Genomic DNA, 42,859 nt, shown 5'->3' with positions numbered 1-42,859 from the left:
ACTGCTTGATCGTTCCCACGCTCCGCGTGGGAATGCAGCCCGGGACGCTCCGCGTTCCATCTTCGAATGTTCAAAGATGTGTGGGATTTACCGAATCTTCCCATTTGGTTTCAGCTTACCTCTCGGAAGCTCCGGTCCTGCGGTGGTCGCTTCAAATGGAACAGGAAACCCGGCCTAGGCCGGGTTTCCTGTTTGTAATCGCATCAAGTCAATACTAGATGGCAACCATCAGACCTTGGCACTCACTTCACTCCGATTGACCAACCCCTCCAGCGCCGCACTCAAGCTCTGCGCCCGCTCACCTACCAGCAAGTGCCATACGCCATCTTCCAGCGCGCTCACACCCAGACATCCAAGTTCTTTCAATCGGCTTTCCGACAGCGCTTTGCCATCGGCCAGTTGCAGGCGGATGCGGCTCATGGCGATGCAGTCGAGTTGCAGCACGTTGTCGCTGCCGCCCAGGGCGCTCAGCCATTGCTGGGCTTGCGGTGCGGCTATAGCAACGGGCTCGCTGGTTTCGACGACGGCGACAGGAGCAGTCGCTACGGCTCGGCCCAATGCGGGCATCGCCAGGCGGATTTCGTCGGCGATGCTGTCAGCCATCGGCCCGACGACCACCTGCAGACTGCCGCCCTTGCCCGGACGTACCACGGCCATTGCACCCAGTGCTTTCAAATCGGCATCGGAGGCTTTGTTGCGATCGACCATTTCCAGTCGCAGCCGCGTGGTGCACGCGCCGACGGTGACCAGATTCTCGGCACCTCCCAAGGCTTTCATGTACGCAGCGGCGCGCTCGTTTTCTGTCAGCACGGATTTCTCGGCAGCGGCCACGTCTTCACGTCCCGGCGTTTTCAGATTGAAACGGCGGATACAGAAGTCGAACACCGAGTAATAGATGACGGCATAAACCAGTCCCACCGGCACCACCAGCCAGCCGTTGGTGGAGCGTCCCCAGCCCAGCACCATGTCGATGAAACCACCGGAGAAGGTGAAGCCCAGATGAATGTTCAGCGCATTGGTGATCGCCATCGACAACCCGGTCAGCAACGCATGCACCAGATACAGCAGCGGCGCCAGAAACATGAAGGCAAATTCGATGGGCTCGGTCACCCCGGTCAAGAATGAGGTCAGGGCCATCGACAGGAAGATCCCGCCCATGACCTTACGGCGTTCCGGCAGGGCGTTGCGGTACATCGCCAGACACGCTGCCGGCAGGCCGAAGATCATCATCGGGAACATGCCGGTCATGAACTGGCCGCCCTTGGGATCGCCGGCGAAGTAACGCGACAGATCGCCAGTGACCAGAGCGCCGGTGGTCGGGTCGGTGAAGTTGCCGAACACGAACCACGCCATGTTGTTGAGGATATGGTGCAGGCCGGTGACGATCAGCAGGCGGTTGAACACGCCAAACACGAAGGCGCCAAGGCTGCCGCTTTCCATCATCAAGGCGCCGAAGCTGTTGATGCCGTGCTGGATCGGCGGCCAGATGTAGCCGAACACCACGCCCAGACCGACCGCCGCGAACCCGGTGACGATCGGCACAAAACGCCGGCCACCGAAAAAGGCGAGGTACTCCGGCAGCTTGATGTCCTTGAAGCGGTTGTACAGCGCGCCGGCCATCAGGCCGCTGACGATCCCGGCGAGCATGCCCATGTTGATGCTGGCGTCGAGCACCTTGAGGGTGGAGATCATCACCAGATAACCGATCACCCCGGCGAGGCCGGCGGTGCCGTTGTTGTCCCGGGCGAAACCGACCGCGATGCCGATGGCGAAGATCATCGCCAGGTTGGCGAAGATCACCTGACCGGCGTCGTGGATGATCGCGATGTTCAGCAGGTCGGTGTCGCCCAGGCGCAGCAGCAGGCCGGCGATCGGCAGGATCGCGATCGGCAGCATCAGCGCGCGGCCGAGGCGTTGCAGGCCTTCGATGAAGAGTTGGTACATGGCGATTGTCCTTGTTGTTTTTGTTAGCGCAGAGGCCAATGTTGATGACAGGCATGACGCACCGCGGCGGCGCTGCTCAGCTTGAGCAAGTCCCGGGCGAGGCGTTGGCATTCGGCTTCGTGCAGCTGGCGCACGCGGTCCTTGATTTCGCCGATCTGGACCGGGCTCACCGACAGTTCGGTCACGCCCAGGCCGATCAACACCGGCGTCGCCAGTGGATCCGAGGCGAGGGCGCCGCACACGCCGACCCAGCGTTTATGCACCGCCGCGCCTTCGCAGGTCATGGCGATCACGCGTAGCAGCGCCGGGTGCAAGGCATCGACCCGTGCGGCGAGGCCTGAGTGGTCGCGGTCCATGGCCAGGGTGTATTGCGACAGGTCGTTGGTGCCGATGGACAGGAAGTCGGCGTGTTCGGCCAGTTGCTCGGCCTGCAACGCGGCGGCCGGGACTTCGATCATCACGCCGATTTCCGGACGTTGATTGATGCCCAGTTCCAGACACAGCGCATCTACCCGTTGGCGGATGTGCAGCAATTCGTCGACCTCGGTGACCATCGGCAGCAGGATCCGGCAACGCTGCAACGGGCTGACTTGCAGCAGCGCACGCAGTTGCTGATCGAGGATTTCCGGGCGGGCCTGGGCCAGGCGAATGCCGCGCAGGCCGAGCACCGGGTTGGCTTCCACTGGCAGTGGCAGGTAGTCGAGTTGCTTGTCGCCGCCGACGTCGATGGTGCGGATGATCACCGACTTGTCGCCCATGGCATCGATCACGGCTTGATAGGCAGCGCGTTGCTCTTCGACGTCCGGCGCAGTGTGGCGATCGACGAACAAAAACTCGGTGCGCAACAGGCCGACGCCATCGGCGCCATTGGCAAACGCATCGGCTGCTTCGTGGCTGGAAGCGACGTTGGCGACCACTTCGATGGATACGCCGTTGCGGGTTTCGGCCGGCAGATGGGCCTGAGCTTGCTGGGCGTCGCGCCGTTGTTGACGGTCGATCTGCGCCTGCTGCACTTCGGCCAGACGCTCGGCATTCGGCGTCAGCTCGAGGCGACTGCCGTCGGCGTCGAGGACCACCGACAGGCCTTGCGCTTGATCGAGCAGCGCCGAGCCCAGTGCGACCACGCACGGCAGGCCTTTGCCCCGAGCCAGAATCGCCACGTGGGAAGTCGCGCCACCTTCGGCCATGCACAAACCGGCGACGCCTTGCGCGCTCAGTTGCAGCAGGTCCGACGGCGTCAGTTCGTGGGCGGCGACGATGGCGCCGGCCGGCACGTCGTAGTGCCAGGCTTCGCCGAGCAGGGCGCGCAGCACGCGTTGCCTGAGGTCGCGCAGATCGTTGGCGCGCTCGGCCAGCAGTGGGCTGCCGGTGTTTTGCAGCACTTCGCATTGCGCATCGATGGACTGGCTCCAGGCGTGGGTCGCCGCCGTGCCGGTTTCAATCGATTGCTGGGCGGCGTCGAGCAAGGCCGGGTCTTCCAGCAAGGCCAGGTGCGCGGCGAAGATCGCTTCCTCGTCGGCATTGCGCTGTTTTTTCGCCTGGACGAGGGTGCCGTCGATTTCGCTGCGAACCTGATTCAGCGCGGTGTCGAGAATCTGTAGTTGATGCTCGGGCTGATGATTGCCGGTGTCGGCCGGCAGGCTGATCGCGTTCAGACGAAACAGAGGCCCGCCGACCAGTCCCGGCGCGGCGCACACACCGTGCAACACGCCAGCCTCGGCCGAGCGATTGCGTGGAGCGGCGGCAACCGGTGCGGCAGCGTGATGGTCTTCGGGCAGTGCGGTGGCCAACGCAGTGAGCAAGGCTTGCAGCGCAGCCTGTGCGTCCGGGCCCTGGCAACTGACTTGCACTTCGTCCTGCTCGCCAATCGCCAGGCCCATCAAACCGATGAGGCTGTTGCACGATGCCGACTTGCCGGCGAAATGCAGCTGCGACTGGCTCTTGAACCCTTGCGCCGTCTGGCGGATCAACGCCGCCGGGCGCGCATGCAGACCGCCGCGATGGGCAACCTGCACGTGACCGAGAACTTCCGGGCCGCCGAGTTCTTCTGCATTCGCCGCTGTACTGTGACGAGCGATGATGTGCAGCAGCGGCTCGCCGACCTTCACCGTTTTCAGGGTGATGGGGCGCGCCTGGAAATCCTGGCTGTTGGTCAGGATCAGCAGGCTGACCAGGCTTTTGCACTGGCGGCCGACCTTGTCCAGGTCATAGCGCAGCAGCGGCTGGCCATTGCTGACCCGCGCGCCTTCCTTGACCAGCATCGAGAAGCCTTCACCCTGCAACTCCACCGTGTCCAGACCGAGGTGCAGCAACAGCTCGGCGCCGTTGTCGGCGCGCACGGTCAGCGCATGGCCGGTGCGGGCGACGTGGATCACTACCCCGGCGCAGGGCGAATACAGGGTGTCGTTCAGCGGATCGATGGCAATGCCGTCGCCCATCGCGCCGCTGGCGAACACCGCGTCCGGAACGTTGGCGAGCGTGAGCACCGGGCCGCTGAGCGGGGCGCTTAAAGTCAGCTCTTTATTGTTGTTGTGCATGGCTCGGTCTCATCAGGAAAACGTTCGGTTCGGACTCAGTGCGTACGGGTGACTTTGCTCAGGTGTCGCGGCTGATCCGGGTCCATGCCACGGGCCACGGCCAGACCGGCCGCCATCACGTAGAAACTCTGAATCGCGAGGATCGGATCGAGGGCCGGGTGCTCGGCACGGCTGAGGGTCAGGTCGCGCTCGCTCACGTCATTCGGCGCGGCCAGCAGCACGCGGGCACCGCGCTGACGCATCTCGGCTGCCAGGCTCAGCAGGCCGGCCTGTTCGGCGCCGCGCGGGGCGAACACCAGCAATGGGTAGTGTTCGTCGATCAGGGCCATCGGGCCGTGACGGACTTCGGCGCTGCTGAAGGCTTCGGCCTGGATCGCCGAGGTTTCCTTGAATTTCAGCGCGGCTTCCTGAGCAATGGCGAAACCGGCGCCACGGCCGATCACCATCAACCGCTCGCAATCGCGCAGGGCGTCGATGGCCAGGCTCCAGTCCTGTTGCGCGGCTTCGCGCAGGCCTTCGGGCAGGGCGTTGTGCGCCTCCAGCAATTCGGCGTCTTCTTTCCAGTGCGCGATCAGACGGGCGCTGGCGCTGAGGGTGGCGATGAAACTCTTGGTCGCGGCGACACTGCTTTCGGTGCCGGCCAGCAATGGCAGGCTGAATTCGCACGCAGCCTCCAGCGGCGAATCGGCGGCGTTGACCATCGACACACTGAGCGCGCCACGCTTGCGCAACAGGCGCAGGCTGTTGACCAGATCCGGGCTTTGGCCCGACTGGGAAAACGCGAACGCAACCTGACCGCTGACCTTCAACGGCGCCTGTTGCATGGTCACCACCGACATCGGCAGCGACGCCACCGGAATCCCCAGTTGCTGCATGGTCAGGTAGGCGAAGTAGCTTGCCGCATGGTCGGAGCTGCCTCGGGCGACGGTCATTGCCACTTGCGGCGGCTGACGGCGCAGGCGCCCGGCGATCTCGATCATTGGCGGGTCGAGCTGCTGCAGTTGGGCTTGCACGGCCTCGAACGAGGACAGCGCCTCCTCAAGCATTTTTGAAGTCAATGTCTTCTCCTTCGACCATGACGGCGGTCAGTGTGAGTGAGCGATCCAGTCGCACGCAGTCGGCCCAGGCGCCAGGTGCTAGGCGCCCGCGTTCGGTGATGCCGAGGTAGTCGGCGGGGAATTGCGAAAGACGTTGCGAGGCCTCGGCGATCGGCAGGCCGATCTTCACCAGATTGCGCAGGGCCTGATCCATGGTCAGGGTGCTGCCGGCCAGCGTGCCGTCGGGCAGGCGCACGCCGCCCAGGCATTTGGTGACGGTGTGGCTGCCGAGCTTGTACTCGCCGTCGGGCATGCCGGCGGCGGCTGTTGAGTCGGTCACGCAGTACAGGCACGGAATCGAACGCAGGGCCACGCGGATCGCGCCGGGGTGCACGTGCAGCAAATCCGGAATCAGCTCGGCGAATGTGGCGTGGGCGAGGGCGGCGCCGACGATGCCCGGCTCGCGGTGATGCAGCGGGCTCATGGCGTTGTACAAGTGGGTGAAACTGGTGGCGCCGGCCTCAAGGGCGGCGACGCCTTCCTCGTAACTGCCGAGGGTGTGGCCGATCTGCATGCGGATGCCACGGCTGCTCAGTTCACGAATCAAGCCGTCATGGCCGGCGATTTCCGGGGCGATGGTGATCACCCGAATCGGCGCCAGTGCCAGATAGTCTTCGACTTCGGCCATCAACGCGGTGTGGGCAAAGTTCGGTTGTGCGCCGAGTTTGCCGGGATTGATGTAGGGGCCTTCGAGGTGAACGCCGAGGACTCGGGCGGAGCCTTTCGGGCGCTGTTCACAGAACTCGCCGACTTCCCTGAGCACGCTGGAAATCTCGGCGCTCGGTGCGGTCATGGTGGTGGCGAGCAGCGAGGTGGTGCCGAATCGCACGTGGGTCTTGGTGATGGTCTCGAAGGCGCTGGCGCCTTCCATGATGTCCTTGCCGCCGCCGCCGTGGACGTGCAGGTCGATGAAGCCCGGAAGCAGATAAGGCAGGTCATTGGTCGCCGGATCGCAAGGCACGCCTTCGATCGACACGACTCTGCCGTGTTCGTGGATCAGCCGGCCGCGAATCCAGCCGTCAGCGGTGAGGATGTTGTCTTCAGACATTTCGCTTCTCTCGTTTGGCCTGGCTGCTGATCAGCGGCGCAGCTCTGCAACAAAGTCGTAGTAGTCGTTGCGGCAATAGGTGTCGGTGACTTCGATCGGCGTGTTGTCTTCCAGGTAGCCGACCCGGGTCATCAGCAGCATCGCGGTGCCGGGGGCGATGCCGACCAGTGCGGCGAACTCGTCCGAGGCATTGATGGCCTGGATGTGCTGCAGGGCGCGCACGATCGGTTTGCCGATGCTGTCGAGGTGTTCGTAGAGGGAATCGCCCACCACCTGTGGCTTGGGCATGATCGAGGCGGGCAGGGTGCTCATCTCGATGGCCATCACGGTGTCGTCGGCCTTGCGCAGGCGTTTCATGCGCGCGACCTTGTCGTTCGGCGACAGGCCGAGGCGGATCAGTTCTTCGTGGGTCGGCAGGGTGATTTCCCGCTCCAGCCATTGCGAGCTGGGCACGAAGCCCTTGAGGCGCAGCATCTCGCTGAAACCCGACAGGCGCGACAGCGGTTGTTCAAGGCGTGGGGTGATGAAGGTGCCGGAACCTTGCAGGCGGCGGATCAAACCTTGATCGAGCAGGACTTCCAGCGCCTTGCGCGCGGTGACCCGGGAAATCCCCAGCAGTTCGCTGAGATTGCGCTCCGACGGCATCGCCTGTTCGGCTTTCCACTGGCCGGCATGGATCGCCGCCTCCAGATTGCGCGCCAGTTGCAGGTACAGCGGCGTCGGCTGGGAGTCGTCGGGACGTAGGGCGTGGAGGTCGTTCATGTAAGGCTTTTCCGGCGCTGATATAGGATTGTTGTCGCTCGGTTGTCGGGCGAAAACTAATACCACTTGCATACCATGTCAACGTGTCGGAAATGCCTGTAGGCCTATGGGTTCGAGGGTTTCAAGGTGGGTGGTTTCAAGTGGTATTAGAGGTGGACTGTAAAACGCAAAAAATCGCAGTCTGCGGCTGTTCTGGCGGGTGAAAGTGGTATCACCGTTCAGGCCTGGCCGCAGGCTGCGATCTTTTGAATTTATTTTTTACGGGCGACCAATGGTCAGGAGAAAGGGCCGCTTCGCGGCCCGGAGGGAACAGGTGCCCTGGCTACGGAATCAGGGGCGGATTTCGATCATCGTGCCATCCGGCACCAGGTTCCAGACTTCGCGCATGTCGACATTGCGCATGGCAATGCAGCCGTCGGTCCAGTCCAGGGTGTGGAACAGTTGTTCGGGAGTGTCCTCGGAGTCCGGCGTGCCGTGGATCATGATCATTCCGCCAGGCTCGACGCCTTCGCGGCGGGCGCGGGCGGAGTCGCTGATGTTCGGGTAGGAGATGTGCATCGACAGGTTGAATTTGTCGCTGGTCTTGCGCCAGTCGATCCAATAGAAACCTTCCGGCGTGCGTTTGTCGCCTTCAATCAGTTTCGGGCCTTTTTTCGCGCCTTTGCCCAGGGAAATGCGATAGCTCTTGAGGGGCTTGCCGTCGGCGATCAACTGCAGTTGATGAGCCGATTTGAGCACCAGTACTTTTTCGATGAGCGGGGTGTTCGATGGCGTCACGGTGGTCACGAATGACGCTTGGGAGACGGTGACGAACGACAGGCAGAACAGGGCAAGCAACCAGCGCATTGAAACGATTCCCCAGAAATGAAGCAGATACTTTATTTATAGATAGTGTGCAGGCGCTGTCGCGGGCTGCGTAAGCCGGTTATCGGCCGGCCATCGTCGAAATCAAGTGATGGCTGGTTGAGTGAGCGGCGGGATCGATTCGGAGCGCACCGGATAGACCTCGACGCGCCGGTCAGCGAAAAAGCATTCAAGGGTCCGGCCCACCGTACGGAACGCCAGTTCGTCCCAGGGAATATCCGCTTCGTCGAACAACTGCACTTCCAGGCTTTCGGGGCCGGCGGCGAAGTCCAGATCCGCCAGCTCGGCGCGGAAAAACACATGTACCTGGCTGATGTGCGGCACGTCGATCAGGGTGTAGATGCTCAGGTTGCGTACCCGGGCGCAGGCTTCTTCGGAGGTTTCGCGGATGGCGGCCTGTTCGATGGTCTCGCCGTTCTCCATGAAACCGGCAGGCAGCGTCCAGTAACCGAGGCGTGGCTCGATGGCGCGGCGACAGAGCAGGACCTTGGTGCCCCAGGTCGGTACACAACCGGCCACGATATTGGGGTTCTGGTAGTGAATCGTCTGACAGCTGTCGCAGACGAATCGCAGCCGCGAGTCGCCTTCGGGAATGCGCTGGGTCACCGGGTTGCCGCACTGGCTGCAAAATTTCATGCTGGGGTTCCTGAATGCTGCGCCTATCTTGGCGTGCAGCGGTGTCAGTCGGCAAGTTGTCGTTTCGCGACATGACCCCCGTTCGGGGGTTGGGCGGTCGCAATGATTGGTGCATGATGCAGGGTAAGGCACCGATCGAGAACACTTATGCTGGACGAGCTACTGCACCGGGTAAGCAATCACACGCCGCGCACGCTGGAGACCGACACGCGTTTCCCCGAGGCCGCTGTCCTGGTGCCGATTACTCGCAGTGACGAACCCGAACTTGTCCTCACCCTGCGGGCCAGCGGGCTTTCGACCCACGGCGGCGAAGTCGCCTTCCCGGGCGGGCGTCGGGATCCGGAAGATCCGGACCTGGTGTTTACCGCTCTGCGTGAAGCCGAAGAGGAAATCGGCCTGCCGCCGGGACTGGTCGAAGTGATCGGTCCGCTCAGCCCGCTGATTTCCCTGCATGGCATCAAGGTCACTCCGTATGTCGGGGTGATTCCCGATTTTGTCGAATACCAGGCCAATGATGCCGAGATCGCTGCGGTGTTCAGTGTGCCGCTGGAGTTCTTCCGCAAGGATCCGCGCGAACACACCCACCGCATCGACTATCAGGGTCGCAGTTGGTACGTGCCGAGCTATCGTTACGGCGAATACAAGATCTGGGGGCTGACGGCAATCATGATCGTCGAGTTGATCAACCTGCTCTATGACGCCAGAATCAGCCTGCATCAACCGCCCAAAAGCTTCATCAATACCTGAAGCCATCGTTCGAATGGCCAGCCACCGTGAGCCCTGAGGAAAACAAGATGAAATACCGCCTGGGCGACGCCCGTGTCGACACCCATCCGCAGAGCTGGGTCGCCCCCAATGCCGTGCTGGTGGGCAAGGTCAGACTGGAAGAGGGCGCCAACGTCTGGTTCAACGCCGTGTTGCGCGGCGACAACGAACTGATCCTGATCGGCAAGAACAGCAACGTCCAGGATGGCACCGTGATGCACACCGACATGGGCTATCCGCTGACCATCGGCACCGGCGTGACCATCGGCCACAACGCCATGCTCCACGGCTGCACGGTCGGCGACTACAGCCTGATTGGCATCAACGCGGTCATCCTCAACGGCGCGAAGATCGGCAAGAACTGCATCATCGGCGCCAATTCGCTGATCGGCGAAGGCAAGGAAATTCCTGACGGCTCGCTGGTGATGGGCTCGCCGGGCAAGGTCGTGCGCGAACTCACCGAGCCGCAGAAGAAGATGCTCGAAGCCAGTGCCGCGCACTATGTGCATAACTCCCAGCGCTATGCGCGCGATCTGGTCGAGCAGGAAGAATGACAACCCCGGAAAGACCTGTCGCCTCGCCGTGCGTGAGCATTTGCGCGCTGGACGAAGACGATATTTGCACCGGTTGCCAGCGCACGGTCGAGGAGATCACTCGCTGGAGCCGCATGACCAATGATGAACGCCGGGTTGTGCTTGGGCTGTGTCATGAGCGGGCCAAGGCCAGTGGCCTGGTCTGGATGATCGGCAAAACGCCAGGGCAATAACCGATTTGATTGGCGCCATCGAAGGGCTGAAGTAACCTGTGCGCCAAATTGACAGGTCACGCCCATGATTTTTCTCATCGCCTACATCAGCAGTGTCGTGCTGATCAACTTCGCCTTTTCCACTGCGCCGCATCTGGACATCATCTGGTCGGCCTGGGGCGGGCTGGTGTTCGTGCTGCGCGACATGGTGCAGACCCGTTTCGGTCATGGCGCGATCGTGGCGATGCTGGCAGCGCTGGTGCTGTCCTATGTCACGTCCGATCCGTCGATTGCGCTGGCCAGCGCCACGGCATTCGCGGTCTCCGAGTGCATCGACTGGCTGGTGTTCACCATTACCAAGCGCCCGTTGCGCGACCGCTTGTGGATCAGTTCGGCGCTGAGCATTCCGCTTGATACCTTCATCTTCTTTGGCATGATCGACCTGCTGACGCCGCCGGTGCTCATCACTGCTCTGGCCTCGAAGTTCGCCGGTGTTACCGCCGTCTGGCTGATCATGGCCTGGCGCGAACGCAAACAGGCTGTCGCCGGCTGAAGCCAAACCCTCAGGTTCATGTAAAATGCCGCGCTTTCTCCCCATGGAAAGCGCGTCTGGCGTTGCTTTCCTCGATGATCCGCTTCTTTGAGGACCTGAGATGACCCGTATCGGAACTCCATTGTCGCCGACCGCGACCCGCGTATTGCTGTGTGGCTGTGGTGAGTTGGGCAAGGAAGTGGTAATCGAGCTGCAGCGCCTGGGCGTTGAAGTGATCGCCGTTGACCGTTACGCCAATGCGCCGGCCATGCAGGTTGCCCATCGCAGCCACGTGATCAACATGCTCGACGGCGCCGCCCTGCGTGCAGTGATCGAAGCCGAGAAGCCGCACTTCATCGTGCCGGAAATCGAAGCCATCGCCACCGCCACCCTGGTCGAACTGGAAGCCGAAGGCTTCACCGTGATCCCGACCGCTCGCGCCGCGCAACTGACCATGAACCGCGAAGGCATCCGTCGTCTGGCTGCCGAAGAGCTGGACCTGCCGACTTCGCCGTACCACTTCGCCGACACCTTCGAGGACTACAGCAAGGCTGTTCAGGACCTTGGCTTTCCGTGCGTCGTGAAGCCGGTGATGAGTTCGTCGGGCAAGGGTCAGAGCCTGCTGCGCAGCGCCGATGACGTGCAGAAAGCCTGGGATTACGCGCAAGAGGGTGGTCGCGCCGGCAAAGGTCGGGTGATCATCGAAGGCTTCATCGATTTCGACTACGAAATCACTCTGCTGACCGTGCGTCACGTCGGCGGCACGACGTTCTGTGCGCCGGTCGGCCACCGTCAGGAGAAGGGCGACTATCAGGAATCCTGGCAGCCACAGGCCATGAGCCCGGTGGCGCTGGCTGAATCCGAGCGCGTTGCCAAAGCCGTGACCGAAGCGTTGGGCGGTCGTGGCCTGTTCGGCGTCGAGCTGTTCATCAAAGGCGATCAGGTGTGGTTCAGCGAAGTGTCGCCGCGCCCGCACGACACCGGTCTGGTGACCCTGATTTCTCAGGACCTGTCGCAGTTCGCCCTGCACGCCCGGGCGATCCTCGGTCTGCCGGTGCCGCTGATCCGTCAGTTCGGCCCATCGGCTTCAGCGGTGATTCTGGTGGAAGGCCAGTCGACCCAGACTGCATTCGCCAACCTCGGTACTGCACTGAGCGAGCCGGATACCGCGCTGCGTCTGTTTGGCAAGCCTGAAGTCAACGGTCAGCGCCGCATGGGTGTTGCACTGGCCCGCGACGAGTCGATTGAAGCTGCTCGTGCCAAAGCGACCCGTGCTTCCCAGGCTGTTGTTGTAGAGCTGTAATCACGCCATCTGATCGCTCCCGCCCGCGCGGGAGCGATCTTTGCGCTTACACCACCTGATTCAGGTCGTTATTGCGCGTCTCCTTCAGGCACAGCACAGCGATCAGGCTGAGCACCGCTGCCGCAGACACATACCCGCCGACGTAACTCAAACCGCCCATCGCCACCAGTTTCTGCGCGAAGAACGGCGCCGCCGAGGCCCCGACAATCCCGCCGAGGTTGTAGGCCGCCGATGCGCCGGTATACCGCACGTGCGTCGGGAACAGTTCCGGCAGCAGAGCGCCCATCGGGGCGAATGTCACGCCCATCAGGAACAGCTCGATGCACAGGAACAGGGCCACGCCCCAGGTCGATCCCTGAGTCAGCAACGGCTCCATCAGAAATCCGGAAAGAATCGCCAGCACACCGCCGACGATCAGCACCGGTTTGCGTCCGTAACGATCACTGGCCCATGCCGACAGCGGCGTCGCGGCCGCCATGAACAGCACCGCGAAGCACAGCAGACCGAGGAAGGTCTCGCGGCTGTAACCCAATGTGGATACGCCATAGCTCAGGGAAAACACGGTCGAGATGTAGAACAGCGCGTAACACACCACCATGGCGGCGGCGCCCAGCAGCGTCGGTGCCCAGTATTGGCTGAACAGCTCGACCAGCGGCACTTTCACTCGTTCCTGGCGGGCAATGGCATTGGCGAACACCGGGGTTTCGTGAAGCTTGAGGCGCACGTACAGTCCGACCATCACCAGTGCGGCGCTGAGCAGGAACGGAATTCGCCAGCCCCAGCTTCGGAACTGTTCGTCGTTGAGGGTCATGGCCAGCGTCAGGAACAGACCGTTGGCGGCCAGAAAGCCAATCGAAGGGCCGAGTTGCGGGAACATGCCGAACCACGCCCGTTTGCCTTTCGGGGCGTTTTCGGTCGCCAGCAGCGCCGCGCCACCCCATTCGCCCCCCAATCCCAGGCCCTGGCCGAAGCGCAGCACGCAGAGCAGTATCGGTGCCCAGGCGCCGATACTGTCATAACCCGGCAGCACGCCGATCAGCGTGGTGCAGACACCCATCAGCAGCAGTGAGGCCACCAGCGTGGATTTACGGCCGATGCGGTCGCCGAAGTGGCCGAACAGCGCCGAGCCCAGCGGTCGTGCAAGGAAGGCGATGCCGAAGGTCAGGAAGGCGGAGAGCATCTGCGCCGTGCCGGAGGTCTGCGGGAAGAACACCGGCCCGATCACCAGCGCGGCAGCGGTGGCGTAGACGTAGAAATCGTAGAACTCGATGGCCGTGCCGATGAAACTCGCCGTGGCCACGCGGGTGGCGGAGTTGGTCGGTTGGGCGGGCGTGGTGTCGCTGTAAGCGGTACTGGTCGTCATGCGGTGATCCCTGACAGTCATGAGCTCCGTTGGAGCGAATTATTATGGTCGAACACCCAGGGATGTGGGATGAGGCGCGATCGCTGCTTCAGGTAGGAACAGTCGTCGGTGTGATGCGGATATTGCCGATGAACCGGCCGGAACCAGTCGGGTGCGGGGTAAGCACGCGGTTCGGCGGGGCTTGGGTAAGCCCCGCGATTATAGGAAGGTGGCTAACGATTGAACAAGGGGCTGCCTAGCGGGCCGTGACCAACGCCGGAGCGGAAGAGGTGTGCCAGATCAGCACCTTGCTCACCCGGTTCTCTTCGGTTTCGAGAATCTCCAGCCGGTAGCGGCCGATCTTCAGGCAGACCGCGCTTTCCGGGATGGTTTCCAGCGCTTCGGTCACCAGGCCGTTGAGGGTCCGGGGGCCGTCGCTGGGCAGGTGCCAGCCCAGGCATTTGTTCAGTTCGCGGATCGACGCGGCGCCGTCGATCACCATGCGGCCATCGGCTTGTGGGTGGATGTGCGGGTTGTCGAGGCTGTGTTCGCTTTCGAATTCGCCGACGATCTCTTCGAGAATGTCTTCCAGGGTGACAATCCCCAGCACTTCGCCGTACTCGTCCACCACCATGCCCAGCCGCCGCTGCTGCTTGTGGAAGTTCAGCAGCTGCAGTTGCAGCGGGGTGCTTTCGGGAACGAAGTAGGGCTCGTAACTGGCCGCCAGCAAGGCTTCGCGGGTCAGGTTGCCATTGTCCAGCAAATGGCGGACCTGCCGGGTGTTGAGCACCGCCTCGACCTGATTGATATCGCTGTGAAACAGCGGCAGACGAGTACGACGGTTGTGGCGCAGTTGCTCGGTGATTTCTTCGATCGGATCGTCGAGGTTGATGCCGTCGACATCGCTGCGCGGCACCAGAATGTCGTTGACCGTGATGTTATCCAGCGCATGGATGCCCGAAACCGGGTGCGGGCGCACTGGATGATCGGGGTCATCATGACGCTCCGCCGGCACATCGTCTTCGCTTTGTTGCACCACCTGGGCCTTGCGGATGAACGGGCGCATCAGCAAACCACTGACGCGACTGAGCAGCCAGGCAAGCGGGTAAACGACCTTCAGCGGTACTGCCAGCAGCGTATTGCCGAACGACAGCACCGCATCCGGATAACGCTGGGCAAGGGCGCGGGGGAAATAGTCGGCAAAAACCAGCAGCAGGGCGCCGGCGCCAAGGCAAGCCGCCCAGGGGCCGTTTTCTTCACAGAGAAAGATTGCCAGCAGCGTGGCCAGAATAACGGCGAGGGCGCGGCACAGGGTATTGCAGAGGATCAGGCTGTCGAGCGGGAAGCTGAGCTTGGCCAGGGGCTTGTCGCTGGCGCGGGATGCGGTGCGTTGCGCGAGCAGGTGCTGTTGCGCCGCTTCGACGGCGGTAAACAGCCCTGACCAGAGAATCAGCAGGGCAAATACCGCGAGCATCGGCCCTATGGGCAAACCGTCCATTTATGCCGCCCGTCAGATGTGCAGGATGTATTCACGGACCAGTTTGCTGCCGAAATACGCGAGCATCAGCAGGCAGAAACCGGCGAGGGTCCAGCGGATTGCCTTGTGTCCGCGCCAGCCGAGGCGGTTACGGCCCCACAGCAGGACGCTGAACACGATCCAGGCCAGGCAGGCCAGCAGGGTTTTATGCACCAGGTGCTGGGCAAACAGGTTCTCGACGAACAGCCAGCCGGAGATCAACGACAGCGACAGCAGCGTCCAGCCAGCCCAGAGGAAGCCGAACAGCAGGCTTTCCATGGTTTGTAGTGGCGGGAAGTTCTTGATCAGCCCGGACGGGTGCTTGTGCTTGAGCTGATGATCCTGCACCAGCAGCAACAAGGCCTGGAACACCGCGATGGTGAACATGCCGTAGGCGAGGATCGACAACAGGATGTGCGCGAGGATGCCCGGTTCTTCATCGATGATCTGCACCGTACCGGCCGGCGCGAACTGCGCCAGCAGCACCGTGATCGCACCCAGCGGGAACAGCAGCACCAGCAGGTTTTCCACCGGAATCCGCGAGCAGGCGAGCAGGGTCAGGGCAATGACCGCCGCAGCGATCAGGCTCGAAGCACTGAAGAAATCCAGGCCCAGACCGATCGGCGTCAATAAATGCGTAAGCAGGCTGGCGCTGTGGGCCAGCACGGCGAGAACGCCGAGCGAGACCAGCAGGCGCTTGTTGGCCTTGGCGCCAGTGGCCAGGCGGGTGCCCTGATAGAGGGTCGCAGCGGCGTAGAGAAGGGCGGCGGCGAGGGTGGTCAGCAAACTCGGTGACAAGGGGAGCATAAATCCTGTTAGGCAAGCCCGAAAGGGGCTGAGTTTGGCATAGAACCGCCGTTGCACGAAAGACCGGCAAGCTGACAGCGAGGTGTCCGCCAGCCGCAGTCTTCGCTATAATCCGCGACCTGCCCACGCCGCAGGCTCGCCGAGCACATGTTGATTCCGGTCTGGGCCGCCATTATCCCGGTCTACACAGGGCCTGAAAGGATCGCGCAATGTTTGAAAACTTAACCGACCGTCTCTCGCAGACGCTGCGCCATGTCACCGGCAAGGCGAAGCTGACCGAGGACAATATCAAAGACACCCTGCGCGAAGTGCGCATGGCGTTGCTCGAAGCCGACGTCGCCCTGCCGGTGGTCAAGGACTTCGTCAATTCGGTCAAGGAACGCGCTGTCGGCACAGAGGTGTCGCGCAGCCTGACGCCGGGCCAGGCGTTCGTTAAGATCGTCCAGGCCGAACTCGAAAGCCTGATGGGCGCGGCCAACGAAGACCTGAACCTGAGCGCCGTGCCGCCCGCCGTCATTCTGATGGCCGGTCTGCAGGGCGCGGGTAAGACCACCACTGCCGGCAAGCTGGCGCGCTTCCTTAAAGAGCGCAAGAAAAAGTCGGTCATGGTCGTGTCGGCGGACATCTACCGTCCTGCTGCTATTAAACAGCTGGAAACCCTGGCCAACGACATCGGCGTAACGTTCTTCCCGTCCGACCTGAGCCAGAAACCGGTCGACATCGCCAACGCAGCTATTAAAGAAGCAAAACTGAAATTCATCGACGTGGTCATCGTCGACACCGCCGGTCGTCTGCACATCGATGAAGAGATGATGGGCGAGATCAAGGCGCTGCACGCCGCGATCAACCCGGTTGAAACCCTGTTCGTGGTCGACGCCATGACCGGTCAGGACGCGGCCAACACGGCCAAGGCCTTCGGTGATGCGCTGCCGCTGACCGGCGTGATCCTGACCAAGGTCGACGGTGATGCCCGTGGCGGTGCCGCGCTGTCGGTTCGCGCGATCACCGGCAAGCCGATCAAGTTCATCGGTATGGGCGAGAAGAGCGAAGCACTCGATCCGTTCCATCCTGAGCGTATCGCTTCGCGGATCCTCGGCATGGGCGACGTGCTCAGCCTGATCGAACAGGCTGAGGCGACCCTCGACAAGGACAAGGCCGACAAACTGGCCAAGAAGCTGAAGAAGGGCAAGGGCTTCGACCTCGAAGATTTCCGCGATCAGCTGCAACAGATGAAGAACATGGGCGGCCTCGGCGGGCTCATGGACAAGCTGCCGAGCATCGGCGGTGTCAATCTCTCGCAAATGGGCAATGCCCAGAGCGCCGCAGAGAAGCAGTTCAAACAGATGGAAGCCATCATCAATTCCATGACCCCGGCCGAGCGCCGCGACCCTGAGCTGATCAGCGGTTCGCGCAAGCGCCGGATCGCCATGGGCTCCGGCACCCAGGTGCAGGACATCGGTCGCTTGATCAAGCAGCACAAGCAGATGCAGAAGATGATGAAGAAATTCTCCGCCAAGGGCGGAATGGCGAAAATGATGCGCGGCATGGGCGGAATGTTGCCCGGCGGCGGCATGCCAAAGATGTAAAAGAACTCGCCGGTCGTCGCACCGGCGCAGTCCCGCAAGGAAGCGGGATCCACAGCAAACCCGCACTCGGCGGGAGCTGACCGGCCGTGTTAAACGACGGCCCCATATGCAAATCTGCACGGCATGCCACAGGCGCCGGAAAAAGTCATTTGCAAAAGTCCGGATATTCCTTAGAATATGCGGCCTTTCGGGCACCCATGCCCGCTGTGCATTTAGATTTGCAGCACCGACTACAGGAACGATGTTCACATGCTAACAATCCGTCTTGCCCTTGGCGGCTCCAAAAAGCGCCCGTTTTACCACCTGACCGTAACCGACTCCCGCAACCCGCGTGACGGTTCCCACAAAGAACAGGTTGGCTTCTTCAACCCTGTTGCCCGTGGTCAGGAAATCCGTCTGTCCGTGAACCAAGAGCGCGTTGCCTACTGGCTGAGCGTTGGTGCACAGCCTTCTGAGCGTGTTGCTCAGTTGCTGAAGGAATCTGCCAAGGCTGCAGCCTGAGCAGTATGAGCGCGACGCCAGAAAAAGCTGATGACCTGATCGTTGTCGGCAAGATTTTTTCGGTTCACGGCGTTCGCGGCGAGGTGAAGGTCTTTTCCTTTACCGATCCGATTGAAAACCTGTTGGGCTATCGCAACTGGACGCTTCGGCGCGAAGGCATAGTGAAACAGGTCGAGCTGGTCAGCGGCCGATCCACTCAAAAGGATCTGGTTGTGAAGCTCAAAGGCCTCGACGATCGCGATGAAGCCCGTCTTCTGAGCGGTTACGAGATTTGCATCCCGCGAAGCCTTTTGCCCGACCTGACCGCCGACGAGTACTACTGGTACCAGTTGGAAGGTCTGAGCGTCATCAACCAGGACGAACAATTGTTCGGCAAGGTTGATCACCTGTTGGAGACCGGCGCGAACGATGTATTGGTGGTCAAGCCCTGCGTTGGCAGCCTGGATGATCGCGAGCGGTTGTTGCCCTATACGGAGCAATGCGTGCTGGCAATCGACCTGGAAGCAGGCGTGATGAGGGTGGAATGGGACGCGGACTTCTAAGCAATGGCCAGCCTGCGCGTAGACGTCATTACGCTGTTCCCCGAGATGTTCTCGGCCATCAGTGAGTACGGCATTACCAGTCGTGCGGTCAAACAGGGGCTCTTGCAGCTGACCTGTTGGAATCCGCGGGATTACACGACGGATCGGCATCACACTGTGGACGATCGCCCGTTTGGCGGTGGTCCGGGCATGGTGATGAAGATCAAGCCCCTGGAAGATGCTCTGGTTCAGGCCAAGGCAGCAGCCGGGGAGGCGGCGAAGGTGATTTACCTGTCCCCCCAAGGCCGTCAACTGACTCAGTCGGCGGTACGCGAACTGGCGAAATCGGATGCATTGATCCTGATTGCCGGTCGCTATGAAGGCATTGACGAGCGCTTTATTGAGGCTCATGTCGATGAAGAGTGGTCGATTGGTGACTATGTGTTGTCTGGCGGCGAGCTGCCGGCCATGGTCATGATCGATGCGGTTACACGACTGCTGCCCGGAGCTTTAGGGCATGCGGATTCCGCTGAGGAAGATTCCTTTACGGATGGTCTGCTGGATTGCCCGCACTACACCCGACCTGAGGTGTATGCGGATCAGCGTGTTCCCGACGTGTTGCTGAGTGGCAATCACGCGCATATCCGGCGTTGGCGTTTACAGCAGTCCCTTGGCAGGACCTTTGAACGACGCGCCGATCTTCTGGAAAGCCGCTCGCTTTCTGGAGAAGAGAAGAAGCTGCTCGAGGAATACATCCGCGAGCGGGACGATAGTTAACAACGTATCGATGGTAGATCAGACGATTTACCTTAGGAGCACAGCATGACCAACAAAATCATCCTTGCACTCGAAGCAGAGCAGATGACCAAAGAAATCCCTACCTTTGCCCCAGGCGACACCATCGTCGTTCAGGTGAAAGTGAAGGAAGGCGATCGTTCCCGTCTGCAAGCGTTCGAAGGCGTTGTCATCGCCAAGCGTAACCGCGGCGTGAACAGTGCGTTCACCGTTCGTAAAATCTCCAACGGTGTTGGCGTAGAACGTACTTTCCAGACCTACTCCCCGCAAATCGACAGCATGGCTGTCAAGCGTCGCGGTGACGTACGTAAAGCCAAGCTGTACTACCTGCGCGACCTGTCGGGTAAAGCAGCTCGCATCAAGGAAAAACTGGCTTAAGTCCAGCTTCCGATGCAGAAAAAAGCAGCCTACGGGCTGCTTTTTTGTTGCCCGCAATTTATCCACCGCATTTCTGTTTCAGGCCTGACCCATGACCCCTCGCGAGCAAGAAATCGAACGCCGCACCGAACTCTCGGTGACCCGCGTGACCAAGGCGGTTTTTCCGCCGACCACCAACCACCACAACACCCTGTTCGGCGGCACCGCGCTGGCCTGGATGGACGAAGTGTCCTTCATCACCGCCACGCGCTTCTGCCGTTTGCCGCTGGTGACAGTGTCGACCGATCGCATCGATTTCAATCATGCGATCCCGGCAGGCTCCATCGTCGAACTGGTTGGGCGGGTGATCAAGGTCGGCAACACCAGCCTCAAGGTCGAGGTGGAAGTGTTCGTTGAAAGCATGAGCTGCGACGGTCGTGAGAAAGCCATTCACGGGCAGTTCAGCTTTGTTGCCATCGATGATGACAAGCGTCCGGTGCCGGTGCTGCCGGGTTTCGCGGCCTGATCCAGCACCGAGCCGCGGCATTCGCGGGCAAGCCCGCTCCCACACGTTTTGTGTTGTCCGCTGATGATGTGTTCGANACACTGTGGGAGCGGGCTTGCCCGCGATTCGGTCTGTCAGGCGCTGACGCTCTCCGGCTGAATCAGCGCCACCAGCGTCCATCCCGGCCCCGGCTTTAGCACGGTTTCCGGCGTCACGACATGCACCCAGCCGCTGTCATCGCGCATGAACAGTAGCGTCGCGCGATTGCCATGCAGCGCACGGTAATTGTCCCAGCCAAACCCGTCCGTCAGCGTCGTGCTGTAAAGATCGGCACCTTGCCCCAGTTGACTGGCGAGTCTTGCGTAAGTCAGCGCCTCGCTCCCCAGTTGGTTGCCGCGATGTTCGAGGCTGGCACGGTGCTTGTCGCTGCGCCGGCTTTCCTGACCGCTGGCCAGCCCGAACAACCGCTGATGGCCAAAGTCATGACGAAAGCGCATGGCCGCCAGCGTATTGAGTTCGCCCGACGGTGACAGCGCCAGCAAATGCCCCAGTCCGACCAGGTCCAGATGCGCATCGGCGTGCTGTGAGGCCGGATTGCCGAAGTAGGTCGGCAAGCCATCCATGCGCGCGGCGCGGATATTTTCCCAGCTTGAATCCGTCAGCAGCACCCGGCTGCCCAGCTGTTGCAGCGACTTGCCGAGCAGGCGCGCAGGCCCGTTCGCCCCGACGATCAGGAAGCCGCTGGGCGCTGGCTCCGCAACTTTCAACAGCCGGGCCAGTGGCCGAGCGGTCGCACTTTGCAGCACGACGGTGCCGATGATCACGGCGAACGTCAGCGGCACCAGCAACAGCGCGCCTTCATGGCCCGCTTCATCAAGTCGAATCGCAAAGATCGCCGAGACCGCCGCCGCGACAATCCCGCGCGGGGCAATCCAGCACAACAGCGCACGTTCACGCCAACTCAGGCTCGAACCGGCGGTGCTCAGCACCACGTTCAACGGTCGGGCGATCAGCTGAATCACCAGCAACAGGATCAACACCAGCGGCCCGAGACCGATCAACGCGTTCAGATCCAGTCGTGCCGCCAGCAGAATGAACAGCCCGGAAATCAGCAGCACGCTGAGGTTTTCCTTGAAGTGCAGGATGTGCCGCACATCCACACCCTTCATGTTCGCCAGCCACATGCCCATCAGTGTCACCGCCAACAGCCCTGATTCGTGCATGGTCTGGTTGGCGGCGATGAATATCCCCAGCACCGCGGCGAGCGATGCCAGATTGTGCAAATACTCCGGCAGCCATTGGCGCCGGATGATCGTGCCGAGCAACCAGCCACCGACGATACCGAACGCGCTGCCGCAGACAATCACCCCGCCAAATGTCAGCAGGCTCTGTTCCAGGCCATGGCCTTCGGCCCGAGCAATGATGAAGCTGTAGACCACCACCGCGAGCAGCGCGCCGATCGGGTCGATCACAATCCCTTCCCAGCGCAGGATGTTGGCGATCGAAGCCTTCGGCCGCACCACGCGCAGCATCGGCACGATCACGGTCGGCCCGGTGACCAGGGTCAGGCTGCCGAACAGGATGGCGAGCAGCCAGTCGAAACCCAGCAGCCAGTGCGTCGCGACCGCAATCACTACCCATGTCGAGAGCGCACCGATTGTGACCAGTCGATGCACGACGCTGCCGATCTCGCGCCATTCCGACAGGTGCAGGGTCAGGCTGCCTTCAAACAGAATCAGTGCCACCGCCAGCGACACCAATGGCATCAGCAACGGGCCGAACATTTCCTGTGGGTCGAGCCAGCCCAGCACGGGGCCCGCCAGAATGCCGGTCAGCAGCAGAAACAGAATCGCCGGCAGCTTCAGGCGCCAGGCGAGCCATTGGCAGCCCAGTGCGGCAGCGCCGATACCACCGAAAGCCAACAGAATTTGCTGCTCGTTCATTGAAGCTCCCTGTTCCTTGAAATAGCGGGCTATGAAAGACTAGCGGCCATTTCAACCGTTCACTCTTTATTTGCGCGCAGTGCCAAACCTGCGTGTCTTGAGCGCCCATGCCTGCCATCGACCACCCACTGATCGACCAGTTTCTCGACGCCCTCTGGCTGGAAAAAGGTCTCTCCGACAACACTCGCGACGCCTACCGCAGTGATCTCGCGCTGTTCAACGGCTGGTTGCAGGACAAAGGTCTCGAACTGGTCAATGCCGGTCGAGAACTGATCCTCGATCACCTGGCCTGGCGTCTGGAACAGAACTACAAACCTCGCTCTACGGCGCGATTTCTTTCCGGTGTGCGTGGTTTTTATCGCTATCTGCTGCGGGAAAAACTGATTTCGGTTGATCCGACTTTGCGCGTGGATATGCCGCAACTCGGTCGGCCGCTGCCCAAATCCCTGTCGGAAGCCGACGTCGAAGCGCTGCTGAAGGCGCCGGACTTGAGCGAAGCCATCGGCCAGCGCGATCGCGCCATGCTCGAAGTCTTGTATGCCTGCGGCCTGCGTGTCACCGAGCTGATCAGCCTGACGCTGGAACAGGTCAACCTGCGTCAGGGCGTGTTGCGGGTGATGGGCAAGGGCAGCAAGGAGCGGCTGGTGCCGATGGGCGAGGAGGCGATTGTCTGGGTCGAGCGCTACCTGCGTGACGGTCGCGGCGAGCTGCTCGGCGGGCGCCCGAGCGATGTGCTGTTCCCCAGTCAGCGCGGCGAGCAGATGACCCGCCAGACCTTCTGGCATCGAATCAAGCATCAGGCCAAGGTCGCCGGGATCGGCAAGTCACTGTCGCCGCACACCTTGCGTCACGCGTTTGCCACCCACCTGCTCAACCATGGCGCCGACTTGCGGGTGGTGCAGATGCTGTTGGGCCACAGCGACCTGTCGACCACGCAGATCTACACTCACGTCGCCCGGGCACGTTTGCAGGATCTGCATGCCAAACATCACCCGCGCGGCTGAGCGCCGTTTGTCTTGCGACAGGCGCATTCGGCCACGGGAGCCTTATGTGGTAGGCTTTGCCGGTTTGCACGATGGGCGGTTATGACCCGGTGTTCCGGCACGGGCGTTCTGATCGTTCCATTTGTCCGCCTTCAGGAGTTCTCATGCGTCTGACCCAGATTTTCGCCGCCGCAGCCATTGCGTTGGTCAGCACCTTTGCCGTCGCCGATGACGCGGCCGACAAAGCGATTCGCCAAAGCCTGGAAAACCTCCAGCTCGACGTGCCGGTCGATACCATCACCGCCAGTCCGCTGCCAGGCCTGTACGAAGTCAAGCTCAAGGGCAGTCGCGTGCTCTACGCCAGCGCCGACGGCCAGTACATCGTTCAGGGCTACATGTTCCAGCTCAAGGACGGCAAACCGGTCAACCTGACCGAGAAGACCGAGCGCCTGGGCATTTCCAAACTGATCAATGCGATCCCGGTAGCCGAGACCGTGGTTTACCCGGCCGTGGGTGAAACCAAGTCGCACATCACCGTTTTCACCGACACCACTTGCCCGTACTGCCACAAGCTGCACGCTGAAGTGCCCGAGCTGAACAAGCGCGGCATCGAAGTGCGTTACGTCGCGTTCCCGCGTCAGGGTCTGAATTCGCCGGGTGACGAACAGCTGCAAGCGGTGTGGTGCTCGAAAGACAAGAAAGCGGCCATGGACAAAATGGTCGATGGCAAGGAAATCAAGGCCGCCAAGTGCGATAACCCGGTTTCCAAACAGTTCGCCCTCGGTCAGTCGATCGGCGTGAATGGTACACCGGCCATCGTTTTGGCCGACGGACAAGTCATTCCGGGCTACCAGCCTGCGCCACAAGTCGCCAAACTGGCGCTGGGCGCGAAGTAATTCGCATCGTCACGCTCAGGCGTTGACGAGCGTGGTCCGGCGGCAGGATTGCCGGGCCATCAACAGAGAGCCGCGAACCTGCGGTTGTTTTCACGGCCGGCCTCGCGTCGGCCGTTTTATGGGGAGTTCACAGTGAAACCGGTCAAAGTAGGCATCTGTGGGTTAGGGACCGTCGGTGGCGGAACCTTCAACGTACTTCAGCGCAACGCCGAGGAAATTGCTCGTCGTGCCGGGCGTGGAATCGAAGTGGCACAAATTGCCATGCGCACGCCAAAGCCTCAGTTCCAGACGACCGGTATTGCGATTACCAACGATGTCTTCGAAGTGGCCACGAACCCTGAGATCGACATCGTCATAGAGCTGATGGGCGGCTACACCGTTGCCCGCGAGCTGGTACTCAAGGCCATCGAGAATGGCAAGCATGTGGTCACCGCGAACAAGGCTCTGATTGCCGTTCACGGTAATGAAATTTTCGCCAAGGCACGCGAGAAAGGCGTGATCGTGGCGTTCGAAGCGGCGGTAGCCGGCGGCATTCCGGTGATCAAGGCGATCCGTGAAGGCCTGTCCGCCAACCGTATCAACTGGGTCGCCGGGATCATCAACGGCACCGGCAACTTCATCCTCACCGAAATGCGCGAGAAGGGTCGCACCTTCGAAGACGTGCTGGCCGAGGCGCAAGCGCTGGGTTACGCCGAAGCTGATCCGACTTTCGACGTCGAAGGCATCGACGCGGCGCACAAGCTGACGATCCTGGCGTCGATCGCATTCGGTGTTCCGCTGCAGTTCGACAAGGCTTACACCGAAGGCATCACCAAGCTGACCACCGCCGACGTGAATTACGCCGAAGCGCTGGGCTACCGCATCAAGCATCTGGGCGTGGCACGCAGCACCGCCGCCGGTATCGAGCTGCGCGTACACCCGACGCTGATACCGGCCGATCGCCTGATAGCCAACGTCAACGGTGTGATGAACGCGGTGATGGTCAACGGTGACGCTGCCGGTTCGACCCTGTTCTACGGCGCCGGCGCCGGCATGGAGCCGACCGCTTCGTCGGTGATCGCGGATCTGGTGGACGTGGTTCGCGCCATGACGTCCGACCCGGAAAACCGCGTGCCGCACCTGGCCTTCCAGCCGGACTCGCTGTCGGCCCATCCGATCCTGCCGATCGAAGCCTGCGAAAGCGCCTACTACCTGCGCATTCAGGCCAAGGACCATCCGGGCGTACTCGCTCAGGTGGCGAGCATCCTCTCGGAGCGCGGCATCAACATCGAGTCGATCATGCAGAAGGAAGTCGAGGAACACGACGGCCTGGTGCCGATGATTCTGCTGACCCACCGCGTGCTGGAACAGCACATCAACGACGCGATCGCCGCCCTCGAAGCGCTCGCGGGCGTGGTCGGTCCGGTTGTGCGGATCCGCGTCGAGCACTTGAACTAAACAGAAACAGCTGCAAGCTTCGAGCTGCAAGCGGCAAGAGAAAAGCAGTCCGGCTTTTACCTGAAGCTTGTAACTCGTAGCTTGAAGCTCAAACCGAAGGTTTGCCCCTATGCGTTACATCAGTACCCGCGGCCAGGCACCGGCCCTGAATTTCGAAGACGTCCTGCTGGCCGGTCTCGCCACCGACGGCGGTCTGTACGTCCCGGAAAACCTGCCACGTTTCACCCAGGAAGAAATCGCTTCCTGGGCCGGCCTGCCGTATCACGAGCTGGCCTTCCGCGTCATGCGCCCGTTCGTCACCGGCAGCATTCCGGACGCCGATTTCAAAAAGATTCTTGAAGAAACCTACGGTGTGTTCGCCCACAACGCCGTTGCGCCGCTGCGTCAGTTGAACGGCAACGAATGGGTGCTGGAGCTGTTCCACGGCCCGACCCTGGCGTTCAAGGACTTCGCCCTGCAACTGCTCGGTCGCTTGCTCGACTACGTGCTGGAAAAACGCGGCGAGCGCGTGGTCATCGTCGGCGCCACCTCCGGTGACACCGGTTCGGCCGCCATCGAAGGCTGCAAGCACTGCGAAAACGTCGACATCTTCATTCTGCACCCGCACAACCGCGTGTCCGAAGTGCAGCGTCGGCAGATGACCACCATCCTCGGTGAGAACATCCACAACATCGCCATCGAAGGCAACTTCGATGACTGCCAGGAAATGGTCAAGGCCAGCTTCGCCGACCAGAGCTTCCTCAAGGGCACCCGCCTGGTTGCAGTGAACTCGATCAACTGGGCGCGGATCATGGCCCAGATCGTTTACTACTTCCACGCGGCCCTGCAATTGGGCGGCCCGGCGCGTTCGGTGTCGTTCTCGGTGCCGACCGGCAACTTTGGCGACATCTTCGCCGGCTATCTGGCGCGCAACATGGGACTGCCGATCAACCAGCTGATCGTCGCCACCAACCGCAACGACATCCTGCACCGCTTCATGAGTGGCAACCAGTACGTCAAGGAAACCCTGCACGCCACGCTGTCGCCGTCGATGGACATCATGGTCTCGTCGAACTTCGAACGCCTGCTGTTCGACCTGCACGGTCGCAACGGCGCGGCAATTGCCGGGCTGATGGATTCGTTCAAGCAGGGCGGCGGTTTCAGCGTCGAACAGGAACGCTGGACCGAAGCACGCAAACTGTTCGACTCGCTGGCCGTGGACGATGCGCAAACCTGCGAAACCATCGCCGAAGTCTACGAGCAGACCGGTGAAGTGCTGGATCCGCACACCGCCATTGGCGTGAAAGCCGCGCGCGAATGCCGTCGCAGCCTGGACATCCCGATGGTGATTCTGGGCACGGCGCATCCGGTCAAGTTCCCGGACGCGGTGGAGAAAGCCGGTGTAGGAAAAGCTCTCGAACTACCTGCACATCTTTCTGATTTGTTTGAGAGAGAAGAGCGCTGCACCGTCCTGCCGAATGAGCTGAAAGCCGTGCAAGCCTTTGTCAGTCAGCATGGCAACCGAGGCAAGCCCCTCTAAGCCCGCAAAGCTGTCACATTTTGAAGCCCGTCTCCTGACGGGCTTTCTTGTTTATGCATGCCACACTGCCCGGGTTTCACCCACGAAGGACGGGTGAGTCGATGACGAAGGATGTGGCAATGCGGTTTTTTTCAGGATTGAAACCGGCGCTGTGCTGGTTGTGTGTGTGGGCGATGTTCGGGGTGTCGCAGTGGACCGAAGCGGCCCATCTGGCGAGGCATTCCGATGGGGTGACAACTGTTCAGCCTATCGAGCTGGATGAGCATGAGCGACAGTGGATTCGAGATAACCCCAGAGTGACGGTCGCCTCGGTGCAGTACCCGTTGTATCTGTTTCAGGATGAACATGGTCATTGGAGCGGCTTGAACAACGATGTGCTCACGCATATCAGCGCCATGACCGGATTGCAGTTCGTCCATCAGGAGTCGTTCTCCACCGATCACATGCTGGAACGGCTTCAGAGTGGCGTGGCCGATATCAGCACGACCCTGGCGATGAACGACGAGCGCAAGGCATTCCTGGACTTCAGTCACGCGTTCGGCGGTGCTGGCTGGGTATTCGTCGGTCATTCGGGCGAACCGGCGATACAGTCGTTCGAAGCGCTGGCAAAGCGGGTGTTGGTCCTGCCGGCCCGGCATGCGCTGGAGGACAGCATTCGACGTGACTACCCGTCGATCCAGATCCGCTCGGTGAAAACGTATGCCGAGGCGCGAGCGCTGGTCGAGAGTGGCGAGGCCTACGCCACCATCGAGAACGAGATCGGGGCTCAGCTGTTTCCCTCGGGCCTGCTCAAGGTCGGTGGTCTGGTGGAGGGCAAGTGGGAGGCGGATCATCTGGCGGTACGCAAAGGGCTGCCTGAGCTTGTGAGCATCCTCAACAAGGCATTGGGCGCTTTCTCGGCGGCCGAACTGCGTGCCATGCGCCTGAAATGGCTGGACGGCGTTGCTCCCGCTCCGGTTCCCTCGATCGGCTCGCTCCTGATCAAGTGGGGGTGTTGGGCGATGGGTGCGCTTGGGGTGTTCGGGCTATTGCCCTTGCTGTGGAACCGCCGTTTGGCGGCCGAGGTAAAACAGCGCCGGGCGGCTGAAAAGGATCTAAGTGATCAACTGGCTTTCCAACATGCATTGATCGATGCGATGCCCGATCCCGTATTTGTTCGCGATCTGCAGGGGCGGTTGATCATGTGCAATCGCAGTTATGAAGATGCGCTGTCGGTTCGGCTGGAGCAGGTGCAGGGCCGGAAGCTGTTCGAGATCGATGCGCTTCCACAGGCCACGGCACTGATGCTGCACGAAGAATTCATGGCGCAGCTGGGCACTCGTAAAACACGTTTCAGCAAACGGCAGCTGGTGTTCAAGAGCGGCCCCCGTCAGATCTACCAATGGACGGTGCCGTTTTACAGTGCGGATGGAAAACTGCGTGGCCTGCTGGGTGGCTGGACGGACATTACCGAGCGGCGGAAGGAGAGTGGATGTCGATGTCTGCATTAAAGATGGGAAAGTTCCTATAAAACGTGGCTACTTTTCTGATGGGAGGCTTAGGACGACTGCCCTAGAGTGACAGGCCACTGCGGCGTGAATCCGCGATTGCCGCTCCAGAGGTCGTCCCATGCGCTCGCTCAAGATCCTGATTCTAGAACCCAATCCGTTCCAGCTGATGGCGTTGCACCAGATGCTCAACGCCATCGGTATCTATGATGTGCTGACCGCGCCGTCGCTGGGTTCGGCAAAGCGGTCACTGGAACGTCGCGGAGCGGTCGACATTACCCTGTGCAATCCACAATTACAGAACGGGGACGGGGTGGCGCTGATCCGGCATCTGGCCGACCGGCAGGACGCGCGGGCGATGATTCTGCTGGGGGCCGTGACACCCAGCCTGCTGCAAGAGCTGGAAACCTTGCTCGGCGAACACGGGATCACCTTGCTGGGCCGCCTGCACACGCCGGTGTCGGCGGTGTTGATGAGGAGTCTGCTGGACACCTACATGACAAGCCACCGGCATTGCGTGGACGCTTGAACCCCCATGGTTATTTTCCTGTCATCTTCACCCTGCATGCTCCGATAGGCCGGTGACGCTCCGGGAGAGGCCGGCGACAAGCAGAACTTTCCTCTCGGGCCGGTGGTCATTTACTGTGAACACGCCCCAGGCACTGTGTTTTCGGACTATTGAGTGGAGATCGAGATGGAAAGTATCAGTCTATTGCTCGGTGAGGCTCTGAGCCCGTATCAAGTGACGTTGACCCCTCGGGGTCGCCATGGCGAATGCATGGTGACTTTGAAGAACGGCAGCGGCGCGATCGTGGTGGAGCGCGAATTCAATCAGGCGCAATTGAGCGACAAGCGTCAACTGACAGATGTGGTCGACGGTCTGCACCGTGACATCCTGATTGCCGAAGGCCGGCTGGAACCCTGTGTGATCGCCGCGTTGCGAAACGCAGCCCTCGACAAGCACCCGGCCCTCTGAAACTGATTTTTCATTTGTGGGAACCTTCCTGCATTCAGGTCGGTCAGACCCGGTAACAGCAGGAGCAAGCATTGTGCTCCGGTGCTTGTCGCTTGCTGCTACGGGTCTTTGATACAGGCCACGTTTAACCCCGAGTCGTCTCCCCACTTCTCGGGGTTTCTTTTTGCCCGGATTTCACTGCGCGGCTTGTCGCTGGAAGAAAATCCGCGCCTGTTCCAGATAATCCTGACGCCTTTCGGGGTCGAGCCAATCGGCGTAGAGCTGGTTGAGGTGATCGTGGGGCAGGGTGCGCAACAGCTGATTGATCTCGGTGATCGCCTGTCGACCCGCCGCGGTGTCGGTGCAGCCGACATGGCCCGACAGGTACTTGCCCGTACCGCGAATCGGAAAGAACAGCAGTTCGTCCTCGGCGATCTCGGCCTGGCGCGCCTGATAGCGGATTTCCGGCCAGTAACCCAAAACTACCTGCAAACGTCCCAGGCGCTGCATCGACAGCAGGCTGCTGAGCGCATCGTTGCCGTAATGGGGCGTCAGCGCGCCGCTCGGTGCCTGATGCAGCAATGTATCGATGTACTCGCCATAACTGCGCTCGGCTACCACACCGACTTTTCGCTCGCCGTTGGCCAGAAATGCCGACAGGTCGACTTCATCGTCGACCAGAAACGGCTTCAGCACTTCGCGATCTCTCTGACGCACCACCAGGCCATTGCTGACAGCGCGAAACGCGGGGATGGAGAAGGCGATCCATTGCGCCCGCTCCCTGTTCCAGATCAGCGAAGGATCGCAGGCGAAGGGATGTTCATGCAGCATTTGAGTGCCACGGGCGCGATTGACCCGCATCAAGGTGTGTTCGTATTGCGGCATGCCGGCAATCAGCATCGGCATCAATTGATCGATAACGCCCTGGCCCTTTTTCGGACCCTCGAAGATCGTCAGTGGCGGCAGGTCGCGCAACAGCCAGATCAGCGTCGGTTTGGCCTGCGCCCACGCTGGCAGTACCATCAGGAACAGCAGGCCGAACAACCGCCAGGTCCACCAATGGTGGGCGCGGTTCGAGGCCGAGGGCATCAGGGGCTTCAGCTCAGATGGCTCCGTCTTCGCGCAGCCGGGCGATCTGCTTCTCGTCGTAGCCAAGATCGTGGAGTACCTGCGCATTGTGCTCACCGAGCTGCGGTCCGACCCATTCGGACGTGCCGGGTGTCTCAGAGAGTTTCGGCACGATGCCCGGCATCTTGAAAGGTTTGCCGTCCGGCAGTTTGGCGTGCAGGAACATTTCCCGGGCCAGGTATTGCGGATCGTTGAACATGTCTTCGGCACTGAAGATCCGGCTGGCCGGAACTTCGGCCTGATTCAGCAGATCCAGCACGGTTTGCAGCGGCAGCGAATTGACCCAGCGATCGATCACCCCATACAACTCGTCACGACGGCTGTCGCGCCCGTCGTTGCTGGCCAGCGCCGGGTCGTTTGCCAGATCTTCACGGCCGATGATCAGCATGAAGCGCTTGAAAATCGCATCGCCGTTGGCGCCGATCTGCACATGTTTGCCGTCGGCGCTGGTGTGGATCGAGGACGGGGTGATGCCCGGCATGATGTTGCCGGTGCGCTCACGAATGAAGCCGAAGACATCGAACTCCGGCACCATGCTTTCCATCATGGCGAAGATCGCTTCGTACAGCGCCACATCGACCACCTGGCCGAGACCGCCGTTGACCTCGCGATGACGCAAGGCCATCAACGCTCCGATCACGCCCCACAAAGCCGCAATCGAATCGCCGATGGAAATTCCGGTGCGCACCGGCGGGCGGTCTTCGAAACCGGTGATGTAGCGCAGGCCGCCCATGGATTCGCCGACCGCACCGAAACCTGGCTGATCTTTCATTGGCCCGGTCTGGCCGAAACCGGACAGGCGCACCATCACCAGTTTCGGGTTCAGCGCATGCAGGGTTTCCCAGCCCAGGCCGAGTTTTTCCAGCACGCCGGGGCGGAAGTTCTCGATCAGGATGTCGGCTTCACCCAGCAGTTTTTTCAGGATCGCCAGGCCATCGGGGTGTTTGAGGTTCAGCGTCAGGGACTTTTTGTTGCGCGCCTGGACGAACCACCACAACGAAGTCCCTTCATACAGCTTGCGCCATTTGCGCAACGGATCCCCGCCGTCCGGCGACTCGATCTTGATCACTTCGGCGCCGAACTCGCCGCAGATGCGCGAAGCAAACGGCCCGGCAATCAAAGTACCCAATTCAATGACTTTCAGACCGCTGAGCGGTTTGTTGGCGAACGGCATGCGAGATCCTGTAGGACAAGGCTGAGCAGATACAGCGTTTTAACATAGCCGGCTGTCAGTCGCGCAAGGTTGATCGCCATCAATTCGTGGATTGCCTACAGCATCGGTTAGACTTGCCGACTTTCCTCGTATCAAGAAGCCCGTTCATGGCCCAGCCGTCCACTACCTACAAATTCGAACTGAACCTCACCGACCTTGACCGCAGCGTCTACGAGAACGTGAAGCAGACCATCGCCCGCCATCCTTCGGAAACCGAAGAACGCATGACCGTGCGGCTGTTGGCCTACGCGCTCTGGTACAACGAGCAACTGTCGTTCGGGCGTGGTCTGTCGGACGTGGATGAACCTGCGCTGTGGGAAAAGAGTTTGGACGACCGCGTCCTGCACTGGATCGAAGTCGGCCAGCCGGATGCCGATCGCCTGACCTGGTGCTCGCGCCGCACCGAACGCACCAGCCTGCTGGCCTACGGCAGCCTGCGCGTCTGGGAAGGCAAGGTGATTCCGGCGATCAAAAACCTGAAGAACGTCAACATTGCCGCTGTTCCGCAGGAAGTGCTGGAAACCCTGGCCAAGGACATGCCCCGCGTCATCAAGTGGGACGTGATGATCAGCGAAGGCACGATCTTCGTCACCGACGACCGTGGCCAGCACGAAGTCCAGCTCAGCTGGCTGCAAGGCGAGCGCGGTTAATTCCGCGTTACTCCCGAAAAATCCCACGTATTCAAGAGAAGCTTCTGTCACCCCATGCGTATCGATCCTCGCCCGTTGCCCGCCACTCTGCCGTTTCTCGGTGAACTGCCACCGCTACTGACCCGCCTGTACGCGGCGCGGGGCGTGCAGTCCGAAGCGGAGCTGGACAAGAGCCTGGCGCGGCTGATTCCGTTCCAGCAGCTCAAAGGGATCGATGCGGCGGTTGATCTGCTGGTGACGGCGCTGGAGCAGCGTCAGCGGATCCTGATCGTTGGCGACTTCGACGCCGACGGCGCGACGGCCAGCACCGTCGGCGTGCTCGGTTTGCGCCTGCTGGGCGCGGCGCACGTCGATTATCTGGTGCCGAACCGCTTCGAATACGGCTACGGCCTGACCCCGGAAATCGTCGAAGTCGCGATGACCCGCGAGCCGCAACTGTTGATCACCGTCGACAACGGCATTTCCAGCGTTGAAGGTGTCGCGGCCGCGAAGCGCCATGGCCTGAAGGTCTTGATTACTGACCACCACTTGCCTGGCGATGAACTGCCGCAAGCTGATGCACTGGTCAATCCGAACCAGCCTGGTTGCGAATTTCCAAGCAAGGCGCTGGCCGGGGTCGGGGTGATTTTCTATGTGTTGATGGCCTTGCGCGCACGCCTGCGCAGCCTCGGCTGGTACGAAAGCCAACCACAGCCGAACATCGGCGAACTGCTGGATCTGGTGGCGCTGGGCAGCGTCGCCGACGTGGTGCCGTTGGATGCCAACAACCGGATTCTGGTGCACCAGGGTCTGGAGCGAATTCGCGCCGGACGGGCGCGGCCGGGGATCAAGGCGATCCTGGAAGTGGCCAAGCGAGAGGCGTCGCGCATTACCTCTACCGACCTCGGTTTCATCGTCGGCCCGCGCCTGAACGCGGCGGGGCGTCTGGATGACATGAGCCTGGGCATCGAATGTCTGCTGACCCACGACCCTGCGCTGGCGCGGGAAATGGCCGCACAACTGGACGGCATGAATCAGGACCGCAAATCCATCGAGCAAGGCATGCAGCGCGAAGCGCTGGCCCAGCTCAAGGACTTGCCGGTCGAGTCGATGCCGTTCGGATTGTGCCTGTTCGATCCGGAATGGCATCAGGGTGTCATCGGTATTCTGGCTTCGCGGATGAAGGAGCGTTACTTCCGCCCGACCATCGCCTTCGCCGATGCCGGCGACGGCCTGCTCAAGGGCTCGGGCCGTTCGGTGCAGGGTTTCCATATTCGTGATGCGTTGAGCGTGGTCGCGGCACAACATCCGGATTTGATCAGCAAGTACGGTGGCCACGCGATGGCGGCCGGTCTGACCTTGCCGCAGGAAAATTTTCCGTTGTTCGCCGAGGCATTTGACGCTGAGGTGCGTAGGCAGCTTCGGGAAGAAGATCTGACCGGGCGCCTGCTGTCGGACGGCACGCTGGCGGTCGAGGAATTTCATCTGGAGCTGGCCCGCGCCCTGCGTCACGCCGGGCCGTGGGGCCAGCATTTCCCAGAGCCGCTGTTTCATGGCGTGTTCCAGTTGGTCGAGCAGCGAGTGGTCGGCGAGCGGCACCTGAAAGTGGTGCTGAAAACCGAATGCGGTTCGGTGAAGCTTGATGGCATCGCCTTCGGCATTGATCGTGATATCTGGCCGAACCCGACGATCAAATGGGTCGAACTGGCGTACAAGCTCGATCTGAACGAGTTTCGCGGCAATGAGACCGTGCAACTGATGATTGCCCACATCGAACCGCGTTGACGCCTTCGCGAGCAAGCTCGCGCAGGCGGACTTACATACACAGAATTACTCTGAACCCTCCCTCATCCCCGGATGTCGACTAGGCTCTAAGCACTGCTTGATTGGCCTTGTGACGTCTTGTCGAATTTTTTGCCCGCGGGGGCGGGTGCTGCACCTTTTTCCTGTCACTCGTCGACTTTTCAAACAGAACCCTGGAGCCTGCCCACTGATTTGAGAGGTGCCCCATGAGTCTGCTGCTTGAACCCTTTACCCTTCGCCAACTGACCCTGCCCAACCGCATCGCCGTGTCGCCCATGTGCCAGTACTCCAGCGTCGATGGCCTGGCCAATGACTGGCATCTGGTGCACCTCGGCAGCCGTGCGGTGGGGGGCGCTGGCCTGGTATTCACCGAAGCCACGGCAATCACGGCCGACGGGCGGATCACCGCCGAAGACTTGGGCCTGTGGAACGACGAACAGATCGCACCGTTGCAACGCATCACCCGTTTCATCACCGCCCAAGGCGCAGTGGCCGGCATTCAACTGGCCCACGCCGGGCGCAAGGCCAGCACCCACCGGCCGTGGATCGGCAAGCACGGCAGCGTCAAACCGGAGGACGGTGGCTGGACGCCGGTCGGGCCTTCGCCGATTGCCTTCGACCCACAACACACCCAACCGAAACAGCTGGATGAGAGTCAGATCGCCCAAGTCATTCAGGACTTCGTGGCCGCAGCCAAGCGTGCGCTGACCGCCGGTTTCAGTGTGGTCGAGGTGCATGCGGCGCACGGTTATCTGCTGCACCAGTTTCTGTCGCCGCTGAGTAATCAGCGCCGCGATCAATACGGCGGTTCATTCGATAACCGCATTCGTCTGGTGCTGCAAGTGACCGAAGCGGTGCGCGCCGTGTGGCCGGAAGAACTGCCGGTGTTTGTGCGCCTGTCGGCTACCGACTGGGTCGAGGACGGCTGGAACCCGGATGAAACCGTGGAGCTGGCGCGACGCCTGAAAGCCTTGGGGGCTGATTTGATCGATGTCTCATCGGGCGGCACGGCAGCCAACGCCGAAATCCCCGTGGGTCCGGGATATCAGACGCGCTTCGCCGAACGGGTGCGCAAGGAGTCAGGCATCGCCACCGGGACCGTGGGAATGATTACCGAGCCGGCCCAGGCCGAGCACATCCTGCGAACCTGTCAGGCCGACATCATCTTCCTTGCCCGTGAGCTGCTGCGTGATCCGTACTGGCCGCTGCACGCCGACGATGACCTGGGCGGCCGCAAAGCGGTGTGGCCGGCGCAGTATCAACGTGCGACCCATCGGGATCAGCCGATTCATGAGTCTGATCTGCGGGATTGATCCGACCTGTCGCAGCGCCTATAAAACCCGCCATTGAAAAGGCGGGTTTTTTCTTGCCTATCGTTGGAATGCAAAGGAATGGATCGCATGTTGATCGAACGAGAGTTGACGGAATCCGACTTGCCGCTGCTGGCGCTGATCGACCGCAGTGAACTGGTCGAGGAATGTTATCGCGTGGAAAACGGTGAGCTGGTTCTGTATCCGGCGCGTTTCGACATGCGCGGGTGGCCCGAAGGGGAGGCGGAGGAGAATGCGCGGGTATTGGAAAAATGCTGGCGCAGCGGCGGTTGGCTACACGGGATTTTCGATGGGGAGACACTGGTGGCAGCGGTGGTTGTGGATAACCGGGTTATTCACAATCAGGGCCTGAAGATGCGGCAGTTGAAGTTTCTGCACATCAGCCGTGCCTGGCGTGGGCAGGGGCTTGGCGGGCGATTGTTTGCCCTGGCCTGCGCCCATGGTCGGAGGATCGGCGCCGAGGCGCTGTATGTCTCGGCGACCGAGTCGCGCAATACCGTGGAGTTCTATCAGCGTCAGGGTTGCCGGTTGGTTGATCACCCGGATCCTGAGTTGTTTGATCAAGAGCCCAAAGACATTCATCTGTATTGCCCACTGACCTGACGCGGTGCCTTCCATCCGATGTTGAATATTCTGACGCTTTCGCGAGCAAGCCCGCTCCCACCCTGGCTCCGTGTCGGTCACACGCTGTGTGATCGAACCAGATCCAATGTGGGAGCGGGCTTGCTCGCGAAGAGGCCCGGGCAGGCGCCTCAAAACATCAAGGATACTTGCGCTTGTCCGGCGCCGGCGGGAAGTACTGGTACAACCAGGTTTCGCTCAGCGTGCGGTCATTGGTGCGTATGAACAGTCGCAGCTCAACTGGCTCCACGCTGTCATTGGTCGGGTACCAGTCGAACAGGATCCGGTAACCCTTGATGTCATCCAGCACCAGCACGCTGAAGTCTTGCACCTTGCCGTTGGAGCAAGTCACCACCGGTTCGATCCCGGTGCCCTGCGGCAGGCGATCCAGGCCGCCACCGGTGAAGTCCACGGCAAAACGACGGGCCCAGACCGGCGGGTAATGCTCACCCGGTGCCCAACCCTCGACAAATCCACCCATGCCCGAACGGGTCGCATGCACCCGCGCCAGCGGCGTGCCGACCGGCGGCAGAGCGCTCCAGTAGAGCTTGTAGCCGTAGTTCAGCGAATCGCCGGCGGCTACCGGTTTCTTCGGCGTCCAGAACGCAACGATGTTGTCCAGGGTTTCGCCGGTTGTAGGAATTTCCAGCAGATCGATAGAGCCTTCGCCCCACGCGGTTGTAGGTTCTACCCACAGGCTCGGACGTTTGCTGTACCAGTCGACGGTGTCCTGATAGTTGGCGAATTCGTGGTCGGTCTGCACCAGACCGAACCCTTTCGGATCGGTGTCGGCGAAGGCGTTGAATTGCAGGGTCGCCGGGTTGTTCAGCGGGCGGCAGATCCACTCGCCGTTGCCGCGCCACATGGCCAGACGATCCGAGTCATGGATTTGCGGGTGAATGGTGTCGCACATCCGGCGCTCGTGGGTGCCGCAGCTGAACATGCTGGTCATCGGGGCGATGCCCAGTTGCTCGATGGCGGTACGGGCATTGATGTGGGCGTCGACTTCCATCACCACGCGCTCGGCCTGGCAGTCGATGTCGAAGCGATAGGCGCCGGTCGCGCTCGGCGAGTCGAGCAGGGCGTAGACCACAAAGCGGGTCGCGTTCTGATCCGGGGTTTCGAACCAGAACTTGGTGAAGTCAGGGAATTCTTCGCGTTTCTTGGCGTAGGTGTCGACGGCCAGGCCACGGGCGGAGAGGCCATATTGGCCAGTGGCATCCACCGCGCGGAAGTAGCTGGCGCCGAGGAACGACACCACGTCATGCCGGTCCAGTTCCGGCGCCTTGAACAACTTGAAGCCGGCAAACCCCAGATCCCCCTTGAGCTGCTGGGTGTCGACCGAAGTGTTTTCATAGTTGAACAGCTGAGGGCGGAAATGCACCTCGCGGGCCGTGCGGGTCTTGGGATCGACGCTGTACATGCGCACCGGCTGACGGAAACCCATGCCGACGTGGAAGAACTGCACATCGAGCTGACCCTTGTTTTCCTTCCACAGCGAATGCTCGCCGTCATAGCGGATCGCATTGAAGTTCTGCGGGGTCATGGTCGCCAGGGTCGGCGGCAGCACCTGTTTGGTGTCCTGATAAGCGCTGCCGGCCAGTTGTTTGGCCTGGCGCTTCAGCGTTTCGAAGTCGAAGGCCTGGGCTTCACCGTCGGCGGCACCGCCAGAGGCGGCCCAGGCGCGTGCGGCGAGCAGGCCGGAGGCGGAAAGGCCGGTGTAAGCCGCAATGGCCATGGACGCTTTGAGCAAATTCCTGCGGTGCATAAATACAACCTGTCGTGGACAATCCCGCGCCGTTCCTGGCACGTACTGGATCAGAAATTACGGTTCGGACAAGCCTTCGGCCAAACGCTACGGACTAGTAACAGATGCCCGCTAGCTTAATCGGTTCGCCGATTTTGCAAAATTCATTGATAGCACGGCGACAGCGTCTCAATGAAACAAGACGTTACGGTTATTTATCTCACAGACTTTTCTGATTTATAGGGCATATCTGCTTTTTTCGACTAATTACTCTAAAAACAGCTTTTCAGCGCCGATTTAATTTCTATTCTATGGGCATCGCCGGTCACGACCCATCCGACCGGCAGGGCTCAAATCGCTGCTTAAAGGAGCAGGGCGATGCGGTTTTCGAGAAATTTCTGACGTACTGGAAAAGGACATCGTCCATGACAAAAGGACAAGGCATCACCGAAATGTTAGGCATCTTTCCCTGCCTCACCAACGTCCGGCGAAGACGCCGGCTCAGTCCCGACGAACTGAAACTGGTGGAGCGTTACCGGGAGTTGTCGGAGAGCGACCGGATTGCGATGCGGTATCTGGTGGATGCGATGAGGAGTGTTTCGCGGTTTTGAAACAGGAGGTTCACCGTGAAAGCCATTTGGCTTTCACGGTGGCCAGATCAATCAACTTACCCGCGTCAGCGTCGGCGATGCCGACATGGATTGCGTGCAGATGCTCGGCAACCGCACATTGTTTGACGAGTTTTTGCAGGTAGTCTTCAGCAAAATTCTCGTCACTCGGGATGATTTCGAGAATGGGCTGAAGTGCGGGGATGGCGTTGCGCATCAGTTAGGGACTCGCTCAGAAATGTGTCGAGGTTGATGGTGAACATTGAAGGGGCTGACTCTGGAGTCCGCCCCTTTTTTCATTGGGCCAAGTGAGGCCGTCAGCTACATGTCCCCGATACCTGATAGGGCTGCTGACCGAGCACCAACTCCGGCACATCACGCCATTTCACCCAAGCCTGTTGTTGCCAGTGCAGCAGCGGCACGGTGACGCCGGCCCAATGCACGGAGCTCAGGCTCGGGCAGTTCTCCGCTGTTACTGAGCTGGTTTCACGCAGGATGGGAATCACCTCATTGCTCAGCCATTGGCGCAGATTGCGGTTTTCCGGAATGAAATGGTGGACGAGCAGCGCGTACATGCCGGATTCGCTGACCATCGGGGTCTCGACAACATCGCCGTCCTTGCGCAGGCGGACGGTGCGGCGTTGGTCGGGGTCAAGTTTGAGCGTGACGCGTGGGTTCAAGGGATGGCCCATCATGCGGCCCAGATCTTGAGCGCAGAACCAGGCTTGATGATCAAGCAGGAGGGCGTGGAGGAAGCGGTTGTGGCGGGTGAAGACGGTGGGAGTGAAATATTCAGTATTCGGATTGTGAGTAGGTGCTGGCATGAGATGACTTCCGTTTCGAGTAGGAAAGTCGCCACCAACTCTTCGAAAAGTTGGGTGGCGAACCGAGTGGCGTTCGAAGTCGGGTTACTTCCTGTCGAAACGGAAAAGGCGGAAGGCCCGCGCCACACGGCCCGCCATAACGCAGAACTGAAGTTGCAAAGCAGCCGCAGTTCAATGGGGGCACGCAAGCACCGTTTTGACAGATTTCCGGCTTCGACCCCGGGCCGCTGATTGGGCAGCGACGGGGTAAAGCCTATCGGTCAGGCGCTAGCGGCGCCAAGTCTACTCTGCCGACGCCATTCGTAGGAAAGGGGACTGAATGCTGAGGGTTCGGTCTGTAGGAAGCGAGTAACTGACGCTGAAAGAAATCAGCCCCGAAATTGTGATAAATCCGGGGCTGTTTTTCTTAGCGACTAACTTTCCACGCATCCCCAGCCGGCGCCTTCCCATGGTCATACGGCTTGCCAATCCACATATAAATCAACCCCAGCCCAATCACGATCGCCGTGCTCAGCACCATCGCGTAGTTGATGTACCACGCTGCATCCGGCGTGCGGGGCCAGGCCATGTTGATGATTGCGCCGACGCCGTAGACCAGCGCGCCGATGTTCACCGGCCAGCCCCAGGCGCCGAGGGTGAATTTGCCGCTCGGTTTCCAGCCTTTGCTACGGGCGTAAAGGGCGGCGAGGACGATCATCTGGAATGCGAGGTAGATGCCGATGGCGGCGAAGCTGACGATGGTGGCCACGGCGTCTTGCAGGAAAAATCCGAGGGCGATGATCAGGCCGGGCAGGACGCCGGACACGAACAGCGCGGCAACTGGAACCTGAGTCGTAGGAGAAATCTTTTTCAGCAGTCGGCTGCCGATGACCATTTCATCGCGAGCGTAGGAATACAGCAGACGACTTGCCGCCGCTTGCAGGCTGATGACGCAGGAGATGAAGGAAATCATTACCACGCCCATCACCACTTTCGAACCGATCGGGCCGAAGGCGTTGTTGAGGATGGTGGTGACCGGGTCCTTGTCGGTGCCGTTGATCACGGCCTGCATGTCCGGCACGGCGAGGATCAATGCCAGGCAAGCGAACATCGCCGCGATACCGCCGATGTAGATGGTCATGCGCATGGCCACCGGGATTTTCTTGCTCGGGTTCGGGGTTTCTTCGGCCACATCGCCGCAGGCCTCGAAGCCGTAGTAGAGGAACATCCCCGCCAGCGACGCGGTGAGGAACGCCGGCAAATAGGAGCCGTCGACGCTGATGTCGAAAGTGTTGAACAGCACGCTGATCGGTTGGTGACGCTCGAAAATCAGCAGGTACACGCCGACGATCACCGCGCCGACCAGTTCGCAGAGGAAGCCGAACATGGCGATCCGCGCCAGCACTTTGGTGCCGCTGAGGTTCACCAGTGTGGCGAACAGCGTCAGCACCAGAGCGATGACGATGTTGGTGTTGTTGCTCGGTTCAAAGCCCAGCATGGCCGCGAGGTACGGGCCGGCGCCGACCGCAACGGCGGCGATGGTCACGCACAGGGCGATGGAGTAGATCCAGCCGACCATCCACGCCCATTTTTTACCCACCAAGCGGCGCGCCCAAGGATAGACGCCGCCGGAAATCGGGAACTGCGAAACCACTTCGCCGAAGATCAGGCACACCAGCAGTTGCCCGCAACCTACCAGCAAGTAAGCCCAGAACATCGGTGGCCCGCCAGCGGCCAGGCACAGGCCGAACAGGGTATAAACCCCTACGACCGGTGACAGATAAGTGAAGCCCAGTGCGAAGTTTTCCCACAGGCTCATGCTGCGGTTGAAGTTGGAGGTGTAGCCCAGTTGGCGCAGTTGTTCGGCATCGCTGTCGGCAACGGCGGCTGAGAGATCGGGTGATGCACTCATGTGTGTTTGCTCCGTGAAATCGGCAGATTTCGGATGGCCGAAACCGTGGCGGGGCCATGAAGACGCCGCCCGGATCGGTAGTTATTGTTTTGAATGCCTGGTGATGCGGATGACCGGTTTCTGCCTTGAAGCCGGGGGGATGCCTTTAGTGCTTGAACATCACATGCCGAACCGTGGTGTAGTCCTCCAGCCCGTACATGGACATGTCCTTGCCGTAGCCGGACAGTTTCTGACCGCCGTGGGGCATTTCGCTGACGAGCATGAAGTGCGTGTTCACCCAGGTGCAGCCGTACTGTAACCGCGCGGACAGGCGATGCGCGCGTCCTACATCCGCCGTCCACACCGAAGACGCCAGGCCGTAGTCCGAATCGTTGGCCCATTCCAACGCCTGAGCCTCATCGGTGAATTTGGTCACCGACACCACCGGCCCGAACACTTCGCGACGGACGATTTCGTCGTCCTGCTGGGCGTCGGCCAGCACGGTCGGCTCGAAGAAGAAACCACTGCCTTCGACAGCCTTGCCGCCAGTGATCAAGCGAATGTGCGGTTGCGCCACGGCGCGTTCGACAAACCCGGCCACGCGGTCGCGATGCTGGGCGGTGATCAGCGGTCCCAGTTCGGTCGACGGATCATCCTGCAAACCGTACTTGATGCTGCTCACCGCTGCGCCAAGCTTCTCGACGAACTTGTCGTAAATACCTTGCTGGGCGTAGATCCGGCACGCGGCGGTGCAATCCTGGCCGGCATTGTAGAAGCCGAAGGTGCGAATACCTTCGACCGCCGCATCAATGTCGGCGTCGTCGAAGATGATCACCGGGGCCTTGCCGCCCAATTCCATGTGCATGCGTTTGACGCTGTCGGCGGTGCTGGAAATGATGTTCGAACCGGTGGCGATGGAGCCGGTCAGCGACACCATGCGCACTTTCGGATGGGTCACCAGCGGACTGCCCACGCTCGGCCCACGTCCGAACACCAGATTGAGTACACCGGCCGGGAAAATGTCCGACGCCAGTTCGGCCAGACGCAACGCGGTCAGCGGGGTTTGTTCCGACGGCTTGAGCACCACGGTATTACCGGCGGCGAGGGCCGGGGCGATTTTCCAGGCGACCATCATCAGCGGGTAGTTCCACGGCGCAATGGACGCGATCACGCCCACCGGGTCGCGGCGGATCATCGAGGTGTGTCCGGGCAGGTATTCGCCGCCGGCCGAACCGCTCATACAACGGCTGGCGCCGGCGAAGAAACGGAACACGTCGGCAATCGCCGGGATCTCGTCATTCAGCGCGGCGCTGTAGGGTTTGCCGCAGTTGTCCGATTCCAGTTTGGCCAACTCTTCGCCGTGGTCTTCGATGGCGTCGGCGAGTTTGAGCAGCAACAGTGAACGGTCTTTCGGTGTGGTCTGCGACCATTCGGCGAAGGCACTGTCGGCGGCGCGCACGGCGGCATCGACCTGGGCTTCGGTGGCCTCGTTGATTTCCACCAGCACTTCACCGCGTGCCGGGTTGAGCACCGGTTGCGCCGGGCCTTCGCCGTTGACCAGTTGGCCGTTGATCAAGAGTTTGGTTTGCATGTTGTTGTCCTCTTCGAAGCCATTGTTATTTTTCTGAAGAAACCGGGTTCCATTGTGGGAGCGGGCTTGCTCGCGAAGGCGTTGGGGCAGCCGACATCAATGCTGAATGTG

Annotated in this window: 41 protein-coding genes; 23 read left to right on the top strand and 18 right to left on the bottom strand. The window is 61.0% G+C overall.

Going from position 1 to position 42,859, the window contains the following annotated elements:
- Positions 1-228: 228 nt before the first annotated feature.
- The 7 genes from nagE to ACTJK9_RS27925 all read right to left on the bottom strand — a co-directional run bounded on the left by nagE (position 229) and on the right by ACTJK9_RS27925 (position 8,888).
- On the bottom strand, positions 229-1,944 hold the full coding sequence (gene nagE, locus ACTJK9_RS27955) for an N-acetylglucosamine-specific PTS transporter subunit IIBC (protein WP_440817565.1): 1,716 nt from the start codon (positions 1,942-1,944) through the stop codon (positions 229-231).
- A gap of 23 nt (positions 1,945-1,967) precedes the next feature.
- Positions 1,968-4,481, bottom strand: a complete 2,514-nt coding sequence (gene ptsP, locus ACTJK9_RS27950; RefSeq protein ID WP_440817562.1) for a phosphoenolpyruvate--protein phosphotransferase — start codon at positions 4,479-4,481, stop codon at positions 1,968-1,970.
- 35 nt (positions 4,482-4,516) lie between these two features.
- Entirely contained in the window at positions 4,517-5,527 is a 1,011-nt protein-coding gene (locus ACTJK9_RS27945; RefSeq protein ID WP_440817568.1) for an SIS domain-containing protein, read from the bottom strand.
- Positions 5,520-6,626, bottom strand: coding sequence for an N-acetylglucosamine-6-phosphate deacetylase (gene nagA, locus ACTJK9_RS27940; protein ID WP_440817560.1), 1,107 nt, complete (start codon positions 6,624-6,626; stop codon positions 5,520-5,522). The genes ACTJK9_RS27945 and nagA overlap by 8 nt, the downstream gene beginning before the upstream one ends.
- Positions 6,627-6,656: 30 nt before the next feature.
- Positions 6,657-7,388 carry a GntR family transcriptional regulator gene (locus ACTJK9_RS27935; RefSeq protein ID WP_039769530.1) on the bottom strand — a complete coding sequence of 244 codons (732 nt, stop codon included), beginning with the start codon at positions 7,386-7,388 and terminating at the stop codon, positions 6,657-6,659.
- A gap of 330 nt (positions 7,389-7,718) precedes the next feature.
- Positions 7,719-8,234 carry a L,D-transpeptidase family protein gene (locus ACTJK9_RS27930; protein ID WP_085611429.1) on the bottom strand — a complete coding sequence of 172 codons (516 nt, stop codon included), beginning with the start codon at positions 8,232-8,234 and terminating at the stop codon, positions 7,719-7,721.
- A gap of 102 nt (positions 8,235-8,336) precedes the next feature.
- Positions 8,337-8,888, bottom strand: coding sequence for an NUDIX hydrolase (locus ACTJK9_RS27925; protein ID WP_085611430.1), 552 nt, complete (start codon positions 8,886-8,888; stop codon positions 8,337-8,339).
- A gap of 147 nt (positions 8,889-9,035) precedes the next feature.
- On the opposite strand from ACTJK9_RS27925, the gene ACTJK9_RS27920 reads away from it, so the two are divergent.
- The 5 genes from ACTJK9_RS27920 to purT all read left to right on the top strand — a co-directional run bounded on the left by ACTJK9_RS27920 (position 9,036) and on the right by purT (position 12,233).
- Positions 9,036-9,635 carry a CoA pyrophosphatase gene (locus tag ACTJK9_RS27920; RefSeq protein ID WP_039769535.1) on the top strand — a complete coding sequence of 200 codons (600 nt, stop codon included), beginning with the start codon at positions 9,036-9,038 and terminating at the stop codon, positions 9,633-9,635.
- Positions 9,636-9,682: 47 nt separating this feature from the next.
- Positions 9,683-10,207 (top strand): gamma carbonic anhydrase family protein, encoded by a 525-nt coding sequence (locus tag ACTJK9_RS27915; RefSeq protein WP_025112181.1) that lies wholly within the window; start codon positions 9,683-9,685, stop codon positions 10,205-10,207.
- Entirely contained in the window at positions 10,204-10,419 is a 216-nt protein-coding gene (locus ACTJK9_RS27910) for a DUF1289 domain-containing protein (protein WP_007954618.1), read from the top strand. Before ACTJK9_RS27915 ends, ACTJK9_RS27910 begins: the two co-directional genes overlap by 4 nt.
- 64 nt (positions 10,420-10,483) lie before the next feature.
- Positions 10,484-10,951, top strand: coding sequence for a preQ0 transporter (locus ACTJK9_RS27905; protein ID WP_085611431.1), 468 nt, complete (start codon positions 10,484-10,486; stop codon positions 10,949-10,951).
- Positions 10,952-11,051: 100 nt separating this feature from the next.
- On the top strand, positions 11,052-12,233 hold the full coding sequence (purT, locus tag ACTJK9_RS27900; RefSeq protein ID WP_440817554.1) for a formate-dependent phosphoribosylglycinamide formyltransferase: 1,182 nt from the start codon (positions 11,052-11,054) through the stop codon (positions 12,231-12,233).
- A gap of 46 nt (positions 12,234-12,279) precedes the next feature.
- Here purT and ACTJK9_RS27895 read toward each other — a convergent pair whose 3' ends face one another.
- The 3 genes from ACTJK9_RS27895 to ACTJK9_RS27885 form a co-directional block, all read right to left on the bottom strand.
- Positions 12,280-13,596 (bottom strand): MFS transporter, encoded by a 1,317-nt coding sequence (locus ACTJK9_RS27895; protein ID WP_221398771.1) that lies wholly within the window; start codon positions 13,594-13,596, stop codon positions 12,280-12,282.
- A 235-nt stretch (positions 13,597-13,831) separates the two neighbouring features.
- On the bottom strand, positions 13,832-15,073 hold the full coding sequence (locus tag ACTJK9_RS27890; RefSeq protein ID WP_221398772.1) for a transporter associated domain-containing protein: 1,242 nt from the start codon (positions 15,071-15,073) through the stop codon (positions 13,832-13,834).
- Positions 15,074-15,085: 12 nt separating this feature from the next.
- The gene (locus ACTJK9_RS27885) at positions 15,086-15,898 is read right to left on the bottom strand and encodes a cytochrome C assembly family protein (RefSeq protein WP_039769548.1); all 813 of its coding nucleotides are present in this window, start codon (positions 15,896-15,898) and stop codon (positions 15,086-15,088) included.
- 209 nt (positions 15,899-16,107) lie between these two features.
- Here ACTJK9_RS27885 and ffh point away from each other — a divergent pair, with 209 nt between their 5' ends.
- The 6 genes from ffh to ACTJK9_RS27855 all read left to right on the top strand — a co-directional run bounded on the left by ffh (position 16,108) and on the right by ACTJK9_RS27855 (position 20,184).
- A complete protein-coding gene (gene ffh, locus ACTJK9_RS27880; protein WP_064593624.1) occupies positions 16,108-17,484 on the top strand; it encodes a signal recognition particle protein in 1,377 nt (458 codons plus the stop codon).
- A gap of 249 nt (positions 17,485-17,733) precedes the next feature.
- The gene (gene rpsP, locus ACTJK9_RS27875; protein WP_003185073.1) at positions 17,734-17,985 is read left to right on the top strand and encodes a 30S ribosomal protein S16; all 252 of its coding nucleotides are present in this window, start codon (positions 17,734-17,736) and stop codon (positions 17,983-17,985) included.
- A gap of 5 nt (positions 17,986-17,990) precedes the next feature.
- Entirely contained in the window at positions 17,991-18,527 is a 537-nt protein-coding gene (gene rimM, locus ACTJK9_RS27870; protein WP_064593627.1) for a ribosome maturation factor RimM, read from the top strand.
- A 3-nt stretch (positions 18,528-18,530) separates the two neighbouring features.
- Positions 18,531-19,283, top strand: a complete 753-nt coding sequence (gene trmD, locus ACTJK9_RS27865) for a tRNA (guanosine(37)-N1)-methyltransferase TrmD (RefSeq protein ID WP_039769553.1) — start codon at positions 18,531-18,533, stop codon at positions 19,281-19,283.
- A gap of 45 nt (positions 19,284-19,328) precedes the next feature.
- Positions 19,329-19,679, top strand: a complete 351-nt coding sequence (rplS, locus tag ACTJK9_RS27860; protein ID WP_003175895.1) for a 50S ribosomal protein L19 — start codon at positions 19,329-19,331, stop codon at positions 19,677-19,679.
- Positions 19,680-19,770: 91 nt separating this feature from the next.
- On the top strand, positions 19,771-20,184 hold the full coding sequence (locus ACTJK9_RS27855) for an acyl-CoA thioesterase (protein WP_011332614.1): 414 nt from the start codon (positions 19,771-19,773) through the stop codon (positions 20,182-20,184).
- Between the two features lie 113 nt (positions 20,185-20,297).
- Here the strand turns inward: ACTJK9_RS27855 and ACTJK9_RS27850 are convergent, their stop codons facing one another.
- Complete coding sequence (locus ACTJK9_RS27850; RefSeq protein ID WP_440817548.1) at positions 20,298-22,106, bottom strand: cation:proton antiporter; 1,809 nt, start codon at positions 22,104-22,106, stop codon at positions 20,298-20,300.
- 107 nt (positions 22,107-22,213) lie between these two features.
- Between ACTJK9_RS27850 and xerD the strand changes: the two genes are divergently transcribed.
- The 7 genes from xerD (at position 22,214) to ACTJK9_RS27815 (ending at position 29,404) form a co-directional block, all read left to right on the top strand.
- The gene (gene xerD / locus ACTJK9_RS27845) at positions 22,214-23,110 is read left to right on the top strand and encodes a site-specific tyrosine recombinase XerD (RefSeq protein WP_039769558.1); all 897 of its coding nucleotides are present in this window, start codon (positions 22,214-22,216) and stop codon (positions 23,108-23,110) included.
- A gap of 143 nt (positions 23,111-23,253) precedes the next feature.
- Positions 23,254-23,985, top strand: coding sequence for a bifunctional protein-disulfide isomerase/oxidoreductase DsbC (dsbC, locus tag ACTJK9_RS27840; RefSeq protein WP_039769559.1), 732 nt, complete (start codon positions 23,254-23,256; stop codon positions 23,983-23,985).
- 132 nt (positions 23,986-24,117) lie between these two features.
- Positions 24,118-25,422 (top strand): homoserine dehydrogenase, encoded by a 1,305-nt coding sequence (locus ACTJK9_RS27835; protein ID WP_011332618.1) that lies wholly within the window; start codon positions 24,118-24,120, stop codon positions 25,420-25,422.
- Between the two features lie 109 nt (positions 25,423-25,531).
- Positions 25,532-26,941 carry a threonine synthase gene (gene thrC / locus ACTJK9_RS27830; RefSeq protein WP_064382412.1) on the top strand — a complete coding sequence of 470 codons (1,410 nt, stop codon included), beginning with the start codon at positions 25,532-25,534 and terminating at the stop codon, positions 26,939-26,941.
- A gap of 119 nt (positions 26,942-27,060) precedes the next feature.
- Positions 27,061-28,431 carry a transporter substrate-binding domain-containing protein gene (locus ACTJK9_RS27825; RefSeq protein WP_221399660.1) on the top strand — a complete coding sequence of 457 codons (1,371 nt, stop codon included), beginning with the start codon at positions 27,061-27,063 and terminating at the stop codon, positions 28,429-28,431.
- Between the two features lie 118 nt (positions 28,432-28,549).
- The gene (locus ACTJK9_RS27820; protein ID WP_440817544.1) at positions 28,550-28,957 is read left to right on the top strand and encodes a response regulator; all 408 of its coding nucleotides are present in this window, start codon (positions 28,550-28,552) and stop codon (positions 28,955-28,957) included.
- A gap of 165 nt (positions 28,958-29,122) precedes the next feature.
- Positions 29,123-29,404, top strand: a complete 282-nt coding sequence (locus ACTJK9_RS27815; protein WP_039769569.1) for a DUF3509 domain-containing protein — start codon at positions 29,123-29,125, stop codon at positions 29,402-29,404.
- 174 nt (positions 29,405-29,578) lie between these two features.
- Here the strand turns inward: ACTJK9_RS27815 and ACTJK9_RS27810 are convergent, their stop codons facing one another.
- Together ACTJK9_RS27810 and ACTJK9_RS27805 are read right to left on the bottom strand one after the other, a co-directional pair.
- Positions 29,579-30,472: a TIGR02285 family protein gene (locus ACTJK9_RS27810; RefSeq protein ID WP_440817542.1), complete on the bottom strand. Its 894-nt coding sequence runs from the start codon at positions 30,470-30,472 to the stop codon at positions 29,579-29,581.
- Between the two features lie 13 nt (positions 30,473-30,485).
- Positions 30,486-31,685 carry a CaiB/BaiF CoA transferase family protein gene (locus ACTJK9_RS27805; RefSeq protein WP_085611440.1) on the bottom strand — a complete coding sequence of 400 codons (1,200 nt, stop codon included), beginning with the start codon at positions 31,683-31,685 and terminating at the stop codon, positions 30,486-30,488.
- Positions 31,686-31,831: 146 nt separating this feature from the next.
- On the opposite strand from ACTJK9_RS27805, the gene ACTJK9_RS27800 reads away from it, so the two are divergent.
- From ACTJK9_RS27800 to ACTJK9_RS27785, 4 genes are all read left to right on the top strand, one after another.
- Positions 31,832-32,374, top strand: a complete 543-nt coding sequence (locus ACTJK9_RS27800) for a YaeQ family protein (RefSeq protein ID WP_064593644.1) — start codon at positions 31,832-31,834, stop codon at positions 32,372-32,374.
- A 54-nt stretch (positions 32,375-32,428) separates the two neighbouring features.
- A complete protein-coding gene (gene recJ / locus ACTJK9_RS27795; RefSeq protein ID WP_440817539.1) occupies positions 32,429-34,138 on the top strand; it encodes a single-stranded-DNA-specific exonuclease RecJ in 1,710 nt (569 codons plus the stop codon).
- A 224-nt stretch (positions 34,139-34,362) separates the two neighbouring features.
- The gene (locus tag ACTJK9_RS27790; protein ID WP_440817536.1) at positions 34,363-35,469 is read left to right on the top strand and encodes an NADH:flavin oxidoreductase/NADH oxidase; all 1,107 of its coding nucleotides are present in this window, start codon (positions 34,363-34,365) and stop codon (positions 35,467-35,469) included.
- An 87-nt stretch (positions 35,470-35,556) separates the two neighbouring features.
- Complete coding sequence (locus ACTJK9_RS27785; RefSeq protein ID WP_440817534.1) at positions 35,557-36,090, top strand: GNAT family N-acetyltransferase; 534 nt, start codon at positions 35,557-35,559, stop codon at positions 36,088-36,090.
- Between the two features lie 157 nt (positions 36,091-36,247).
- On the opposite strand, the gene ACTJK9_RS27780 is transcribed toward ACTJK9_RS27785, so the two are convergent.
- Positions 36,248-37,876 (bottom strand): glucan biosynthesis protein D, encoded by a 1,629-nt coding sequence (locus tag ACTJK9_RS27780; protein ID WP_007954654.1) that lies wholly within the window; start codon positions 37,874-37,876, stop codon positions 36,248-36,250.
- A gap of 404 nt (positions 37,877-38,280) precedes the next feature.
- On the opposite strand from ACTJK9_RS27780, the gene ACTJK9_RS27775 reads away from it, so the two are divergent.
- Entirely contained in the window at positions 38,281-38,466 is a 186-nt protein-coding gene (locus tag ACTJK9_RS27775) for a hypothetical protein (RefSeq protein WP_007954656.1), read from the top strand.
- A 10-nt stretch (positions 38,467-38,476) separates the two neighbouring features.
- On the opposite strand, the gene ACTJK9_RS27770 is transcribed toward ACTJK9_RS27775, so the two are convergent.
- From ACTJK9_RS27770 to ACTJK9_RS27755, 4 genes are all read right to left on the bottom strand, one after another.
- A complete protein-coding gene (locus ACTJK9_RS27770; protein ID WP_085611443.1) occupies positions 38,477-38,680 on the bottom strand; it encodes a hypothetical protein in 204 nt (67 codons plus the stop codon).
- Positions 38,681-38,780: 100 nt separating this feature from the next.
- The gene (locus tag ACTJK9_RS27765) at positions 38,781-39,287 is read right to left on the bottom strand and encodes a BRO-N domain-containing protein (RefSeq protein ID WP_440817530.1); all 507 of its coding nucleotides are present in this window, start codon (positions 39,285-39,287) and stop codon (positions 38,781-38,783) included.
- A 406-nt stretch (positions 39,288-39,693) separates the two neighbouring features.
- Positions 39,694-41,178, bottom strand: coding sequence for an APC family permease (locus ACTJK9_RS27760; RefSeq protein WP_440817527.1), 1,485 nt, complete (start codon positions 41,176-41,178; stop codon positions 39,694-39,696).
- A gap of 145 nt (positions 41,179-41,323) precedes the next feature.
- Complete coding sequence (locus tag ACTJK9_RS27755; RefSeq protein WP_440817524.1) at positions 41,324-42,748, bottom strand: gamma-aminobutyraldehyde dehydrogenase; 1,425 nt, start codon at positions 42,746-42,748, stop codon at positions 41,324-41,326.
- Positions 42,749-42,859 lie beyond the last annotated feature (111 nt).

Origin of the sequence: Pseudomonas sp. 22082, assembly GCF_052046055.1 — a bacterium.
Classification (GTDB): Bacteria; Pseudomonadota; Gammaproteobacteria; order Pseudomonadales; family Pseudomonadaceae; genus Aquipseudomonas; species Aquipseudomonas pharyngis.
The sequence above is the reverse complement of the archived record's forward strand: the minus strand, read 5'-3'. Positions and strand labels throughout refer to the sequence as shown.

Excerpts from the sequence above, each read along its gene's own strand:
- ACTJK9_RS27785 (WP_440817534.1), top strand. The coding sequence starts at position 35,557 with ATGTTGATCGAACGAGAGTTGACGGAATCCGACTTGCCGCTGCTGGCG.
- ACTJK9_RS27775 (WP_007954656.1), top strand. The coding sequence starts at position 38,281 with ATGACAAAAGGACAAGGCATCACCGAAATGTTAGGCATCTTTCCCTGC.
- rplS (WP_003175895.1), top strand. The coding sequence starts at position 19,329 with ATGACCAACAAAATCATCCTTGCACTCGAAGCAGAGCAGATGACCAAA.
- xerD (WP_039769558.1), top strand. The coding sequence starts at position 22,214 with ATGCCTGCCATCGACCACCCACTGATCGACCAGTTTCTCGACGCCCTC.
- rimM (WP_064593627.1), top strand. The coding sequence starts at position 17,991 with ATGAGCGCGACGCCAGAAAAAGCTGATGACCTGATCGTTGTCGGCAAG.
- nagE (WP_440817565.1), bottom strand. The coding sequence starts at position 1,944 with ATGTACCAACTCTTCATCGAAGGCCTGCAACGCCTCGGCCGCGCGCTG.
- ACTJK9_RS27755 (WP_440817524.1), bottom strand. The coding sequence starts at position 42,748 with ATGCAAACCAAACTCTTGATCAACGGCCAACTGGTCAACGGCGAAGGC.
- ACTJK9_RS27805 (WP_085611440.1), bottom strand. The coding sequence starts at position 31,685 with ATGCCGTTCGCCAACAAACCGCTCAGCGGTCTGAAAGTCATTGAATTG.
- purT (WP_440817554.1), top strand. The coding sequence starts at position 11,052 with ATGACCCGTATCGGAACTCCATTGTCGCCGACCGCGACCCGCGTATTG.
- ACTJK9_RS27855 (WP_011332614.1), top strand. The coding sequence starts at position 19,771 with ATGACCCCTCGCGAGCAAGAAATCGAACGCCGCACCGAACTCTCGGTG.
- ACTJK9_RS27915 (WP_025112181.1), top strand. The coding sequence starts at position 9,683 with ATGAAATACCGCCTGGGCGACGCCCGTGTCGACACCCATCCGCAGAGC.
- ACTJK9_RS27815 (WP_039769569.1), top strand. The coding sequence starts at position 29,123 with ATGGAAAGTATCAGTCTATTGCTCGGTGAGGCTCTGAGCCCGTATCAA.
- ACTJK9_RS27780 (WP_007954654.1), bottom strand. The coding sequence starts at position 37,876 with ATGCACCGCAGGAATTTGCTCAAAGCGTCCATGGCCATTGCGGCTTAC.
- ACTJK9_RS27810 (WP_440817542.1), bottom strand. The coding sequence starts at position 30,472 with ATGCCCTCGGCCTCGAACCGCGCCCACCATTGGTGGACCTGGCGGTTG.
- ACTJK9_RS27905 (WP_085611431.1), top strand. The coding sequence starts at position 10,484 with ATGATTTTTCTCATCGCCTACATCAGCAGTGTCGTGCTGATCAACTTC.
- ACTJK9_RS27850 (WP_440817548.1), bottom strand. The coding sequence starts at position 22,106 with ATGAACGAGCAGCAAATTCTGTTGGCTTTCGGTGGTATCGGCGCTGCC.
- ACTJK9_RS27935 (WP_039769530.1), bottom strand. The coding sequence starts at position 7,388 with ATGAACGACCTCCACGCCCTACGTCCCGACGACTCCCAGCCGACGCCG.
- ACTJK9_RS27800 (WP_064593644.1), top strand. The coding sequence starts at position 31,832 with ATGGCCCAGCCGTCCACTACCTACAAATTCGAACTGAACCTCACCGAC.
- ACTJK9_RS27920 (WP_039769535.1), top strand. The coding sequence starts at position 9,036 with ATGCTGGACGAGCTACTGCACCGGGTAAGCAATCACACGCCGCGCACG.
- dsbC (WP_039769559.1), top strand. The coding sequence starts at position 23,254 with ATGCGTCTGACCCAGATTTTCGCCGCCGCAGCCATTGCGTTGGTCAGC.
- ACTJK9_RS27790 (WP_440817536.1), top strand. The coding sequence starts at position 34,363 with ATGAGTCTGCTGCTTGAACCCTTTACCCTTCGCCAACTGACCCTGCCC.
- trmD (WP_039769553.1), top strand. The coding sequence starts at position 18,531 with ATGGCCAGCCTGCGCGTAGACGTCATTACGCTGTTCCCCGAGATGTTC.
- ACTJK9_RS27890 (WP_221398772.1), bottom strand. The coding sequence starts at position 15,073 with ATGGACGGTTTGCCCATAGGGCCGATGCTCGCGGTATTTGCCCTGCTG.
- recJ (WP_440817539.1), top strand. The coding sequence starts at position 32,429 with ATGCGTATCGATCCTCGCCCGTTGCCCGCCACTCTGCCGTTTCTCGGT.
- ptsP (WP_440817562.1), bottom strand. The coding sequence starts at position 4,481 with ATGCACAACAACAATAAAGAGCTGACTTTAAGCGCCCCGCTCAGCGGC.
- ACTJK9_RS27825 (WP_221399660.1), top strand. The coding sequence starts at position 27,061 with ATGCGGTTTTTTTCAGGATTGAAACCGGCGCTGTGCTGGTTGTGTGTG.
- ACTJK9_RS27760 (WP_440817527.1), bottom strand. The coding sequence starts at position 41,178 with ATGAGTGCATCACCCGATCTCTCAGCCGCCGTTGCCGACAGCGATGCC.
- ACTJK9_RS27910 (WP_007954618.1), top strand. The coding sequence starts at position 10,204 with ATGACAACCCCGGAAAGACCTGTCGCCTCGCCGTGCGTGAGCATTTGC.
- ACTJK9_RS27885 (WP_039769548.1), bottom strand. The coding sequence starts at position 15,898 with ATGCTCCCCTTGTCACCGAGTTTGCTGACCACCCTCGCCGCCGCCCTT.
- ACTJK9_RS27925 (WP_085611430.1), bottom strand. The coding sequence starts at position 8,888 with ATGAAATTTTGCAGCCAGTGCGGCAACCCGGTGACCCAGCGCATTCCC.
- nagA (WP_440817560.1), bottom strand. The coding sequence starts at position 6,626 with ATGTCTGAAGACAACATCCTCACCGCTGACGGCTGGATTCGCGGCCGG.
- ffh (WP_064593624.1), top strand. The coding sequence starts at position 16,108 with ATGTTTGAAAACTTAACCGACCGTCTCTCGCAGACGCTGCGCCATGTC.
- thrC (WP_064382412.1), top strand. The coding sequence starts at position 25,532 with ATGCGTTACATCAGTACCCGCGGCCAGGCACCGGCCCTGAATTTCGAA.
- ACTJK9_RS27820 (WP_440817544.1), top strand. The coding sequence starts at position 28,550 with ATGCGCTCGCTCAAGATCCTGATTCTAGAACCCAATCCGTTCCAGCTG.
- rpsP (WP_003185073.1), top strand. The coding sequence starts at position 17,734 with ATGCTAACAATCCGTCTTGCCCTTGGCGGCTCCAAAAAGCGCCCGTTT.
- ACTJK9_RS27945 (WP_440817568.1), bottom strand. The coding sequence starts at position 5,527 with ATGCTTGAGGAGGCGCTGTCCTCGTTCGAGGCCGTGCAAGCCCAACTG.
- ACTJK9_RS27770 (WP_085611443.1), bottom strand. The coding sequence starts at position 38,680 with ATGCGCAACGCCATCCCCGCACTTCAGCCCATTCTCGAAATCATCCCG.
- ACTJK9_RS27930 (WP_085611429.1), bottom strand. The coding sequence starts at position 8,234 with ATGCGCTGGTTGCTTGCCCTGTTCTGCCTGTCGTTCGTCACCGTCTCC.
- ACTJK9_RS27765 (WP_440817530.1), bottom strand. The coding sequence starts at position 39,287 with ATGCCAGCACCTACTCACAATCCGAATACTGAATATTTCACTCCCACC.
- ACTJK9_RS27895 (WP_221398771.1), bottom strand. The coding sequence starts at position 13,596 with ATGACGACCAGTACCGCTTACAGCGACACCACGCCCGCCCAACCGACC.